This window comes from Saprospiraceae bacterium (genome assembly GCA_016709995.1).
Classification (GTDB): Bacteria; Bacteroidota; Bacteroidia; order Chitinophagales; family Saprospiraceae; genus JADJLQ01.
This window is the reverse complement of the sequence record JADJLQ010000001.1, coordinates 335,343-393,013: the sequence shown is the minus strand read 5'-3', so window position 1 is coordinate 393,013 and position 57,671 is coordinate 335,343. Positions and strand designations below refer to the sequence as shown.

47 protein-coding genes, 3 tRNA genes and 3 pseudogenes (2 of these 53 cut by a window edge) are annotated in these 57,671 nt (G+C 41.1%); 33 read left to right on the top strand and 20 right to left on the bottom strand.

Annotated elements, in window-relative coordinates; translation table 11 throughout:
• Both IPJ09_01710 and IPJ09_01705 read right to left on the bottom strand, forming a co-directional pair.
• On the bottom strand, positions 1-1,338 hold the 5' portion of the coding sequence (locus IPJ09_01710) for a glycoside hydrolase family 32 protein (protein ID MBK7370162.1). The gene continues 186 nt to the left of window position 1, outside the view; 1,338 of the gene's 1,524 nt are visible here — the first part of the coding sequence; its start codon is at positions 1,336-1,338; the stop codon falls past the left edge of the window.
• A 49-nt stretch (positions 1,339-1,387) separates the two neighbouring features.
• Positions 1,388-2,650 (bottom strand): alpha/beta hydrolase, encoded by a 1,263-nt coding sequence (locus IPJ09_01705; protein MBK7370161.1) that lies wholly within the window; start codon positions 2,648-2,650, stop codon positions 1,388-1,390.
• Positions 2,651-2,857: 207 nt separating this feature from the next.
• Here IPJ09_01705 and IPJ09_01700 point away from each other — a divergent pair.
• The 3 genes from IPJ09_01700 (at position 2,858) to IPJ09_01690 (ending at position 4,627) form a co-directional block, all read left to right on the top strand.
• A tRNA-Glu gene (locus IPJ09_01700) sits at positions 2,858-2,930 on the top strand.
• Between the two features lie 369 nt (positions 2,931-3,299).
• Positions 3,300-4,127 (top strand): helix-turn-helix transcriptional regulator, encoded by an 828-nt coding sequence (locus IPJ09_01695; GenBank protein ID MBK7370160.1) that lies wholly within the window; start codon positions 3,300-3,302, stop codon positions 4,125-4,127.
• The gene (locus tag IPJ09_01690) at positions 4,124-4,627 is read left to right on the top strand and encodes a hypothetical protein (protein ID MBK7370159.1); all 504 of its coding nucleotides are present in this window, start codon (positions 4,124-4,126) and stop codon (positions 4,625-4,627) included. The genes IPJ09_01695 and IPJ09_01690 overlap by 4 nt, the downstream gene beginning before the upstream one ends.
• 241 nt (positions 4,628-4,868) lie before the next feature.
• On the opposite strand, the gene IPJ09_01685 is transcribed toward IPJ09_01690, so the two are convergent.
• Entirely contained in the window at positions 4,869-5,234 is a 366-nt protein-coding gene (locus tag IPJ09_01685; protein MBK7370158.1) for an alpha-L-fucosidase, read from the bottom strand.
• 119 nt (positions 5,235-5,353) lie between these two features.
• On the opposite strand from IPJ09_01685, the gene IPJ09_01680 reads away from it, so the two are divergent.
• From IPJ09_01680 to IPJ09_01670, 3 genes are all read left to right on the top strand, one after another.
• Positions 5,354-5,572: a helix-turn-helix domain-containing protein gene (locus IPJ09_01680; protein ID MBK7370157.1), complete on the top strand. Its 219-nt coding sequence runs from the start codon at positions 5,354-5,356 to the stop codon at positions 5,570-5,572.
• A gap of 348 nt (positions 5,573-5,920) precedes the next feature.
• Positions 5,921-6,487 (top strand): dihydrofolate reductase family protein, encoded by a 567-nt coding sequence (locus IPJ09_01675; GenBank protein ID MBK7370156.1) that lies wholly within the window; start codon positions 5,921-5,923, stop codon positions 6,485-6,487.
• A gap of 204 nt (positions 6,488-6,691) precedes the next feature.
• Positions 6,692-7,183: a DinB family protein gene (locus tag IPJ09_01670; GenBank protein ID MBK7370155.1), complete on the top strand. Its 492-nt coding sequence runs from the start codon at positions 6,692-6,694 to the stop codon at positions 7,181-7,183.
• A gap of 170 nt (positions 7,184-7,353) precedes the next feature.
• On the opposite strand, the gene IPJ09_01665 is transcribed toward IPJ09_01670, so the two are convergent.
• Complete coding sequence (locus IPJ09_01665) at positions 7,354-8,691, bottom strand: alpha-L-fucosidase (GenBank protein MBK7370154.1); 1,338 nt, start codon at positions 8,689-8,691, stop codon at positions 7,354-7,356.
• A 624-nt stretch (positions 8,692-9,315) separates the two neighbouring features.
• Between IPJ09_01665 and IPJ09_01660 the strand changes: the two genes are divergently transcribed.
• The 7 genes and pseudogenes from IPJ09_01660 to IPJ09_01630 all read left to right on the top strand — a co-directional run bounded on the left by IPJ09_01660 (position 9,316) and on the right by IPJ09_01630 (position 18,284).
• Positions 9,316-10,260, top strand: coding sequence for a fasciclin domain-containing protein (locus IPJ09_01660; protein ID MBK7370153.1), 945 nt, complete (start codon positions 9,316-9,318; stop codon positions 10,258-10,260).
• A 197-nt stretch (positions 10,261-10,457) separates the two neighbouring features.
• Positions 10,458-11,677: pseudogene (locus IPJ09_01655) on the top strand (DUF1624 domain-containing protein).
• Between the two features lie 297 nt (positions 11,678-11,974).
• Positions 11,975-12,982, top strand: a complete 1,008-nt coding sequence (gene gap / locus IPJ09_01650) for a type I glyceraldehyde-3-phosphate dehydrogenase (protein ID MBK7370152.1) — start codon at positions 11,975-11,977, stop codon at positions 12,980-12,982.
• An 80-nt stretch (positions 12,983-13,062) separates the two neighbouring features.
• A complete protein-coding gene (locus tag IPJ09_01645; GenBank protein MBK7370151.1) occupies positions 13,063-14,277 on the top strand; it encodes a phosphoglycerate kinase in 1,215 nt (404 codons plus the stop codon).
• Between the two features lie 218 nt (positions 14,278-14,495).
• The gene (locus IPJ09_01640) at positions 14,496-15,662 is read left to right on the top strand and encodes a mannonate dehydratase (protein ID MBK7370150.1); all 1,167 of its coding nucleotides are present in this window, start codon (positions 14,496-14,498) and stop codon (positions 15,660-15,662) included.
• Positions 15,663-15,726: 64 nt separating this feature from the next.
• Positions 15,727-16,803, top strand: a complete 1,077-nt coding sequence (locus tag IPJ09_01635) for a hypothetical protein (protein ID MBK7370149.1) — start codon at positions 15,727-15,729, stop codon at positions 16,801-16,803.
• Positions 16,800-18,284 (top strand): hypothetical protein, encoded by a 1,485-nt coding sequence (locus IPJ09_01630; GenBank protein ID MBK7370148.1) that lies wholly within the window; start codon positions 16,800-16,802, stop codon positions 18,282-18,284. Before IPJ09_01635 ends, IPJ09_01630 begins: the two co-directional genes overlap by 4 nt.
• A 35-nt stretch (positions 18,285-18,319) precedes the next feature.
• Here IPJ09_01630 and IPJ09_01625 read toward each other — a convergent pair whose 3' ends face one another.
• The 7 genes and pseudogenes from IPJ09_01625 to IPJ09_01595 all read right to left on the bottom strand — a co-directional run bounded on the left by IPJ09_01625 (position 18,320) and on the right by IPJ09_01595 (position 21,994).
• Positions 18,320-19,879: a hypothetical protein gene (locus tag IPJ09_01625; GenBank protein ID MBK7370147.1), complete on the bottom strand. Its 1,560-nt coding sequence runs from the start codon at positions 19,877-19,879 to the stop codon at positions 18,320-18,322.
• Between the two features lie 223 nt (positions 19,880-20,102).
• Entirely contained in the window at positions 20,103-20,492 is a 390-nt protein-coding gene (locus tag IPJ09_01620; protein MBK7370146.1) for a VOC family protein, read from the bottom strand.
• A 95-nt stretch (positions 20,493-20,587) separates the two neighbouring features.
• A complete protein-coding gene (locus IPJ09_01615) occupies positions 20,588-20,758 on the bottom strand; it encodes a hypothetical protein (protein ID MBK7370145.1) in 171 nt (56 codons plus the stop codon).
• Positions 20,759-20,869: 111 nt separating this feature from the next.
• Positions 20,870-21,136, bottom strand: a complete 267-nt coding sequence (locus IPJ09_01610; protein ID MBK7370144.1) for a GIY-YIG nuclease family protein — start codon at positions 21,134-21,136, stop codon at positions 20,870-20,872.
• Between the two features lie 122 nt (positions 21,137-21,258).
• Positions 21,259-21,344 (bottom strand) — tRNA-Leu (locus tag IPJ09_01605).
• 46 nt (positions 21,345-21,390) lie between these two features.
• Positions 21,391-21,463, bottom strand: a tRNA-Gly gene (locus tag IPJ09_01600).
• 64 nt (positions 21,464-21,527) lie between these two features.
• Positions 21,528-21,994, bottom strand: a pseudogene (locus tag IPJ09_01595) (DUF4920 domain-containing protein).
• A gap of 123 nt (positions 21,995-22,117) precedes the next feature.
• On the opposite strand from IPJ09_01595, the gene IPJ09_01590 reads away from it, so the two are divergent.
• The 12 genes from IPJ09_01590 (at position 22,118) to IPJ09_01535 (ending at position 37,627) form a co-directional block, all read left to right on the top strand.
• Positions 22,118-23,809 (top strand): caspase family protein, encoded by a 1,692-nt coding sequence (locus tag IPJ09_01590; GenBank protein ID MBK7370143.1) that lies wholly within the window; start codon positions 22,118-22,120, stop codon positions 23,807-23,809.
• Positions 23,810-23,931: 122 nt separating this feature from the next.
• Entirely contained in the window at positions 23,932-24,783 is an 852-nt protein-coding gene (locus IPJ09_01585) for a UDP-2,3-diacylglucosamine diphosphatase (GenBank protein MBK7370142.1), read from the top strand.
• A gap of 12 nt (positions 24,784-24,795) precedes the next feature.
• Positions 24,796-25,797 carry a glycosyl transferase gene (locus tag IPJ09_01580; GenBank protein MBK7370141.1) on the top strand — a complete coding sequence of 334 codons (1,002 nt, stop codon included), beginning with the start codon at positions 24,796-24,798 and terminating at the stop codon, positions 25,795-25,797.
• A 203-nt stretch (positions 25,798-26,000) separates the two neighbouring features.
• Positions 26,001-27,962 (top strand): peptidylprolyl isomerase, encoded by a 1,962-nt coding sequence (locus IPJ09_01575; protein MBK7370140.1) that lies wholly within the window; start codon positions 26,001-26,003, stop codon positions 27,960-27,962.
• 38 nt (positions 27,963-28,000) lie between these two features.
• A complete protein-coding gene (locus tag IPJ09_01570) occupies positions 28,001-28,405 on the top strand; it encodes a hypothetical protein (GenBank protein MBK7370139.1) in 405 nt (134 codons plus the stop codon).
• Positions 28,406-28,494: 89 nt separating this feature from the next.
• Complete coding sequence (locus IPJ09_01565) at positions 28,495-28,824, top strand: hypothetical protein (GenBank protein ID MBK7370138.1); 330 nt, start codon at positions 28,495-28,497, stop codon at positions 28,822-28,824.
• A gap of 1 nt (position 28,825) precedes the next feature.
• On the top strand, positions 28,826-30,187 hold the full coding sequence (locus tag IPJ09_01560; GenBank protein MBK7370137.1) for a peptidylprolyl isomerase: 1,362 nt from the start codon (positions 28,826-28,828) through the stop codon (positions 30,185-30,187).
• Between the two features lie 105 nt (positions 30,188-30,292).
• Positions 30,293-31,558, top strand: coding sequence for a replication-associated recombination protein A (locus IPJ09_01555; GenBank protein MBK7370136.1), 1,266 nt, complete (start codon positions 30,293-30,295; stop codon positions 31,556-31,558).
• Between the two features lie 1,134 nt (positions 31,559-32,692).
• On the top strand, positions 32,693-33,439 hold the full coding sequence (locus IPJ09_01550; protein MBK7370135.1) for a hypothetical protein: 747 nt from the start codon (positions 32,693-32,695) through the stop codon (positions 33,437-33,439).
• Positions 33,439-33,822: a hypothetical protein gene (locus tag IPJ09_01545; GenBank protein ID MBK7370134.1), complete on the top strand. Its 384-nt coding sequence runs from the start codon at positions 33,439-33,441 to the stop codon at positions 33,820-33,822. The genes IPJ09_01550 and IPJ09_01545 overlap by 1 nt, the downstream gene beginning before the upstream one ends.
• A 44-nt stretch (positions 33,823-33,866) precedes the next feature.
• Positions 33,867-36,023 (top strand): T9SS type A sorting domain-containing protein, encoded by a 2,157-nt coding sequence (locus tag IPJ09_01540; GenBank protein ID MBK7370133.1) that lies wholly within the window; start codon positions 33,867-33,869, stop codon positions 36,021-36,023.
• A 794-nt stretch (positions 36,024-36,817) separates the two neighbouring features.
• Complete coding sequence (locus IPJ09_01535; protein MBK7370132.1) at positions 36,818-37,627, top strand: glycerophosphodiester phosphodiesterase; 810 nt, start codon at positions 36,818-36,820, stop codon at positions 37,625-37,627.
• A gap of 6 nt (positions 37,628-37,633) precedes the next feature.
• Here the strand turns inward: IPJ09_01535 and IPJ09_01530 are convergent, their stop codons facing one another.
• The 4 genes from IPJ09_01530 to IPJ09_01515 all read right to left on the bottom strand — a co-directional run bounded on the left by IPJ09_01530 (position 37,634) and on the right by IPJ09_01515 (position 42,713).
• Entirely contained in the window at positions 37,634-38,725 is a 1,092-nt protein-coding gene (locus IPJ09_01530; protein MBK7370131.1) for a hypothetical protein, read from the bottom strand.
• Positions 38,726-38,729: 4 nt separating this feature from the next.
• A complete protein-coding gene (locus tag IPJ09_01525) occupies positions 38,730-40,049 on the bottom strand; it encodes a hypothetical protein (protein MBK7370130.1) in 1,320 nt (439 codons plus the stop codon).
• Positions 40,039-40,641, bottom strand: coding sequence for a sigma-70 family RNA polymerase sigma factor (locus tag IPJ09_01520; protein ID MBK7370129.1), 603 nt, complete (start codon positions 40,639-40,641; stop codon positions 40,039-40,041). The genes IPJ09_01525 and IPJ09_01520 overlap by 11 nt, the downstream gene beginning before the upstream one ends.
• A 62-nt stretch (positions 40,642-40,703) precedes the next feature.
• Complete coding sequence (locus IPJ09_01515) at positions 40,704-42,713, bottom strand: T9SS type A sorting domain-containing protein (GenBank protein ID MBK7370128.1); 2,010 nt, start codon at positions 42,711-42,713, stop codon at positions 40,704-40,706.
• A 176-nt stretch (positions 42,714-42,889) separates the two neighbouring features.
• Here IPJ09_01515 and IPJ09_01510 point away from each other — a divergent pair.
• A pseudogene (locus IPJ09_01510) lies at positions 42,890-44,025 on the top strand (acyl-CoA dehydrogenase family protein).
• A gap of 16 nt (positions 44,026-44,041) precedes the next feature.
• On the opposite strand, the gene IPJ09_01505 reads toward IPJ09_01510, so the two are convergent.
• The gene (locus IPJ09_01505; GenBank protein ID MBK7370127.1) at positions 44,042-44,683 is read right to left on the bottom strand and encodes an NUDIX domain-containing protein; all 642 of its coding nucleotides are present in this window, start codon (positions 44,681-44,683) and stop codon (positions 44,042-44,044) included.
• Between the two features lies 1 nt (position 44,684).
• On the opposite strand from IPJ09_01505, the gene IPJ09_01500 reads away from it, so the two are divergent.
• From IPJ09_01500 to IPJ09_01485, 4 genes are all read left to right on the top strand, one after another.
• A complete protein-coding gene (locus IPJ09_01500) occupies positions 44,685-45,320 on the top strand; it encodes an orotate phosphoribosyltransferase (GenBank protein MBK7370126.1) in 636 nt (211 codons plus the stop codon).
• 39 nt (positions 45,321-45,359) lie between these two features.
• The gene (locus IPJ09_01495; GenBank protein ID MBK7370125.1) at positions 45,360-46,430 is read left to right on the top strand and encodes a M42 family metallopeptidase; all 1,071 of its coding nucleotides are present in this window, start codon (positions 45,360-45,362) and stop codon (positions 46,428-46,430) included.
• A gap of 35 nt (positions 46,431-46,465) precedes the next feature.
• Positions 46,466-46,873 (top strand): hypothetical protein, encoded by a 408-nt coding sequence (locus tag IPJ09_01490; GenBank protein MBK7370124.1) that lies wholly within the window; start codon positions 46,466-46,468, stop codon positions 46,871-46,873.
• 75 nt (positions 46,874-46,948) lie between these two features.
• Entirely contained in the window at positions 46,949-47,893 is a 945-nt protein-coding gene (locus tag IPJ09_01485; protein MBK7370123.1) for a phosphoribosylaminoimidazolesuccinocarboxamide synthase, read from the top strand.
• An 8-nt stretch (positions 47,894-47,901) separates the two neighbouring features.
• On the opposite strand, the gene IPJ09_01480 is transcribed toward IPJ09_01485, so the two are convergent.
• Positions 47,902-48,618, bottom strand: a complete 717-nt coding sequence (locus tag IPJ09_01480; protein MBK7370122.1) for an N-acetylmuramoyl-L-alanine amidase — start codon at positions 48,616-48,618, stop codon at positions 47,902-47,904.
• 189 nt (positions 48,619-48,807) lie between these two features.
• Between IPJ09_01480 and IPJ09_01475 the strand changes: the two genes are divergently transcribed.
• The 3 genes from IPJ09_01475 to IPJ09_01465 are packed head-to-tail and all read left to right on the top strand — an operon-like array spanning position 48,808 to position 52,511.
• Positions 48,808-49,671, top strand: coding sequence for a hypothetical protein (locus IPJ09_01475; protein ID MBK7370121.1), 864 nt, complete (start codon positions 48,808-48,810; stop codon positions 49,669-49,671).
• A complete protein-coding gene (locus IPJ09_01470; GenBank protein ID MBK7370120.1) occupies positions 49,671-50,939 on the top strand; it encodes an alpha-hydroxy-acid oxidizing protein in 1,269 nt (422 codons plus the stop codon). Before IPJ09_01475 ends, IPJ09_01470 begins: the two co-directional genes overlap by 1 nt.
• Positions 50,940-50,987: 48 nt before the next feature.
• On the top strand, positions 50,988-52,511 hold the full coding sequence (locus IPJ09_01465) for a serine hydrolase (protein ID MBK7370119.1): 1,524 nt from the start codon (positions 50,988-50,990) through the stop codon (positions 52,509-52,511).
• Positions 52,512-52,526: 15 nt separating this feature from the next.
• On the opposite strand, the gene IPJ09_01460 is transcribed toward IPJ09_01465, so the two are convergent.
• The 3 genes in view from IPJ09_01460 to IPJ09_01450 are tightly spaced (at most 31 nt apart) and all read right to left on the bottom strand, a layout consistent with a single transcriptional unit that may run on beyond the window.
• Positions 52,527-54,884: a DUF4838 domain-containing protein gene (locus tag IPJ09_01460; GenBank protein ID MBK7370118.1), complete on the bottom strand. Its 2,358-nt coding sequence runs from the start codon at positions 54,882-54,884 to the stop codon at positions 52,527-52,529.
• Positions 54,885-54,915: 31 nt separating this feature from the next.
• The gene (locus tag IPJ09_01455) at positions 54,916-56,352 is read right to left on the bottom strand and encodes a DUF1501 domain-containing protein (protein MBK7370117.1); all 1,437 of its coding nucleotides are present in this window, start codon (positions 56,350-56,352) and stop codon (positions 54,916-54,918) included.
• A gap of 4 nt (positions 56,353-56,356) precedes the next feature.
• A protein-coding gene (locus IPJ09_01450) for a DUF1553 domain-containing protein (protein MBK7370116.1) crosses the window boundary here: on the bottom strand, positions 56,357-57,671 show its end. Its footprint extends 1,919 nt past the window's final position; only the last 1,315 of its 3,234 coding nucleotides appear in the window; its start codon lies beyond the right edge, outside the window; its stop codon occupies positions 56,357-56,359.

Below are 57,671 nucleotides of genomic sequence, written 5' to 3'. Positions count from 1 at the left end.
AGTTTGATAATTGCATGTGGCCAGATGTACCCCGACAAAATCTTTGCTGAAATCGCTTGCTCCTGAAGAAGATCTGTCGATAAAATACTGGTTAGAGGTGATATTGTATCCTACAGTGATTGATTCATCAAGGCTATTTGCAATCCTTATTTTTATTACCCCTGTCGTAGGTTTCTTGAATTGAAGATCCAATACACATTGGTTACAGATAGTATCCTGGGACACCAGGAGTTTATCCTTAATAATTGCAGGACTTAATATTATTGGTTTTTCATATAGTTGCTCTATTTCAGCTACAGGCATTGATCTCAGGGAAAATTCAGTCCCGTCGAAGTGTAGGCTTAATGATCTGGGCAGGGTCGTGGCACTCCTCCATTTTTCAGTCGGTACTTTTTGGGCATATTGCCAGTTACTCATCCAACCAATCCCTAAGGTCCGATCATCGGGTACATTATTCCAGGTGACAAAAGCATAATTGTCTTTGCCATAATCCAACCAATATTGTTTAGCAGTGTCGCCTTTGAAAACCGCTCCATCAAAATCACCTACAAAATAACTGGTGGCAGTACCTCCATTAGGTGCGTCTTTTTGAATAGAGGTAATTAATATCCATTTTATATCGCCTGTCTCCTCTACTTTGATTGGAAACAAATCCGGACACTCCCACAACCTGGTATCTCCCGGGATACCAAACTCTCCGGATTTACGCCAGTCCTTGAGATTTTTAGAGGTGTAAAAGAGCGCTTTGTCATAGGCCGCAAAGACCATGACCCATTGATGATGAGTGTCGTCCCAGCGGACCTTAGGGTCTCTGAAGTCTTTGATCCCGGGATTTTTAATCACCGGATTACCATCAAACTTTGTAAAGGTCCTGCCTCTGTCGGTAGAGTAAGCTATAGATTGATTCTGAAATATTTTGCTACCAGCTTTTTCTAAGTCCATATTATGATGAGTGAAAATTGCCACCATAGCATCTTTGCCAAAACCGGCCGTATTGTCTTGGTCGATCACCGCAGAACCCGAAAATATGAGCCCTAAAGAATCCGGGTATAAGGCAATGGGCAAATGGCTCCAGTGTATCATGTCTCTACTCACCGCATGCCCCCAATGCATCGGGCCCCATACGATATCCTCCGGATAATATTGGTAGAATAAATGGTATTCTCCATCATAATAAACTAAGCCATTAGGATCATTCATCCAATGAGCCTCAGGGCTGAAGTGAAATTGTGGTCTGTGGGGCTCGTTATAGATATGTGGTCGTTCTATAATTGACTGTTGTTCTTTACATGACACTAACAGACAAATATTCACTATTAACAAAAGGTATTTTATCATGAATTGAGTTTTAAAATATGGAGATTATATGGTTCACATCTTTCATTTTTCACTTACTGAATACCTCTATCCTTAGATCCTTGCGGCCATCGACCTCAATAATATAATCACCAGTATCACCTGGTCTTTGTTTTGAAAACACTTTCTGATGGTCTATACTTGGTGAAAGGTCTCTTTTGCGAAGGTATTCACCCCAAGCTTGTCTATCGGCATCTGAGAGGGTTTTGTCTCTTTCTTTTGCCATCATCCTGATCATAAAAGGATCCCTGGAATTGCTGGTCCATCGGGTAGCTTCCTGGCGTAGCTCTACTTTGTATCTTCCTTTGACAGGACCTTGATATTTGATCACCTTGAATCTGCCTAACTCATCGGTTCCGGTATTGGTCATATAAATGATCACGGGAGGATCATTTTTGTTTTCAACCGGGGTCAGAACGATCATACCTCTGAGCAAAGGCTGGCCATCCAATCTGACCACCCCATTTATTTCCGTCCTTGCTTTTTCAGTGAGCCATCCTCCGGCCAGCATCCAATTATGTAATAAATGTGTCCACTCACCTAATATGGGGTCTCCGATAGCAAATCCGGTACCATGGACTCCATTCCTGAAAAAATGTGTCTCGACCGGTACTTTGTTTTTTACAAAGTCTGCAAACAAAACTGACATGCCTTGAATACTGCCTCCGTCTTCGACGGTGCCAAACATAAAAGTAGGCGGAATGCCGGCTATCGCCTTTGAGTCCAAATTCGGTGGAAATGCCATAGCTCCATAAGCCAGAATATCAAAATCGGGCCTAGATCTTTGATGATCCAGTGGATCCTGACTAGTCATATCTACCGTCGCAGGGTGAAAGCCCAGGTCGGCGACTAAATTTGCTCCAGCTGAAAATCCGACAGCCCCTACTCTATCCGTAGATATATGATACTCAGACGCATGTGCCCTTATATATTGCATCCCTCGCTGACTATCCAGCAACCAATCCTTTCTCTCATATAAGGGTCGCAGCCGATATCTCAGCAAAAATGCCGTGATACCCTTCGACTTCAGCCACTGTGCTACTAATACTCCCTCATGATCAACCGCGCGAATAGTAAATCCTCCCCCAGGAATCACTAACACCGCTGCTCCATTTCGGACATTGGCCTCAGGAATGAAGGGGATCAAAGCCGGTTTGTCTTCGTCAGAGTCGCCCGTGGCGTCCGGAGCACCGGATGGCCAGAGCAATATTGGATTGGCCAAGGCTTGAGCACATAAATTGGTGGAATAGAAAACCATCATTACAATGGTGAGGAAGAATACACTTGATTTCATAATGGTAGACTGATAGTATTAAATGGATTATAGAAGAGGGATGAAGATAAATATAAGGTATTAGAGTGTTGGGAGGTTTTTTGTTTGAGAAAACAATTTAATAAGCCCAAATTTGTCAATCAGTTTGACCATTTTTCTGTTTGGCGCGTATATTTCACAAATATTTCAAAAAACTGATTATTTTTGCACCCGCTTGAAAGAGCATATGGCCCGTTCGTATAGAGGCCTAGGACGCCTCCCTTTCACGGAGGAAACACGGGTTCGAATCCCGTACGGGCTACCTAGGGTACTCAATGTCATAATTAAAACCCTGTAAATCAAAAGTTTACGGGGTTTTTTAATAAATGGAGCAACAAAGAGGTAACAGAAAGTTGGAAACAGAATAAAATAACCTCTCGATTCCAAAACCGCGTTTCAGGCTTCAAAATGCTTTTATTGCTGCTTACAAAAGTGAGATTATTGAAACTTTGATCCTTTGGGTCTCTAAAGTTACAATTAGTGGGTATTTTTATACCCAAACCGTCAAAGTAAAACCGTGAATTTGAATACTATTTACATTAAAAATTAAATCATATCTGCCTCGTTTTTGTGTCGAATTAGCGGATGATTTAAAAAATTAATTAGAATTTAAGTTATAACTTAAAACAGAATGCCTACCTTTGCCGTTAAGAAACTGGATGAATTTGAATGTAACCTTAATATTTTCGCTTTAGTAAGAGATGGGATTTGTTTTTATGATGACGCTGTTAATGAATTAATGAAAGATGGTAACCTCCGGAAAGAACTTAAAAGAGTATACGCATTAATCCAGTTTGTCGGAAATCATGGAACCAGACATAAGAATATTCACCAATTAAAAGACATTCCAAATTTCACTACTTGGGAATTAAAGACCAATCACCTGAGATTCTATTTCTTGTACGGACAAGGAATGATGATAATATCTGGCGGCAAAAAGTTGACCAAAAGGCTGATATCTCACAACTTAAATCTATTCTCAAACAATTACCAAATAATTTCAACGATGTTCACCAAGGAAGAATTGCTGGAGGATCCTGAATACCTTTTAGCAAGGTATCAAAATGAAATTTATTATCAATTAGACACCTTCATGTCTAAAAATAATTTCACTCAAAGTGAAATTGCCTCAAAATTAGGGGTTAGCAGTTCCTATGTCAGCCAAGTTTTAAATGGAAATTTCAATTTCACTTTAAAAAAGTTAATTGAAATTGGATTAATGATGGACAAAGTTCCTTCCATTGAATTTCTTGATCCCATTGAATTTTGGACTAATCAATCCAAATCTTGGATAAATTCCTTTTCCGCAAAAATGGACATCGTACCAACAACTATTGTTAGTGCAAATTCTGAAGGCTATAAATCAATGCCAGTAAGTGGCAAATTAATTCAATTTACTTCAACAACCCCTCAGGATGCTGAATATGTAGAATACGAAATTGTTAAATTGGCCATATGACACGTACGACACCATCAGTTAGTCCCATCAATCCAGAACCCAAGAAAGTAAGTTTCACTTTCAATTTGATGGATGTTGAAGTAGAACGTATGGAGTTTTCAAAAAGGGTTCAAGAGCTTACTAATTCTCTTGCGAGAGAAGATTATGAATTTCAGTTTGATGTTAATATGAATTTGGTTCCAAACGATAAAAATGTGATAATATCATTGATAATAACACTTTTTGAAAAACAAGGAAAAATCGTGAAAATTGAATTAGCAAAATTGGCTACAAAAAACACTGTTAAGGTTCTAAATTTCGATGAGGTCATCACACATTCGGGAGATCGACTAACTTACCCTGAACAATTGTTTCCTACCCTGATCGGACTTAGCATTTCAACTGCACGTGGGATATTTTTGGTTTATACTGCGGATAAGATAATTAGTAATGCATTGATTCCAATTATAGATCCTAGAATATTTACCAAGGATCAAACCGCTGAAATTATAAAAAAATAAAGAGGTTACGGTTTCAATAATCACACCGTCCTAATTAACGCTATCACCCTCCACACCTCATGTTAGATCCAAGGAGTTGAATTTGAGCATGTAAACAATTCACACAATCCTGTCTAAAATACATAATAATATTCGAATTTTTGAAGGTGAATATTATCAGATAGAATGTGCCTCAACAATCCGGTAAGAGGAAGTAAATATTGCAGTATACATGATCCTGCGAGACTCAATTGTAAGAGTCTTAATAGTATAGGAATGCACTATCAGAAAAGCCCAATCGAAGGGCCGGCTTTTTGGCAAAATTCCAGAGCGCCACTTCCTGCAGGATGGCTTCTTGTTCTATTTGAATTTCGCCATTAGGTTTTGGGCCTACATTCATCAAAAAATTTCCGCCTTTGGAGCGTATCTCGATCAACATATCGATGACTTGCGTCCCTGTTTTATGTGGATCATTGGTGGGTTTGTATCCCCAGTCGGTTTCCATGGTATAACAAGCCTCCCAGAGACGGGGCAAGGGTTCATTGGGTGTGTTTTGCTCAGGCGTTTTCATCAGATCGCGGGTGATGACCACCTCAGTGTAGATTCCGGACCATTGTGACCCCACCATTCCGTTTCAAGCTGACCCCCTAATTCCGGGCATGCTGACCCCCTAATAGTTTGAGAAAGTTGATTGATTTTAACCTGTCCTTTACCTGAAAAACAGGTATGGCAGCAAAATCAATAAAGATGGAACAGTTAAAACAGATACTTCGACTACATCATCAAGGGTATGCAATTAAACGGATAGCAAGAGATCTGGGTATATCTAAGACAACGATCAAAAATATCTCAGAAGTGAGCATATGGACAAAGATCATAATATGGATGGCTCGATTAAAAAGTTCAAGCCTGAGGCTTTGCAGGACGATACTACAGGGTATCTCGGTAATCGATACGGCAAGCTAATTGTTTATTTTAGAGAGGTTGAAAAGAGCTCGAAAAATGTAGGTATTACTCGTCAACAATATCGACCGTCCTTAGAGGGGGTCAGCTTCGCCGGAATAGGGGGTCAGCTTCACCGGAATTTACACTAAAGTTTAATTCAGGACTTATCTTTAGATCTACTCACAGAGCATCAAGGATTTTGGCCTCTGAAGCAGCCAGGTCGATGGTGTTCGCCATTTTAAGATTAGCTTTTATAAAATATCAACTTTATGTAACCCTAAAAAAAACATTTAACCAGAAATTTGCGTAACCGATGGGTTGCGCATATATTTGCAACCAATTAGTTTCGCAAATAAAAAATATAGATACATGCGTAAATTAAAACTTCAAGTACAGATGACCATGGATGGTTTTATTAGCGGACCAAATGGCGAAATGGACTGGATGTGTTTTCCCTGGACAGGAGACATTATCAATTATGTAAGAGAAATTACTGAACCGGTTGACACCATAATTTTAGGCAGAAAGCTTGCAGAAGGTTTTATCCCGCATTGGGAAAATGTAGTTCAAAAGCCGGATGATCCAGAATATGAAGGTGGTCTGAAATATACCTCAACACCCAAAATTGTGTTTTCTAAAACAATCGAAAAATCCATTTGGAACAATACAGAAATTGCAAATGGCGAATTGGTTGAAGAAATCATAGCCTTAAAAAACAAAGAAGGCAAAGATATTATAGCGTACGGTGGAGGCACTTTTGTTTCTTCATTGATAAAAAACAATTTAATAGACGAATTGCATTTGTTTATCAACCCAGCTGCGATTGGCAACGGAATGCCCATTTTTAAAGAACTGAATGCCATGCAAAAATTTATCACATTGGGTGTTAACCATTTTGATTGTGGCATCATTGTGATGACATTCAAACCAATCTAAGAGATTTGATATCTGTCTTGATCACTTCATGAAAATTTAGGAAAGTCGATTGATAGTGTTGCATATGGCACTAACTAAACTTAAATCGGTTAAAAAACAGTATAGATTGATTTATCTTATGACTGTATTATTGCAAGGTTGAACATTTTAATTGATCCCATACAAGTTTAATAAAAAAGAAAAAGAAGAGAACATAAAATCAACATGGATACCACTTTAAAAGAAATACTTTGGCGCCAATTCGGAGCAAGTATTGATATGATGAAAAACGCTATTGCCTTTTGCCCCTTACATTTTTGGGACACCGATAAGCAGTTTTGGTATATTGCCTACCACTCCGTTTTTTTCTTAGATTATTATTTAACAATGAATCCGGTAGGTTTTGCACCCCCATCCCCATTTTCACTTTCTGAATTTGAAGACAGAATGCCCGAAAGAACTTATACTAAAGATGAAGTAATGAACTATCTGCAATTTTGCAGAAACAAGTGTCACGACTTTATAAGCAGCATGACAGACGAAATAGCGAAAAGCAATTGGACAAATGAATCCAAAACAATGAGTTATAACGTAATTGAAATTTTGCTTTATAATATGCGACACGTGCAGCATCATTCGGCACAACTTAATTTGTTATTGCGACATGGAATAAATGACGCCCCTGATTGGATATACGAGGCGGAAGATAAATTGTGATTTCGAAAAGAAGGGATCTCTGCATTTTTTTTATTTCTAAATTGGCTCCCTGCCATCATTTGCTTTATAAATTAAATTGGCTTCATGTTGCAGTGCGGAATGCATATCTATTCACTCGCTTTGGCAAGTATCGGAGTAGCCATCCCAATAACCATTTCTTCTTAGGTCTCTCATTTAGCCCCATCTATCTTACTTTGGATTCCCTGACTTACATTGGATTTTCTGAATTTCGCATTTTCAATTCTTAAGACTACCGCATTGGGCCATTTATTATTGGTATAGAACCTTTGACCATTGACTGCGCTTACCACCAAACCAATAGCTGTAGGTGACACATAAGTGCGTGCATCAAAATCTTTTTTGTACTCGACTAACTCAGCTTTATACCCCAGCGTAGTAACTGTAGTTTTTGCATTGCCCTCAATGTGAGTCAGCACAAATGCTTTGCGATCACCGTATTTCCAATCATCGGGGCTACTTCGGGTCACGTAGGCGTAAATGTATTTTTCATCGTTTGACTGGGTATACCATATATTATCTTCCCGGATCACGGGCAGTGGTTTGACCTGATAGATGGATTCGCTGTTGGCAAAATTCCAGAGCGCGACTTCCTGCAGGATGGCTTCTTGTTCTATTTGAATTTCGCCATTAGGTTTTGGGCCTACATTCATCAAAAAATTTCCGCCTTTGGAGCGTATCTCGATCAACATATCGATGACTTGCGTCCCTGTTTTATGTGGATCATTGGTGGGTTTGTATCCCCAGTCGGTTCCCATGGTATAACAAGCCTCCCAGGGACGGGGCAAGGGTTCATTGGGTGTGTTTTGCTCAGGCGTTTTCATCAGATCGCGGGTGATGACCACCTCAGGCTGCAATGACCAGGCATATTCCCGCAAACCATCTCCGGGACCATCAATGAACAGAATATCTATTTTGCCATAGTTGCTAAATAATTCTTTGAGTTGCTTTTTATCATATTCCATCAACCCCGGATTGTTGGCAGGGAAATGTTGAGGTAATTGTAATCTGCCTATTGGGATCTGATTGGCATGAAAATAATTGAAGTCTTCGGGTGAAAAATAAAATCCAATAGCAATGCCTTCTTTCCTAAAAGCATCCACGATTTCTTTGGTGATGTCCCTGGAGAAAGGAGTGTTCATGACATTAAAAGGAGTGGTCTCTGTCTTAAACATACAGAATCCTGAATGATGCTTGGTAGTGAATACTACGTATTTCATGCCCGCTAACCTGGCCAGCTTGGCCCAATGGGTAGGATTGAATTGCTCCGGGTTAAAATAACCTGGCAACTCGGTCAGGTATTTTTCTACATATTCATCCGAGGCTCCTGATAAAGAATGGCTGATCACTGCTCCCAGGGTTACATCCACATTCCAGTGGATAAACATACCAAAGCCAAGATCCTGGTACCACTGTACGCGATCCGGTCTATTAGTCGTCTGCACCGCCTGAGCATGGACTATAAATGTACTTGCAATTAATAAAGCCATAAGGCAAGGTCTTTTGAATTTCATTTCTGATAGATTTTAATTGAAATAAATATAAGCACGTTGGTCAATAAATTTCATCGACCTTTTTTAGTTCAGGATCCATTCCTACTGCCGGTGGCTTCATATCTCCAATTGAAGCAGTAGGAGTCTAAATAACATTAACAATCAGTATCTTGTAAAAATAATTTTGGAGCACCTGGCCTCCGCCTTTTAGTTACTTAAGATGAAAATACCTAAAAATTTAATTCATTGCCAGCTTTATATCGATGCCTCTGGATTACTTGAATTTTAGAGCTTGAGCTTTCATGCCCTTATACTGGCTACTTCCGTTAGTGATAATAATTAGTCACCCTGCCTCGACTATAACTCCCAAGGTGACCTGAAGGCCAATTGTGGATAGTAATTCAGATTAAGTGATCTCTTAAACCATGTTTTGGTCATTTTGACCTCTATCCTGAGACTTTTGGAATATTTTATTGTATATCTATCTTGATTCTTTCAGGCCAAAAAAAAATTCCTTAAGGTTTATTTAACTCATTTTGTTTAACCTTTTTGCAAAAAGATTAAACAAAATATACCATCCTGCGTTCTTAAAGGCATTATTAATCAAAAAACATTAGCAAAATGAAACGTTCTTATTTATTATTTATCATGCTAGCATTAGCTGTACCGTTGACCTTGTCTTCCTGTGCAAAAGATGATGCAGTTGAAGGTCAAAAGAATATTGTTGAATTGGCCCAGGGAAACAGTGATTTAAGCTCATTAGTAGCTGCTGTGAAGCGCGCTGGTTTAGTAGATGCTTTAAGTGATGCCACCAAACAATTCACAGTGTTTGCACCCACGAATGCAGCATTTACTACCTTTTTAAACGCAAATGGTTTCGCCAATCTTGAAGCAGTACCTGTCAGTGTTTTACAAAACTTATTATTAAATCATGTTTTAGGCGCTGAAGTCAAGGCTGCTGCCGTGACTACAGGTTACGTAAACACTTTGGCAACTTATGGAACCTCTACCAGCCATGTAGACATGTTTATCAACACTACCGGCGGAGTCCAAATCAATGGCCTATCCAAAGTGGTCGCAGCGGATGTCGATGCTTCTAATGGTGTAGTTCATGTGGTGGATGCTGTGATACCTGTCCCTTCAGTACCTACATTTGCTGTAGCCAACCCGGATTTCAGTATTTTGGTACAAGCACTAACTCGCAGCGATTTAGCTGCTAACTATGCCTCTGTATTGAGCGGCCCCGGTCCATTTACTGTTTTCGCCCCAACGAACGCTGCATTTGCGGCTTTGTTGAGCGAATTAGGTGTTGCAGCGCTCAAAGATATCCCTGCAGCTACTCTGGAGGCCGTGTTAACTTACCACGTTGCTTCTGGAAATGTATTAGCAGGTTCATTAACGGAAGGACAACAGGTGACTACATTACAAAAAGGCAATTTCACCATCAGGTTAGCAGGTGGCGCAAAAATCACCGATGCCAATAATCGTGTGATCAATATCATCGCTACGGACATCCAAGGTGGTAATGGTGTAGTGCATGCGATCGACAAAGTATTGCTTCCCTAATAATTTTGATTCGACTTTAGAGTCATTATGAGAAGCCGCTTTAAGCATATGCATAGAGCGGCTTCATTTTTTTTAGTCGCATGACTGGTCACTTATAGGCTCTGCGGCAACTTTTGGACTAAACCATGGATACAGGCACAATTTTCCTTTTCGTACAAATTCGATTAAATTAACGGCCTTTTTAAGAAAAACCAACCATGATAAGTCAGACATTTCACAAAAATAGAATACAATCCATAGATATATTAAGAGGGCTGGTAATGGTCATAATGGCCCTTGATCATGTAAGGGATTTTTTCTTTAAAGCGGACATCTCGGATGGCGGTGGCTCTCTGGCTACCAGCCCTACTGATCTGGATACTACTACCCCTGCATTGTTTTTTACAAGGTGGATAACCCACTTCTGCGCTCCGATTTTTTTATTGTTGGCTGGCACTTCTGCTTATTTGATTACTCAAAAAAACCTTTAAAAGAAGTAAGTTTATTTTTACTTAAACGGGGGATTTGGCTGGTATTTGTCGAAATAATCATCATTACCTTTGGATGGACTTTCAATCCTTTATTTAATGTACTTATTCTCCAGGTGATCTGGGCTATAGGGATCAGCATGATTTTATTGAGTTTTATCATTTATCTTCCTTTCAGAATAATATTCCTCATTGGAGTGCTGATCGTCATAGGTCATAATCTGTTGGATTACTCCATCATTAAAACAGCGCTACAAGGGGGATTCCTGTCAGATCTTATCTATTTCGCCAATTTTTCTGCCTATGAACTTGGCACCAACCATATGTTGATGATAGTGTATGCTTTTTTGCCCTGGACCGGAGTCATGATACTAGGCTATTGTTTAGGAAAAATATTTGAAAACCATGTAGATGCAGAAAAAAGAAAAAAATATTTATGGAGAGGAGGGGTGTCTTTATTATTACTCTTCATAATAGTTCGCACTTTAAACGGATACGGAGATCCCATGCCCTGGGGGTCACATCACCGGGGTGGATTTTTTACATTCCTTTCCTTCATCAATGTAAATAAATATCCGCCCTCCCTGGACTTTTTGAGTTTAACCCTCGGAATCGGTATGTTATTGCTTTTGATGTTTGAAAACTTACAAAATAAATTGACCACAGTATTTAATATATATGGCCGTGTACCCTTTTTTTATTATGTATTACATTTTTACATCATCCATCTGATCGCCGTGATAATATTTTTTATCAATGGGTTTGCATCAAGTCAGATCGTCACCCCTGGTAGTCCATTTTTTTTCCGCCCTCCTGAATTGGGGTATGGTCTGATTGGGGTGTATGTCATATGGATAATAGTCGTGCTTATATTGTATCCCATGTGCAAAAAATATGATATATACAAAACCAGTCATATCAAACTAAAGTGGTGGCTACGATATTTTTGACATCCAAAACACCCTTTATAGAAGGTGTAGTTCTAGATTAGTATAGTGTCTTTATAAACTCATTTAATAAAGCAAATTATATCGTTTTTTAAGTAGCAATTTTACATGTAATATTTTGATTGTCAATTTATTAATCAAGCCGAACTAGTTTATTCCTTGATGTAATTCCTGCAGTAGGCCAAGTAATCTTCAGACATGAATGGTACATTATCTTCATTTTTTTGTTCCTATGATACCAGCCTGGATGCCTATTTTTGCGACGATTTTTTAAAATAATACCTTTAAAAGAAAAAAAGTATGAATAAAGTTAAAGTTGCAATCAATGGATTTGGCCGTATCGGCCGATTAGTATACCGCCAAATATTTGATATGGAAGGTATCGATGTAGTAGCAGTCAATGACCTCACCAGCCCGGCTGCCTTAGCCCATTTGCTTAAATATGATACCGCTCAAGGAAGATTTCATGCCAATGTCACAGCAGGGGACGGCATGATCACTTGCAACAATGATACATTTAAAGTTTATGCACAAAGGGACCCAGCACAAATCCCATGGAAAGAGCACGAAGTGGATGTAGTATTAGAATGTACCGGTTTTTTTACCGACAAGGATAAAGCTTCTGCTCACCTGGCAGCTGGAGCACGCAAAGTTGTAATCTCCGCACCTGCCACCGGAGATCTGAAAACCATCGTATTTAATGTCAATCATGAAATATTGGACGGATCTGAGACCGTGATTTCTTGCGCATCCTGTACGACCAATTGCCTGGCACCGATGGCCAAAGTACTGGACGATACCTTTGGCATTGTCAACGGAATGATGACAACGGTACATGCTTATACCAATGATCAGAATACACAGGACTCACCGCATCCTAAAGGGGACATGCGAAGAGCCCGTGCTGCAGCACAAAATATTGTACCAAACAGCACAGGAGCCGCCAAAGCTATCGGACTCGTACTGCCTAATCTAAAAGGCAAACTGGATGGCAGCGCTCAGCGTGTACCTGTCCTCACCGGATCACTCACTGAAGTCACTGCTATCCTCAGCAAAAAAACTACTGTTGAAGAAGTGAATGCTGCTATGAAAGCGGCGGCCAATGAAAGTTTTGGTTATACGGAGGATCCTATCGTAAGCTCTGATGTCATCGGGATAACCTTTGGTTCCTTATTTGATGCTACTCAGACCAGAGTACAGAGCGTAGGTGACACCCAGTTGGTTCGTACTGTATCCTGGTATGACAATGAAATGAGTTATGTAAGTCAGCTGGTGCGCACCCTCAAGCACTTCGCTGAAATGATCTGATAAATGATTAAGTCCTGGGGTGTTGTCAGCAACACCCCATTTTTTTATCCCTTTTTTAATATTTTTCCTATTTACTTATCATGTCCACCTTCACAACATTTGATTTTAGTGGCAAAAAAGTGCTCGTAAGAGTAGACTTCAATGTGCCATTAGACAAAGCATATCATATCACGGATGATACCCGTATGCGTGCTGCCTTAAAAACCATCAACTATATTTTAGATGGTGGAGGAGCCGTCATACTTTTCTCCCATTTGGGCAGACCGGAAGCTAAACTCAAGGCAGATGGCAGCATCGACAAAGAAAAATTTACCCTGCGACACCTCGCGCCTCATCTCGCTGAACTGTTGAAGCGACCGGTCCAGTTCTGTGATGATCTGAGAGGAGATAAACTAAAGTCTACAGCAGAAAAACTTCAACCGGGAGAAGTCCTGCTAATGGAAAATACCCGATTTGAACCGGGAGAAGAAAAATGTGATCCTGAGCTCTCCAAAGAATGGGCTGCGCTCGCAAATATGTATATCAACGACGCCTTTGGTACGGCGCATCGCGCGCATGCGAGCAATGTGGGTGTGTCTAATTGTTTTACAGCCGACAAAAAATCATTTGGATTTTTGATGGATGCCGAATTAAGCAATGCCCGGAAACTCATGCGTGATCCTCAACGGCCATTTACCGCCATTATAGGGGGCGCTAAAGTATCTGACAAAATATTATTGATCGAAACCTTTCTGGACATCGCTGATCAGATCCTCATCGGAGGAGGCATGGCTTATACTTTCATCAAAGCCCTCGGCGGCCAGATTGGAAACTCCCTGGTCGAACTGGACAAGGTCGATCTGGCCAAATCCTTGTTGGAAAAAGCCCAAGCGAAAGGTAAATTGCTTTTGTTGCCTGTGGACTCTATTATCGCAGATGCATTTGCAGACTCCGCTCAAAATCAGATATGCAATAGCAATGAGATCCCTGATGGCTGGATGGGCCTTGATATCGGACCGATAGCCAGAGAGCAATACAAAGCGGTGTTGGTGAAATCAAAAACCATCCTATGGAATGGCCCAATGGGTGTCTTTGAAATGCCCTCCTTTGCCAAAGGGACGCTGGCAGTGGCCAATGCCGTAGCCGAATCCACCAAAGAAGGTGCCTATTCTCTCATCGGCGGAGGGGATTCTGTCGCTGCTATCAATCAAGCCGGATTGGACGATGAGGTGAGTTATGTTTCTACAGGTGGTGGTGCAATGTTGGAGTTGTTAGAAGGTAAGGATTTGCCGGGGGTGAAGGCGATTGAGGGATAAAGCTCAAAAGCAAAGGTCTTTCTATTTTGACCTGATAAAGATTTTCCTTCTTATGCCATCTGTAAAATGACTCAGGATTGCTAATGTATAACAGGCATTTTTATAGATTTTGTTAGATCAGTCCATTGACTACGGGCACCCTGGCACTCGTTTTCTTCCCCATTATCCATCACTCACTACCCACTAATTCCGTAATTTGTTCTCTTCAATTATCTAAAATGTCTAGAAAACAAATTGGCCATTCTGAATCCTCCATGATCAACCGCAGAAATTTTCACAAAGTGATCGGCACCGGCCTACTGGGGGCGACCCTCACGAATCCGGTATCAGCTCTGACTAAGCCCAAAAAGTTAAAGCCGAAAAGCAATCCTCTGCTTCATGTGGGCGGAGATTATCATGTGGTGATGTCAGACGATAGTTTGTCTTATGCGATGCGGCAAAAAGCCTGGACCAATCCCCGCAATTTCCAATATCATCAAAGGCACGGTGTCAGGCATCTGACCAATAGCATGGAAGGTGCCTGGAACCTGGACGAAATGAAACAGTGGAGAGAAGATTGTGATCGTGCGGGTATGACCTGGGAAGCAATCAGAATGGACTCGGGATATATCTATGCAATTCCGGGAGCCGATCAGGCAAGAAAATTGCAGGAAGTAATTGAAAATGTAAAAAAAGCCTCGGCTGTCGGTGTAAAAGTGATCACCATGCATTGGACCTTAATCCCCATCCGGCGCAATGGTCACACTCCGGGAAGAGGTGGTTCGAGCTATCATTCTTTTAAGCTTGAACCCAACTGGCAAGATCTGCCTGTAGAAAAATATGGTAAAATAAACTACGACCAATATTGGGAACGCATCCATTATTTTCTAACCAATATCATACCGGTATGTACTCAGTACGATGTGCGCATGGCGGTGCACCCTTATGATCCACCCGGGCTGCCACGAGGTTACCAGGGAGTAGACAATTGGGACGCAGCACCAGCTACCGTATTTGATTCGTTGAAAAAATATGAAGCGATCGTGGACAGCCCGTACAATGGATTTCAGCTCTGCCTGGGTACGATCATGGAAGGTCTGCGAGACCCTAAAACTGAATTGCCTCCCATCGTAAAATATTTTGCAGAAAAGGGCAAAATCTATCAAATACATATGCGCAATGTGCGGGGAGGTCTGCATGATTTTCAGGAAGTATATATCGACGAAGGAGAAGTCGATTTTATTGATGTGATCCGCATTTTACGAGACAGCGGATATGCCTGGTCGATCTGTCCTGATCATGTACCTACACATCCCGATGACCCCAGGGGCTACCAGGCATTTGCCCAGGCATTTGGATATATCCGGGGCATGATCGACTCAGCCAATAAAGAAATAATCCAGTGATCTGTATTAAGCTGATTATATTTATGAAAAACATGCGGTCTGTTGCAAATCAAATAATTTATTAATGAAGGCAACATTCATAGTCCTCTTTGCCTTTTCGTTTTTCCTCGAACCTCTCTATGCCCAAATCAAACCTGATACGGTCAGAATAATACTCAAAACCATACCTGGAATGCAATACGATCAGGTCAGATTTTCGGTAAAGCCTGGTAGCCATATCAGGTTAGTACTGCTCAATACTGATGAAATGGAACACAACCTGGTCCTGGGTCAGAAAGACAGCCGACAAAAAATCGTAGATGCCGGGCTGGCATTGGGCAAAGATGGTCCGTCTGTAGGGTATATCCCCAAGATAACAGAAGTCCTCAATTATATACCCTTGTTGAAATCTGGTGAGTCAGATTCGATCTTATTCCGGGCACCGCGGGTGACAGGGGTCTATCCATACGTATGTACTTTCCCAGGTCATGGGGGTATCATGTATGGTGGCATGCATGTCACCAATGGCATCATGCCGGAGCTCTCTGCCGACCTCAGTGTGCCGCAACATCGAAGAGTAACCGCTGAAGGGAAGTCTCTTGATCGGCCCTCCGGTCACCCCTACCCGCTGACTCCCCCTTATCTATATCGGGTACTCATGCCGGAAGCAGGGCCGGCGGCCATTGCCGTATGCCTGCCAAAAAAATTAAATTATTGTTGGGACGCCGGATCCTGTCGATTGCGATATATCTGGTCCGGAGCATTTCTGGACCTGACCGATTACTGGACGATCAAAGGCGAACTGAATGCAAAAATATTAAGCAATATCATTTATAAAGACAGCACATCCTATCCGTTTCTAGTTGGTAATCAAAAACCACAAGTAAAATTCAAAGGATACCGGCTGATCAATGCATATCCCGAATTCCATTATCAATGGGAAGGGATGGATGTATATGAATTGATTCAAACTGCAAGTGAAAAAAGTCTGAGCCGGCATTTCCGCATCACCGGTATCGATCAAACTTTAAAGTTTTCCCATTCACCCGGAGATGGAATCAAATATCTATCCAACAAGGGCTCCTGGTCCGGCAATCAACTTACATTAAGTCCCGGCGATGCTATTGATTTTACCATCACGATGTCAAAACAGATTCAATGACCTGCCGTTACTTCGTAATATTAGTATTCAGCTGGATTTCTGCTTGTAAATCTGATATAAAAACTACTGTACCCGAGGCAGCTTATATAGTAGAAGACATCAGGCTGCCTGAGGGATTGACTGGTGAGACAGGAGCTATTGAGTTTTTGCCGGATGGTCGTTTGGTAGCTTGCTTTCTAAGAGGCGAGGTGATGATCTATGACCCAATTAAAAAATCATGGAAGTTATTTGCTTCAGGTCTCCATGAACCATTAGGTTTATTGATCGTCAGTGATCACGAAATGCTGGTGATGCAAAGGCCGGAGCTCACTCGACTGGTAGATACTGACCGGGACGGCGCTGCAGATTTATTCGAAACTGTCACAGACCAATTTGGCATGACCGGAAATTATCACGAGTGGAATTATGGTCCTGTCAAAGACAAAGCCGGCAATCTATACATCGGTTTGAATACAGCTTCGGAATATGGCAAAATCCAGGAAGAAGTAAGGGGTACTTTAGATACGACTCTGGTTCCGGGCCGACCATTGCAAAAATTTTCAGCAGTGCCCTATCGTGGTTGGATTATGCAGATCACACCCGATGGTCAGATCCATCCTTTTGCCAGTGGACTGAGGTCACCCAATGGCCTGGTCTTTGATGATCAAAACAGGTTATTCGTCAATGACAATCAAGGTGATTGGGTAGGTACGAGTGTCATGTATCATGTAGAAGAAGATCATTTTTATGGGCATCCGGCCAGTCTCCTCTGGAAGGATGGATGGAATCAGGGGGATCCATCTAAGCTCCCAATTGCTTCATTGGATTCAATGCGTACCAAAGGAATCGTCTTGTATCCTCATGGCATCATGGCGTCCTCACCTTCTCAGCCTGTAATAGACCGGACAAATGGGAAGTTTGGACCATATACCGGACAATTTTTTGTAGGGGAAATGAACCAGGAACGCATCCTGAGAGTCATGCTGGAAGAAGTAGGCGGTCAGCTACAAGGAGCCTGTATGCCATTTTTGGATAAACAAGGATTATTAAAAGGCAATAATAGACTGGCTTTTGCACCGGACGGCAGCTTGTGGGTAGGTCATACTCAGCACGGATTCGTTGGTGATCTGGGTATCCAGCGCCTCGTTTTTACCGGCATGCAACCCATGGATATATATCAAATACATTTATTAAAAGATGGCTTTGAAATAAATTTTACGCAGCCAATTGCTGATACAATATCTGTCGATTCCACTTTGTTTCATTGCAGACATTATTATTATGAATATCATTTGAAGTATGGTTCCGATCAGTTTGATGTACAGGAAATACCCGTGACAAGCATAGAAGCCTCTACAGACCGCAGGTCAGTAACTTTAAGATTGCCTAAGATTAAACCTGGATACATCTACGAATGGACTCTGGGAGATTTGGTCTCCAAAAGTGGAATGAAATTGGATAATAAATTGATTTGTTATACTGTGAATGTGTTGAAGGAATAATGAGGTTAGTCGCAGTATTTCAAAAAGATGATTTATTAAAATACCACCTTCAGCTCCATCCTCTCCCCTGCTACATTTTCAAGGACCAGGATATCTTCCATTAAAGGATGCATGACCTGAGTAGGGATAATATACTTTGGTTGAAAATCAGTGATCCGTTTCAATACATCATAGATCGGTGAAGGCCCGGATTCATTGATGATCCCTTTGGGACCAATAATTTCAAAAAAAGTGATTTGATCTGCCCCGGCAAGGTATTTCAAACTCATCGTGGTCCAGTCAGCCATCATCGGGGTGTGCTGACGGGGATCAATAGTCAAGGCTGGATAATCCCGGGATCTCAAAGTGACCGGCGAAATATGCATCGGTAAATCGGTAAATGATCTTAAAGTTTTCAGAGGGTATTGTTGTGCTTCCAGGTTTTCCTTTAAAGTGAGATCATCCGATAAATGTGCTAAAGGCGTGACTCCATAGCTGATAAAATCCAGCCTGGAGTCAATAGTCCTGGTTCTGTTTATTGCTACGAAGTGGCCATTTGTACCAGAACCTATTCGAATTGATGGAAAATCACTTTTCAATCGCGGAATCAAATAATCCAGCAATCCTTGTGTGGGAGTGGAAGCATGTTTTTGCAATATGGTCATTGAACCTAGCCTGGATGAAAAACTATCTCGCAGCAGGTTATACTCCGGGACATAGTCACCAAACAAAACGACTAATTCGATACCTACATCCAACACTTCAGCTTCGGCACAAGCTTTTCTAAAAGTATTCAACCATCCTTCTGCAAAATCTATTTCTACCCGATAATGATCAAATTTGATTTGTTTCAGCATTTCAACATGGGCATCCGTGAGGGGTCTATCATTTCTGGCGTATCCAATCCTGGGGAATGGAACAAGAATTTCTTTTTTATCTTCATCAGGCAACTTAGCCGAACGCACAACGACATCCTGCCAAAATGATAAAGTTACTTTTTGTTCCACTTCGTCCCCTGATTTGACAAGTACTGGAAATGGGATCGATACCGGAGTAGAATAAGTTTTAAAACTGTTGTCTGACCAATTACGCTGATCCTCTGACTCAAAAACATCACCTTCAAACTCCAGGGAAGCCCCTACTCCTCCACGGGTTTTCCATGCAAATTGTACGATATTTTCAAAGGCTATATTGGGCTCGATCAAGGTTGGAAATATAGCCGCTACTTCGTCACCATCAGGCTGGGTGACAATCACTGCCTGGCCAAGGGAGTTATGGATAGGATGCAGCACACAAATGCCTATCCTGTTTCTTAAAAAATCTGTTTTCGCTTTACCCTTAAAATGAAAAGATAGTACATCATCAGCTGTTCCTAGTATCTCAATGTCTGCTTCATAATCGATATCCCCCAGAACATATTGCGCGTGATATTGAATTGAAAATGAACTTTCATTTTGAATAATTGTCTCCTTGGATATCTGCATCGGCAATGTAAACCAATGATCATTGCGAAGTGCGGTATAGACCATGCGGATGATTTCTTCTTCACCGTGTTTGATGTATCGAAGGTGACCATCGAGGTATAAAAGGTTAAGATTGGTTGTGGTTAAGATCATAGACTATCGAAATACTTTATCCAAACCTGGGAAAGGTTGAGTTTGCAAAAAAATTATCTTCCCAAAGCTAATGATAAGTATTGGGTTGTCAGGCTATACTTCCCATGATATATTTGAACTAACTAAGTGCAATATTTTTATGTACGCACCTGTACAAAAAGAATAGATGATGCAGCGGGTTTTGTCACACCTAAGTTATCAGGTCTACTGTCCTAACAATGTGCTAAAGTGATATTTCATAAAACTCAATTGGCAAGCCATCAGGGTCGGCAATGAAACAAAATCGTTTGCTGGTGATCTCATCTACCCTGATCGGCTCAGCAGGTATATGATGTATTGAAAGGTGTTCGAGTACTTTTTCAAGATTTGTTACTGCAAAAGCCAGGTGTCGCAACCCTGTAGATTCAGGCCTCGACAGTCTTTTTGGAGAATCAGGAAAAGAAAAAAGCTCGATGACATACTGTCCGTTCAAAGCAAGATCTAGTTTAAAGGATGCCCTGTCTGCACGATAGGTTTCTTTGATGACTTGCAAGCCTAATACATCAAGGTAAAACTTCTTGGACACCTCATAATCTGAACAGATAATGGCTATATGATGAATATTTTGAATCATTTAATGGATTATAAAACGAATTTATTGGCTAGGATGATTCACCTTACTTCTGCCGTCAGCATCAGCCATTCTAACCAGCTTCGGTGAAAATTTCTCTACGATCTGTACCAGGTTCCTTTGAGCAGCCATACCTGATCAATATTTTTGTAGGCCATAGGTGATTTATCGAGGCCACCACCGATGAGGTCGACACCGCGGTCTTTGAGGATATTGTCCATAGCATCCCTGGTAAATGTGCTGATCGCTTTGGTTCTGGACTTGAACACTGACGATTCTGTCAGCATTGAGTATACCGACGCTTCGTTCAGTAAGTACCCGGGGCGGGACTTGAACCCGCACGGCCATTACTGGCCACCCCGATTGCAATCGGGGCGTGTCTACCAATTTTCAATTATCAATTTCTCAAGATAAGTTCGGCTTTTATAGGATTTAATTCGCCTTTCTTCATTTATTGCCTCCATTTCTGATGGGAAAGATTTCATTTTTTTCAGAACATAAGGCTTGCAATTACGCGTAGCCTTTACATATCCTTGATTGTGTCGTTCTTGTAATCTTTTTTCCGGATCAGAAGAATAACCTATATAGTACCTATTGCACTTTTCTGAAAATAGAATATAAACAAAGTGTTGCAACCCTTCAGTCATAACTTAATGCCCGGACGAGGACTTGAATACTGACGCTTCGGTCAAAATAAATCGTATTTGTCATTTCTGGCCACCATATATCCGGGGTGAGACTAGAACACTGACGCTTCGGTCAGCATTTGTACCCGGGGCGGGACTTGAACCCGCACGGCCATTACTGGCCACAGGATTTTAAGTCCTGCGTGTCTACCAATTTCACCACCTGGGCCACATATCAAAAAAAAACCCTTTCTTCATAAGGGTTTGATAATCAGAGCGGAAAACGAGACTCGAACTCGCGACCCCAACCTTGGCAAGGTTGTGCTCTACCAACTGAGCTACTTCCGCTTATAAAGTGGTGCAAATATAAAACTATTTTCAAATTACTTCCAAAACCCCGAGAAAAACTTAATTACTTCTCATGTAAAATAACGCCTTTGGCCATAAATTTCAACTCTTCCTTAGGCATTGTGATGGCAGCGATCTCCTCAGCACTGGCTCCTTTGTCCTGAGCATAATGCCTTAATTCATCCACTGGAGTAGTCTCTCTGTAAACTATTCCATCCATGGTCACTTTTTTACCAGCACAATCCTTAGGCATAAAAAACCGTAATCTTTAAATTGTACAAAGATGGGCTCTCCCTGGCCATTGTCAGCTACCACATTCATCCAACAGCCCTTCGCCTGACATACTTCGGTGACTTTGCCTACTAACTTCATAGGCATACTGTCTGCATCTGCCATCAGCGCCACGGCATTGGATAGATCTATGCTTCCTGATTCATCAATGTTTTCACCAAAAGATTTAATAACAGCAGAGTTATTGTTGCGCAAGGTTTCATTGGTAGGCAGATTCTTACAAAGAGATAGAATTAACATCCCACCAACGAGTAAAATAATTTTGTTCATTGCTTTTTTTCTGCAAAGTTAAATATTTTGAAAAACAATTATGTGAAACAATATGCATCTCCCCTATGCTATTACTTGTAGATAGACTATCCTATGACCATATATAAATCTTTTTTCGCCATTCTCCTGTATTGCTTTTCTTACACTATGAGCCTGGCCCAGTGCATTCAAGGACAATGCACCAATGGAACAGGCACTTTTGTATATCCATCCGGAGCCAAATACAGTGGCCAGTTCGTGGCTTCCCAGATCCAGGGACTGGGTACCCTCTGGATGAATAATGGCAACACCTACTCCGGTCAGTGGGTCAAAAACTATAGGGAAGGTCAGGGCAAAATGATTTTTAAAAACGGAGATACGTACACAGGCTCCTTCAAACGCTCGAGGCTGGAAGGCAAAGGCAAAATGATATTTGCAGAAGGCGGATATTATGAGGGAGAATGGAAAAATGATATGCCCAACGGAAAGGGCATCTACTCTTATGCAAATGGAGAAAAATATGAAGGCTTGTTGTATGCGGGTGTAAGACAGGGCTTTGGCAGGTATTATTATACAGATCACTCCATCTACGATGGCCAATGGACCAACAATCTGCGCGAAGGGAGTGGAACACTTATACATGAAAATGGAGAAAAAATCACAGCTCAGTGGTACCAGGACCAGCCTTTAAGCAGCGAAGGTCCAGCTTTGGCCAATCAAAATACAGCACTTTCTTCTGATGCCTCCACACCAAATTCAGACCATAACGGGGAGCTTAAAAACTGTAATGAAAATGTGTGCCACAATGAAACCGGTGTATACACCTACAGGGATGGATCCAGATATGTGGGCACCTTTGATCATGGAGATCCTCGCGGCCAGGGCATATTATACTATGCCAATGGTGATCGGTATGAAGGTGAGTGGGATGATGTAGCCCCTCAGGGTAGAGGGGTTATGTACTTCACCAGTGGTAAAGTATTTGCTGCTATGTGGGAGAAAGGCAAGCCGGTAAAAATATTGGAAAACCGCCCTTTAATCCCTCAACGAAATGACATCAGACCTCAAACAAATGACGAAATCAAAATTTGGACCGTGGTGGTTGGCGTAGCCAGGTATGAACACATGCCTGCACTTCGATACTCCGATGATGATGCTTATAGGATTTATGCTTTTCTCAAAAGCCCGGAAGGCGGGGCTCTGAAGGATGATCAAATAAAGATCTTAGTCGACGAAGATGCCACCCGGGACAAAATAATCAGCGCCCTTCAGGAGCAGTTTGGGCGCGCAGATGAAAACGATGTAGTCATCCTCTATTACTCCGGGCATGGGGTCAACAATGCACTCATTCCTATTGATTTCGACGGTTTTAACAATAAACTTTACCACGACGAAATCACCCAGATCATGGAAAAGTCAAGGGCCAAACACAAGCTCTGTCTCATCGACGCTTGTTATGCAGGGGGTATGTCAGAGGCACAGGCTGCAAAAGCTGATTTTACTGTGTCTATGAATAACTATTATTCCACTTTCAACCGAGAACAAGGCGGCACAGCCTTTATTTTATCTTGCCGAAACAGGGAGGTTTCGCTCGAGGACAGCGGTCTGAGACAAGGTATATTCAGCCATTACCTCATTAAAGGACTCAAAGGTGCAGCCGATAAGAACAGCAATAAAATCGTCACTGTTCAGGAACTCTTCAATTTTATTTCCAGCCAGGTTCAATCCTATACCGATCATGTACAAAACCCCCAAATAGAAGGTCAGTATAATCCCAATATGCCTGTTGCATGGATAAGGGATTAACTGAATGATCATTAAGTATTATAATTTTATTTAATATTTAACAATAAGGTAATATCAGTTTTATACGGACTTAACATAACCACCAGAACTTAGAGGTGTATTTTAAACAGTTCAGGCTAATGATGAAAAAACGCAAAATTGATGTGGTAGTCCTTAGTGATATTCACCTTGGTACGTACGGCAGTCATGCCAACGAATTGCTTAATTATCTTGGAAGTATAGAACCTAATATGATTGTCCTTAATGGCGATATCATAGATATTTGGAATCTCCGCCTAAAATACTTTCCTACTGCCCATACTGAGGTCTTGCGAAAACTTCTAAAAATGGCTGGTCAGGGAATCAAGATCTATTACATCCCGGGCAATCATGATGAAGCTATGAGAAAATATCACAATCTAAAGTTGGGCAATATTAAAATTCTCGAGAAATTAATCATAAACCTGGATGGTAAAAAGCACTGGATGTTTCATGGTGATGTATTTGATGCTACCACCAAAGGCAGTGCTAAAATCATCGCCAAGCTCGGCGGCAAAGGGTACGATTTATTAATTTGGATCAATCGATGGATCAATAAATTGCTGCTCCTATTTGGTAAAGAACAGATGAGTTTTTCTAAAAAAGTAAAATCCGGTGTCAAAAAAGCTGTTTCCTGGATCAATAATTTTGAAGATACAGCCATCGAATTGGCCTTAAAAAATCAATATGATTATGTGATATGTGGTCATATACATCAACCTCAGATCAGAACCATATCTAAAGAAAATCGCACCACAACATATCTCAACAGCGGAGATTGGGTAGAAAACCTGACTGCTTTGGAGTATTTTGATAAACAATGGTCTATCTATCATTATAACAAAGCAGAATTTCCGGCAGGCCTCAAGCAAATTCAAAAAGAAATCAAGTCAGAAACTAAAATGGAACCCTCTATGATTGCTGCCATGATCGTTTCAAAATTGCAAATCCATTAATTTTTGGCTAAGATGAAAATATTATATGCGGTTCAGGCTACCGGCAATGGCCATATCAGCCGGGCTGTCCAGCTTACTCCACATCTTCAAAAACTAGGCCAGGTAGATATCTTCCTAAGTGGTCAAAACTGTACTTTGCCGGTAAATCTTCCAATAAAGTACACGAGTAAGGGCCTATCGCTATTTTATGGTCATCATGGTGGGCTCAGCCTAACAGACATCGTCAAAAAGAACAGTTGGACCACGGTGATCAAGCAAGCAAAAGCACTACCTACAGAGCAATACGATCTTGTAATCAATGATTTTGAGCCCATTGCAGCATTAAGTTGTAAGATAAAAAAGAAAGCGTCAATTCAGATAAGCCATCAAGCTAGCTTCCGAAGCCAGCTTTCTCCCAGACCCAAAGTCCGCAATCCCTTAGGAGAGTGGATATTAAAAGAATATGCCACTTCGACCCATTATATCGGTCTGCATTTCCAATCCTATGACGATTTTATATTACCCCCAATCATCAAACAGAACATTCTCTCCTCAACGCCTCAGGATCAAGGACATATCACCATCTACCTGAGTGGCTACGACAGGAAGTTTTTCCAACACCATCTGACTCAAATAAAAGGTCTGAAGTTTCATTGTTTTCTTCCACATATCACAGAGATCTCGGTGCATCAGAACATCACATTTTATCCAATTCAGGATGAATTATTCACCCAAAGCATGATCGGTAGTCATGGCGTGATCACCGGTGGAGGATTTGAGACTCCTGCAGAAGCGATTTTTTTAAAGAAAAAATTGATGTGTATTCCCATTAAAAATCACTACGAACAATATTGTAACGCAGCCGCGCTGATGGCGCTGGGTGTAGCCGTAAGGTTTACCCATCAACTCAAAGACTTCGCCAGTCATATAGATTTTTGGCTAAATCAAAAAACATTAGAGTTAGACTTGCCCGTACACGATATTGATGCAACACTCCAGAAAATAATGGTTTTGGCCAAAAATGATCCTAATTAGTGGTGTTATTGAGTATGCATGATAGACGATATTCTTAGTTTATATGAGCCGTGGTCAGCCTCATTTTGACAGCTTAGTCTGGCTCAGAAGTGCTATCAGGTGCTTTTAATATCCGATTTGTTCTCAAAAACCTCATTTCTTCTTCTATTTTAAAATTTCGATAAGGAATGAATTTGTAAATTTGCGCCCACAACATCAACTCTATGAAGTATTCAAAACGAATAAGTTATACTTTACTTTTTTTTATAGTCTTTAGCTTTTTTGCTTTTAGCCAGGATCTCTCAAAAACACTATTTACGATTAATAATAGTCCGGTCAGTGTGGACGAGTTTCTGTACATCTATGGCAAAAACAACGGAAAGGATGCAGATTACTCCAAAAAATCCCTGGATGAATACCTTGATCTTTACCAAAAGTTTAAATTGAAAGTAGCCAAGGCAAAGGCTTTGAAACTTGACACTCTTCAGGATCTTAGGGAAGAACTTCATATGTATCAGCAGCAGGTATCTAATTCGTACATTATGGACAAAGAGGTTACCGATCAGCTCATAAAAGAGATTTATGAGCGGCAGAAACACGACATTTCTGTAAAACATGTATTCTTTCAATTGGCTCCCAATGCTTCACCTGCAGATACCCTTTCCGCCTATACACGTGCTATGAAAGCTTACGAAGAATTGGCCAAAGGAGTGCCCTTTGGAAAAGTAGTCATGGACAATTCTGACGATCGATCAAATCTCAATTATAGTGGTGACCTGGGATATGTATCAGCTATGTTGCCGGAAGGATTTTACAACATTGAAAACACGATTTATGCTTTGAAAATCGGGGAGTTTTCTAAACCAGTCAGATCCAGTGCAGGCTACCATATCCTTAGGGTCGATGATATCAGACCTGCGCGCAAGGAAATAGAAATAGCTCAAATTCTTATCAAAAATCCTGCTGATCCTGGAAGTAAAGACAAAGCTATGCAGGTTTACCAACAATTGAAAAACGGAGGCGATTTCAAGCAGTTGGTCGGCACCTACTCCGAAGATGCCAACAGCAAAGCCAGGGATGGTTACATAGGCTTTATTGGGATCAATCAATTTGACAAAACATTTGAAGACGAAGTCTTTTCACTTAAGATAGATGGCGATATTTCAAAACCTATCGAAACGCGACTTGGATGGCATATCATCAAAAGAATAAGCCAGAAAGAAGAAGAACCATACGCTATAGCAAAAGAAAAAATCAAAGTTTTACTCGAGTCTGACAGCAGATACCAATATGCCAGAAGCAGAGTAATAGATCGTATCAAAAGCAATAATCATTTTCAGGTCAACGATCAAAACCTCAAGAACTTTACAGATGCATTGCCGACAGATGTAGCCTCATTTAGCTGGGAGGTATCCCCTGAATTGCCAGACTTAGAATTATTCAGATTAGGCAATTCCTCCTACACCTCTAAACCTTTTGCCCAATATCTTAAAAGCAATACGCAGGAGAGACTTCAATATCCCAACGGCACACCTGGGAGTGTCATTGTCCCGGCGATATTCAAATCTTATATCAACGACAAGGTCATTGAATTTGAGCAAGGCAATTTGTCAAAAAGTTACCCTGAATTCAGAAATCTGATGCGTGAGTATGAAGAAGGAATTTTATTATTTGAGATTACGAGGCAGTCAGTATGGGATAGAGCTTCAAGTGATTCGGTTGGTCTAAAGGCCTTTTACAATAAAAACAAAAGTGCTTATATGTGGAATGAGCGGGCCATGGTCAATGAGTACACCGTCAAATCCACTGACGAGGCATTGGTAAAGACCATTTATGCATATTCAGGCAAAAAATCCCAGGAAAAATTGTTTAAAAAATTTAATAAAAAACAAACTTTAGTGACATTTGAAAAAGATTATCTCGAGAAAGAATCAGAGGAGATGAAATCACTTTCCTGGACAGCCAACTTCCTGACACCATTCAATATCGATAAAGAAAAAGGCATTACTACCTGGAAAAAAGTGGAGAAGATACTCCCCCCAAGTCAAAAAACACTCGAAGAAGCACGAGGTTATGTCATAGCAGACTATCAGGATTATCTGGAGAAAGAATGGGTCGCACAATTACAAAAAGAATATAAAGTAGTAGTCAATCAGGAAGTATTCGACAGTTTGATTAAAAAATAAACTGAACTTTGAGCTACCTAAACTCACTTTTACTTTTCATGATCCTGATCCAAGGTTGTAATTTGCTTGATAATAAGAATAAACCAGTGGACAAACTCATCGCGACTGTTTATGACAAAAAATTACACCTCAGTGATATGGCAGGAATGTTTCCTCTAAACGCCAATCACGATGACAGCCTGCAATTGATAGGCTCTTTTGCTACAAGGTGGACTAAGGAGCAAGTTTTTTTAACGGAAGCAGAAAAACATATTCCCCAGGATTTGGAAATTGAAGAATTGCTCAAAAAATACAGTGAATCACTTATCAGCCTTAATTTTCAAAAATTGTTGACCGAGCAAAACCTGGATTCTTTAGTCTCTGAAGAAGAATTAAGGGATTTTTATGAAAAAACAAAGACCAGTATCAACTTGAGACTTCGATCATACGTTGTTACTTTGTAAAAATCCCGGATGATATCAAGGAACTGCGTAATGTCAGAGAATGGTGGGACGGAATAAATGATGATGCCAATCGTAAAAAACTAGCCCGTATGAGCGAGAAATACGACGGTATCTTTCACCTGGAAGATAGTGTCTGGCATAATCTTGAGGATATTGAAAGTCTTTTTCCCGCGAACCGAATCAGTACAAGAAACTGGACTACTGGGGAAAGCCTTAGTTTTAGTGATAAACAGTATACCTATTTTTTTCAGGTATTAGAATTAGTCTCGAAACAAGATGCAGCACCGATGTCTTATGTGGCACCCAAAGCGAGGCGCATTATCCTCAACCAAAGAAAAAACAAACTTGTCGAAGATTTTAAAACCAAATTATACGAAACCGAACTCAGAAAAAACAATGTCACTTTTCAATATAAATAATATGGCCGCACTCAAGTCTTTCCTTCTATCGGGCATCATCCTTTTATTTGCCTGGACAAATGCTGTCAGCCAAAGACAAATCATAGATAAAGTGATCTGTGAAGTGGGTAATGAAGTAATCTTACTCTCGGACCTGGCTGAACAGATCAAACTTATAGAATCTCGCCAGGGACCTGTGAGACCCGAAGAAAAGTGTTTTATGCTTGAGAATATGATGGTTTCAAAATTATTGGTTCACCAGGCCTTTGTGGATAGTGTAGTTGTCACAGATGAAGAAGTAAACAGTCAATTAGAAGCCAGGATAGAACGCATTCTTGAATCTATGGGCAATGATGTCACCCAGTTTGAAGCCTACTACGGTAAATCTATCAACGAAGTAAGAGAAGAATTTCGTACTGACCTGGAAAATCAACTCATCGCTGAAAAAATGCGTACTAAACTAATGGAAGATATCCTCATAACGCCTACAGAAGTCAAAGAATTTTACAATAAAATCCCAAGTGATAGTTTGCCTTACCTGAGCAGTGAGGTAGAAGTATCTGAGATCGTGGTAAAACCTGTGGCAAATGATTCATCCAAAGCCCGATCCAGGGCTAAAATGGAAAAGATACTAGTAAGACTGCAAGCAGGTGAGCAATTCACTGATTTGGCTTCTACGTTCTCTGATGACCCGGGTTCTGCTAGAAATGGCGGAGATCTTGGTTGGGCCAAACGAGGCACCTTCGTACCAGAATTTGAGGCTGCAGCATACAATCTCGAGCCATCACAGATTTCTCCAATCCTTGAGACTGAATTTGGCTTTCATATCATTCAGCTACTCGAATTGCGAGGAAATACCATTCATGCAAGGCATATACTGATCAAACCTGAGATCGAACAACAAGACCTTGACTTGGCCAAAAACAAATTGATCAGAGTCAAAAACATGATTGAGAAAGATTCCATCACTTTATCCCAGGCAGTAAAACAATTTGGAGATAAAAAAGAGCAGAGTTATAACAATGACGGAAGAATCACCAATCCCAAGACAGGCGATACCTTCTTTGAAATTAAAGACCTGGAGCCCGAAGTTTATTTTACCCTCGATACGGTCAAGGTGAAAGGTATATCCAATCCAGTAGAATTAATCACTCCTACTGGTGAAAAATATTATAAAATCTTATATCTCAATACCAGGACCGATCCTCATCAAGCTAATTTAAAACAGGACTATTCAAAATTCCAGGCATTAGCCAAAGAAGGCAAAAAGAACGAAGTGCTCACCACCTGGCTCGAGAGCCATATCCAGGATACTTACGTAAGAGTTGATCCTCTGTTTTTATCCTGCCCTAATGTTTCACAGTGGATAAAAAAAGATAAATAAGGGTTAGATTTTTATAATCATAATTGAAGAGCTGAGAGTCGTAATCCTATTTTCGTTTTCCTCTAGGTCACAGTCCAGGTCTGGTATTCTTTATATTTTAGCTGCATGATACCTCTGGCAGAACGAATGCGACCACAAAACCTGGATGATTTTGCAGGACAAGCACATCTGATGGCCCAGGGGGCAGTCCTTAGAAAGCTGATAGAATCTGGTAATACACCCTCTATGATTTTATGGGGACCGCCCGGATCCGGCAAAACCACTTTAGGTAGATTGATTGCCGCTCTTCAAAAACGATCTTTCTTCCAATTGAGTGCGATAGAGTCCGGAGTCAAGGATGTCCGCGAAGTGATAGACAAAGCACAAAGACAACATTTTTTTGACCAGGCCAATCCAATCTTGTTTATTGATGAAATACATCGATTTTCGAAATCCCAGCAGGATTCACTACTGCATGCAGTAGAAAAAGGCACTTTTTCACTGATTGGAGCTACTACAGAAAACCCCTCATTCGAAGTGATCTCGGCCCTATTGTCCAGATGCCAGGTCTTTGTGTTCAAGGCTCTGGACGACGAAGACCTGGTAAGGATGGCACTCAAAGCAACCACCCAGGATGAACTTCTCAAAGACCGAAAATGGGTCTTCACCGAAACCGATAGCCTCGTACTATTATCAGGAGGGGATGGTAGGAAGTTATATAATATCCTGGAGATCCTCTACTTGTCCGGAGAAGAAATCATTAATGTCACCAATGAGAGCGTGTCAGCTGCTGTGCAACAAAACATAGGCCGGTACGACAAGGGAGGAGACCAACACTATGATATAATCTCAGCTATGATCAAATCGATCCGTGGCAGTGATCCACATGCAGCAGTATATTGGCTGGCAAGGATGTTGCATGGTGGTGAAGATATTGAATTTATAGCCCGCAGATTGATTGTATCCGCCTCAGAAGATATCGGCCTAGCCAATCCAAATGCATTGCTCATCGCTACAGCCTGTTTTCAAGCGATACACATGATCGGTATGCCTGAAGCCAGAATCATCCTGTCTGAGACGGCCATCTATCTGGCTACCTCTGCCAAAAGCAATTCAGCCTACCTGGCTATCGATGCGGCTTTGGATGCGGTTAAAAATGAATCTTCTCAGCCGGTACCACTGCACCTGCGCAATGCTCCTACCAAGTTGATGAAATCCCTGGATTATGGCAAAGATTATAAATATGCACATGGCTATGATGATCATTTCGTACCTCAGGAATACTTTCCGGAGGCGATCGCGGGTACCCCTTTCTATATTCCACAGGAAAACGCATCAGAACAAAAAATCAAAGAGAGATTGATACAATGGTGGAAAGACAAATATTTATAGTCTCAACAGCTAATTGGTTTAAAATGGAAATTTGAAGATTTTGTTAATTACTTGCTTCCCAAGCTGCTTTCTCCAAACTCGTGCAGCCATAAAAAATTAAAAAGATTATGAGAATTACCATTCATGTTCCTCTTAGGGGATGTAGAGAGCAATTAAATATATACTATATTGATATATAACTAATTATATATTACAATTATCCTTCAATCTATTAGGTATCTAAGATAAGTTATAGCTATGCTATTTACTCAATAAAGGTCAAAAATTTAATTCACTCTCAAAACTAAATACCCTATACCAATCTAAAAAAATCATGACGAATATTATATAAACTTTGTCCAGATTATTGGAATATTATACCACTCATTTTTAATCTGCCATATAATAAAACGCAATTTGTTAATGAGTTCTTAATTTATAATTTTCGATTACCTTAGACATAGTTTTTTAACGTTAACTATTAAAAAACATAAGTGAGGATTACAGTTTCATTGTTGTTCGTTATAATTATCCTGGTGCAATATTTTACCAAGACCTGGATCATTCTATCGTTCAAGATGAATCAGGATTACATCGCCAAAGTTCTGTGTATTAATAAGAATAAACCCCAATTGCATTGCGATGGAAAATGCATTTTAATGCTTAAGATCAGAGCTAATGAAGAGAATCAACAAAAAAAAATGCCTCAAGTCCTGAAAATTCAAAATGAAATATCTTACTGTCTGCAAATATTGAATCCTCACCAAGTAATAAATCTTGTGGCTGAAATGAATCAAAACTTGATAGATGGCCACCAAAATTTATACAAAACTTCATTTGAAAAAAGTATTTTCAGGCCACCTCAATCGGGACCGTTAAATAAATTTAGTTAGATGCTTTTACTTTGAAGTATTCGCATATAAATACAACGCCTGATGGTATAAATTATCTGGCTTAATTCTCACATACTCGATATAAAGTATTATTTACAGTTAATGTTCAACTACAAAGTTTAGTTTAATATCTGGAAAATGGGTACATACAGATAATAAATTACTAATAGTTTGCCATATTCTGTTCTTGTTCAATATTAACAATTTTTCAGGTTAATATTTTATCATTGAATTTATTCTAATATTTATAAAAATCCTCTTTATGAAATACTTAATTATCATCTCACTTATAACCAGTATATGGTCATGTTCAAAAGATGCTACTGAGGAGACTAAGACAGGGACATTTATGTTTCATTTGCATACCTATATTGATAATGAAGAAGTAGACCTTTATAATATTAATTATCATACGCTAGAGGGACGAACGATTTCACTAAACATGGCTCAATTATATATCACGGATGTACAATTGGTCGGACTGGATGGATCAGTGTTTTCATTCTCCGGGAAAAAAATCATAAAAGTACTTGAAAAAGCTACTTATGAAATAGGTCAGGTCCCTGTCAAAAGATATAAATCACTTCGATTTAAAGTTGGTCTTGATGGACTGACCGATAAGCTTATACCGTCGACTTCATCAGATTCCTCCATCTTAAACAGGCCTGAAATGTGGTTTAGTAATTCAGCTCAACCGGATGGATATATCTATATGAATGTGCAGGGAAAGATTGATACATCTGCTACGCTGAATAAACCACCTGTGCCGTTTGCCTATAAAATCGGTACGAATAAAAATTATATTCAAATTACAATGCCTGAAAAAGAGCTAGTGGCAGAAGAAGGTCAAATTCTTTTTGGACATATTATTATCGATTATAACAAATTGTTTAACGGTGTCGATTTAAGGCAGGTTGATAACCTCTCTATTACTACACCTTCTTCAAATAGTTCAGCTCTTGCCTCTAAAATTGTAAATAATATTCATTCAATGTTTATTTACGAATAGTGAGATTGATCATCACTCTGATTGGCATAGTTTTTTATGGGTCTTCCTGTTTATATAAAAGTGAAGATCCTGTCTGTAATAATACGCCGGTTGAGGTTGGATTTCAACGGGACATTCTTCCCATATTTGCCCAACATTGTACTGCAATTGAATGTCATTCTGGCTCCTCTCCCGCGGGTAATCTTAAGTTGGAGCCCTCCGTTGCATATGCACAATTATCCAGAGTGGGTAAAGGCTATTTAGACACAATTAATGCCAAGTCCAGTGTACTGTATGCTTCAATGAACTCCAGATCAGATCCAATGCCACCGGATGGCAGATTGGATGTATGCACTGTAGAATTAGTCCTCGAGTGGATAACTCAAAAGGCTAAGGATAACTGAAACGAATTATTTTAAATTTTATATTACTCTCAACTAGTTAAATTATGAAATCAAACAAAATCAAATTTATTCCTCATATAGCTTTAATAGTATTTTTTACACTAACTGGCTTTTCGGCATTTGCACATTTTGGATCAAAGGGTCCATATGGTGGTTCCGTCAGTTGTGGGTTAGCATATGATTCATTAGTTTATATCGGTACATTTAATGGAGGTGTTTACCGAAGTACAAATTCAAGTTTGGTAGCCTGGACTCCCATTCCGGTGGGTTTAAAAAGCGGTAAAATATCGGCTTTGGCTCATTCCGGTTCGTATTTGTTTGCCGCCACACTTGACAGCGGTATATATATATTCAATGGGTTTGTTGGGACAGATCGTTATTGGAATAAAATCAATTCAGGTTTGAGCAATTTGAAGATAAAGTCCCTTATTGCCCTGGATTCCATTACATTACTCGCAGGCACCGATGGAGGAGGACTTTTTAAAACAATCAATAAAGGTAGTAACTGGATTCCAATCAATCATGCGGATTTGAATAATCAAACGGTGACCTCTTTGATCAAAGCTGGAAATAGAATTCTATTGTCCACACTTAAGGGAGGGGTTTTTGTTTCAACTGACCAGGGAATTAATTGGAGCTCTTTCAATGACCTGAATACAGCGGGGATTGATAGTACCCAATCCTTATCATACAACGCCAGCACTGACGAACTTGCAGTGATAAATAAAAATGGCATTTATATTTCATCCGCTGTAAGTACGACGAATAATCCTGTCTATATATTATCAAACTCGGGTCTGCCTTCGATACTAAATGTAAGATCCATTTCAAATAATGGAAATTCATGGTATATAGCTACAGATAATGGCGTGTTTAATACGATTGCAAGTTTGATTAGATGGGAAAGTGTCAATTCAGGATTACCAACTAATCAATCAACCGTAATCATACCATTTAGATCCAACCTTGTAGCTGGTACTCTTAAAGATGGTGTATTTAAATCAGCCGATAATATGATATCGTGGAAAGAAATGAATACAAATTTTAATAATCGTGAAACCTATGCTATGGAAACTAGCGGCATTACGGTGGTCGTAGTTGCAACTGATAACGGTGTTTATGCAAGCCGGGACCTGGCGTCCAGCTATCAGAGAGCCAATGTTGGATTGACGGATAGTTTAAATGTGACTTATTTAAAATTTGTAGGAACTACTTTATTTGCCGGGACTAAAAAAGAAGGTGTCTTTTCGAGTGCAGATACAGGCAGGACATGGACTCCCTACAATACAGGTCTTCCAAGCCTCAATATTAAAAAACTGTTTGCCTCAACTACAAGTACTACTTTATATGCACTGACCTCCAGTGACAGTTTATTTGTGAATGCAGGCTCAGGATGGTCTAGTCTGCAATCCGGTCTACCATCCAGGACCACAATTACCTCTATGGCATTTTATGGTAATGCTATTTATTTAGGCACATTTGGGCAAGGTGTTTTTGTGACCACAAACCAAGAAAGCAATTGGGCTTCGACTAATCCTGGATTAGCTAATTTGAATGTCACTTCTTTAGTGGCTAGTGCTACCAAAATATTTGCAGGCACAGATGGATCAGGGGTATTTGTTTCAGATGTTTCGCCGATCAATTGGCAACAAACCGCACCAGTCTCCATTTCACATACTACCTTGATGGGATTGGATGGAAATAGAATTCAGGAAATGGGTTATTATGCTAACTATATTTTTGCAAGTTATAAAGGAGGATTATTGGCAACGGCAGATAATGGTAAAACATGGATAGCTGGTGGTAATCAATTCAACTTACCTAGTTATACCAATGTCCATGCAATCACATTTGTTACCACCCGGGTATTTGTAAGCACAGATAATAATGCAGTTTATTCCAATGCATTATCCGAACTACCTGTCGTATTGGGTATTCATGACATCGATCATAGTGTAAGCAATGCGATCGCCATAAGTCCAAATCCTAACCAGGGTAATTTTACGCTTCAATTGAATGGTTTAAAAACAGATATCAGAGGAGTAGCCATCTTTGATAATATAGGAAGATTAATGTCGGATTTTACTTATGCAAAAGGCGAGAAATCAATCAGCATCCACACCGCCCATCCACCAGGGATTTATTTTATTCAAATCCGGACCAAACAAGGGATTGGAATCAAGAAAATGGTTATTAATTAAAACAACTGAATAAATATTAAGGAAGAATGATTTTATCAGGTGGATAGTAGCAAGATTCCTCTTTTTTGTTATTCATCGATTTAAAGATTTCTGAAAATTTTTGTATAATAATCATATTTAATTTAGCCCTAATCCAAGCATTTGGCATAGATTGCCCAAAGGGTCTGATGATTCCTATTGTCGTATCAGATCACGACGATAAATATCGTGATACTGATAGAATCATCAGTCACTCGTAGGAGCCGACCCTTGGAAAAATGCCCGCCTGACAAACAGAAAGTCGGGCAGGCAGTTCAAACGCAATGCAATAGAAACACTTTTTAGATGCCTGCCCGACTTTTTATTATTAATTAAAGAGTCCGGCGGGCATTTTTCTCAAGTCGGGTCACTGACGCTTGCGGTAAGGATGCCGATAGGATAATAGGGAGTTCAACATTGATAAATTTATTTTCCCAATAGGAAAATAATTTCATCATGCTGACTGACGATTTTGTCAGCATCCCGACATTAATCCTCAGGATCCGAAGGAGGTAATCATTGCATTCAAATGCATAATTACGGTTAAGCAACGATTTATATTTATCTTCCGGTCGACCGTAAAGTTATTATATTACCTCTTCTGGCAACAGCACTTTTAGTAGTATATTGCTACGCTCATCATTTCCCACCACAATGACTCCCACAAGATGGGGATAGTATTAGTGACTTTAGTTTGACCTATCAGGACATAAAATTCAAAGGCATCTACAAAATTGATTGAAAGACATATATCTTTAAACTAGCGATCGAAGATTATGAAACAGTATAACCAATATCTTTTCGTGTTTATCATCACCATCCTGTTTATTTGTGCCTGTCACAATAAAATGAAACAAAAGCCTACAATATTCAACCAACACAAAAACATCGTAGTGGCACACCGCGGTGCATGGAAAAATCTTCAATTGCCGGAAAACTCTATCGCCTCTCTTCGCCAGGCTATTAAATTGAACTGTACTGGTTCAGAGTTTGATGTACACATGACTGCCGATGACAGCCTCGTCATCAACCACGATCCTCAACATCACAGTTTAGTCATTGAGGATCATACCTACCAGGATCTGGTGCAATATCCACTGTCTAACGGGGAGTCCTTACCTACTCTCCGACAATATCTGGAAGCCGGAAGGTCTGCCAATGCCGGCACCCAATTAGTCATCGAGCTCAAACCTACCGCAAAAGGAAAAGCCAGGGCTGAATATATAGTCAAAAAAACTTACGAACTGGTCAAAAAACTCCATATGGAACACAAAGTATCTTTTATCAGCTTTGACCTGGACATGCTTGTGGCCCTGGTCGCTTTAGACAAAAATGTAATCACTCAATACCTCAATGGAGATCTTGCTCCTGATCAAATCAAGGCACTTCATATTTCAGGATTAGACTACAATCATACTAAATTCAGACTACATCCTGACTGGATACTCCAGGCCAAAAAGCTTCAATTGATACTCAATGTATGGACTGTAAATAACCGGGAAGACCTTCAATATTTTAAAGATGCCGGCTTTAACTATATCACCACCAATGAGCCGGAACTACTGATGTCGATGATCCATCAGTGATCATACTTATTGAGGAACAGCCACCGCCATATATCCTTCTAATTTGATAGGCTGCGACTCTTTATTTTTATTATAGAGTATTGCCGCGAGGTTGAATTTTAATTTCCTTGTATTTTGTTTTTTGTCATTCGGTTCAAACGGCTTGTCTTCTGTGATCTCAAACACGGAGGCAGATCTTTGTTCTGCACTGGCTGAGCTCCAAACCACTCCTCTTTCGTCGATGTATATAAATTCGGCACTATTATACTGAGTCCAGGATTGTAACCTGGCTGTTTCAATACCAATATCGAACTCCGCTCTGCATTTCAATCTGCCTGCAGGGGACCACTCGACGCAGGCAGTTGCAACGTTGCCTGACGGATCAGTGACTTTCAGGCAATGCTTTGCATCATTTTTAGGTTCCAGGTCTATAGAAGACTGATCGGCTACTTTATTGTCCCAATTATATTTAAAAGGGCCTTTACCAGATACTATTGCTTTGAGTGACCAGGTTTTATCCGTCCCTTGTACAGGCAATAAGGACACTTTAAGCCCGGGAAATGTATCAATAAGATTCAAATCTATCGTCTGACATTGGTTGGATACACTACCCTCCTGGTTGGTGACCTCAAGGCATACGGTCGAAAGTTTGAAGGGGTTCAGTGCAAATGCTATGGACTCACTGTTAGAATAAGCTTTGTCATTCAGTGTCCAATTATATTTCAGATTTCCACCTGTAGTAGCTGGCTGAGTAGATTGGTTATTTGTTTTGACCATTATACTGTCATTCTGAACCTGGAAAAATGATTTCCGACCAACCAAAGAAATCGCACTGTTGGTACGTGCATTTTGCCGGAGCCTCATCAAGAGTGAATTGGGACAATCCGACTGGCAATTCTTATTTCTGAGTTGGCCTATCAGGGTGAGTATCTGTAGTCGATCATGATTAAAATCTGTATATAATATCTGATCATCCACACCTGCAGCCAGCTTTATTGCTCTCCCACCGAGGGTGCCTTTTACTTCAAATATAGGTTGCTCCCCGACGATCATAGGCAGCTCTATTTTGGTGCAGGTAGTGCAAAGCAGTATCGATACAATGAATAAATATTTTTTCATACACTTAATTTAAAATATAGGAAAATCTAAATCCGATATTCCAGGAGGCCAGACCCGGCTGGTGGATATTATTTTCCAATGGTTTGTATGCAGAACGTACGGTATGCTCTGCCTGGAGTCCTATACCGATCTGCCTCATTATTTTATAATCATAAGCTATGACGGTAGTTAGGCTGAAAGTATTCAAAAAGTCATTTTGTAACCAACCTGTATTGAGACTGGATACTTTAGCGCTTGCGAGATCTTTTACAGGTGGATTGTCAGTGAATTGGATTTGATCCACCTTGCCTCTGGCACCTATTAAATATTGTGGTTTTAATCCTGCGACTAACCGATGGCGGTCATTTTGAATGCCGAGATTAATTTGTCCGTGTAGCAATTGTAACCATTGGGGTTTGATTCCATAATTTTCAGATGTACCTCCAAAACTTTGAAACTGATATGCGGTAATCACCTGCGCATAGTGATTGTTATTAAAAGAAGAGCTGTATCCAAGGCCCACGCCATAAAATATTTTTTTAGAAATACCTTTTAACCGATACCAATCGATGCCCAACTGTCCGATCCCGGCACGACTGACACCATTTACTGCCTGCGATGCCATTGACATGCGTATCCCTGACTCTTTCCATGTATCCCTGGTTACTTTAATCGGTCCCTGGGTCAGACTACTACCATGAACCCCTCTGTCATAGGATAACATTTTGAACTTTACATCCAATTCTTGAACCTCAGCGACCGCCTGGCGATGCACTTGATTGACTATAATTTCATCATTGACTGTGTTCAAAAACTGGCCAACCAGGAGAGGATCCTTTTTTGAAAGATCGTTAGTAGGGGAAGGCTCCCTAGTGGCTTTAGAATAATCATCTGGATTAATAAGCACTACTGATTTACTATTTTTTCCTAAAGCCGACTTCGTCTGACCGGATGACTTTTGAGTTGAAGACACAAAGTGATCAGGTTGGCCTTTCCTGAGTTCAATTGCCTCCAAAGATGGTGGGATTGTGAGAGCAACACTACCTGATTCCCGTATTGGCTCCATATCTTTTTGTGCCATGGGTTCATTGTTTTCAATCAGCTGGGTGGGAGGTGCGACAGGAAGTGGGGCAGATTTTGATGACAGAGCTAATAGTCCATAGGCTATCATCCCACCTACGATAGTGCCGAAGAACAGGATCCACAACCATCGCCGTCTTTGATCCTTTTTTTCCTGAGCTGTGATCATGGATTCAGCCTGCAGCCAATGATCCATATTGAGAGAACTTACTGGTTGAAGTAGATGCTCCTTATAGACTTTGTCTATCCAAGGTTCATTTTTCATAAGTACTGATTTTTAATGTTGGTATTAATGTTGGCTTTTTGCGATCTATTGAGACAGACACAAGGTCTTGAAGTTGTTTCCTGGCTGTAAACAAATGCCATTTGGAGGCACTTTCAGTGATATTGATTAATTCACCGATATCCTTGTGACTATATCCATCTAGTACAAAAAGATTAAATACAGTAGAGGTCAATGGATTTAATCGATGGATATACCCTAATAGCTCTTCCACATTTAGATTGGATTCGGCTTCATTATAATCGACATGGATGCCATTCAAAGCGATATCTTTTTCATAATTGCCGGATTGATATTGTTCGTTCAGTTTTTTTTGCTTGCGGTACTCGTCTATCAAGGTTCGGATCATGATCTGTCTGATCCATCCTTTGAAAGGGAGGCCCGGATCAAACAAATGGATATTATTTAATATTTTAAGGAAAGCTATATTGACTGCCGAAGCTGCCTCATTTTCATCCTGACGGTACCGCAATGAAATACTCATAAGATAGGGATAGCAACATTCATATAACTTGAACTGTGATCTGCGATCATGTTCTTTACATCCATCCAATATGACTTTTTCTATGTCCATATATTAAATCCTAAAGGCCCGGGTACCAAAGTACTCAGGCCTTCTAACGAACGATGAGCCTTTTATCTTCCTATGACTAGTTTTTTTGTTTTCATGACACCTTGTTGCTCGAATACGATCTGATACACTCCCGGGGGTAAAAAAGACAAGTCCAAATCTCCCCGGCCTGCCCCTGCCTGGATACCAATATTTTCTTTATAGACCATTTTGCCATATAGATTCATTATAGAGATTGTACCATTATGATTTGTATCGGTGATGACCTCGTAGATTACTTTATCCGGTGAAGGATTGGGATATACACTTAAGGATATTTTTTCGGTTTGAAGTCGACCATTGGTATCCACTTTATTTTTATCTCCTCCAGGTGAGGTCAGTCCTGCCCCTGACTCGATTTCTATTTCTACGCAATCAGTCGATTGACATCCGGCACCATCGACGACGCTGATACAATATTTGCCAGTTTGGGTTACAGAGATGGTCGCATCATTGGAGCCGGTGGACCATTTATATTTCATCGGTGCCTGTCCGGTCACACGGGGTACGAGCTTGACTTCTTTGGCGCTCATGGGTTTGACTATAATTGATACTCCGCAAGCCAATGGCAGGTTATTCAATTCGATTTTGACACATTCCCTGAGTTTGCAATTGAGTCCATCGCTGACAGTCACACAATATTCACCGGATTTTTCTACGATGATTGAAGGAGTGGTTTGACCGGTGCTCCAGGAATACAACGTAGGGATAAAGGTTGGTTTGGCTGTTAATTTAATTTTTGCGAAATTTAGATCACCGGTATTCGGGGTTCTATCCTGCAGGATCGTCAATCCACAGACAGTCGAAACAGGCAACTCTACTTTCTGACAAATGTTGGCTTTGCAATTAATTCCGTCACTTACTATAGCGCAATATTCTCCTGATTTTCGAACTTCTATCGATTTAGATGTATCACCAGTGTTCCACTTAATGAATTTTAAATCAAAATCTGCTTTTATTGTCAATCTCATCCCCACTACAACGGAAGGACTGTCACGCACTATTCTTTCTGTCACGATGGCAGCCTTGCAGACTGATGGATTAAGATCTTTTACAATGAAACAAGCCTTGGATTCGCAACCATTAAGCCCTAAAATATTTACACAATATTCTCCAGGCTCTTTGATCTCCAACTTGGGGCCATCAGCTCCGGTATTCCACCTATAGGATTTGGCATCATCCCCTTTCAAAAAAGCGTACAATACATTGCCATCCCGTTCTATATATGCCTGGCATGCTGCAGGAACTCCCGGGACACATGCTTCGGATACACAGCCGGTTGCATCGACCACACGCACGCATATTTTGACTTTTGCAGTTGGATTAAATCGCAAGGTATCCCCTTTCTCCCCGGTAGACCAGGTAGTTTCAAATGGTGCGACACCACGTGACTGGACGATGGCCAGAGCCGCTGTGTCATTAATCCTTTTTACCAGGATGACTGTACCACAAGGTTTTGGTGGAGCATTTTCCAGGCAAGCTGCTGAAATACAACCATTCGCATCAATACTCCCTACACAAATTCGCAAATCCTTGAGCGGATTGAATTTAATAGAGTCACCATCTTGCCCTGTGCTCCAGAGATGTTTAAATGGGGGTGTTCCCTTAGTGATGACATGGGCGATAGCAAGTTCTTCGTTTACTTTTCGTACGACGATAGCAGAAGTACAAGGCGTGTCAGGTTTTTTGTCGCAGTATATAAGTTTGACTTGTATCAACGGGTTTTCTTTTGAAAAGCGAGATTCCTTGACAATTTTTTTTCCTTCACAGTTTTCAAATGAGATCAGGAGGACACCTTGATTTATACTATCGGGGATATTCACTTGCCATTTGAATTCTCCTCCGGGGTAGGTTTTAGTTTGCTCAGCTACTTTAAATGGTGCATTGTCTGGAGAGGTGATATGGATGATCTTATCACCAATACCTTTTCCACTACCATCCACCAATATACCATAGACGGTGACATTGTACTCAGTAGCTTGACCTTGAAGTGAGACAAATCCAAGAAGAAGAAGAAACAAAGATTTTAGATTCATAATTATTGCTTTTGACTAACCATACGTGGCTGTATTCTCTAAAGTTAGTGTATCAATAAAAATATTTTGTTAAAAAATTGAGAAAACCGTTTAGGTTTAAAATCAAAGATCAATGACATGCAACCTCTCTGAGCTTATATGTCAACGAAAAAAATCAGTATAATTGTACTTTAATTATGCTCATAGACCACCAAATAGAACACCTCGATATAATTCAACAAAGTGCACGAGACTTTGCAGCGCTTCATATCAAACCCTATGTCATGGAGTGGGATGAATCACAAGAGTTTCCTAAATCGCTGATGAAAGAGTTGGGCAAACACGGATTTCTGGGGTCCTGGTCCCTCAGAAATATCATGGAGCCGGCTTGAGTTACCAGGATTATATCACCATCATAGATGAAATAGCGAAAGTGGACCCTAGCATTGGACTTTCTGTAGCAGCTCATAATTCGCTTTGCACAGGTCATATTCTTGCTTTTGGCGATGAGGCCCAGAAATCAAAATATCTGCCTTTGCTGGCTACAGGCGAATGGATAGGTGCCTGGGGACTCACAGAAGCCAATACAGGCTCAGATGCCGGCAGAATGCAATGTGTCGCGCATCAAGAAGGCGATTATTATTATATCAATGGGACTAAAAATTGGATTACTCACGGCAAATCAGGCGATGTAGCCGTGGTAATTGCTCGTACCGGTGCTTTATTGGACAATAATGGTATGACTGCTTTTATTGTTGAAAGAGGTACACCGGGTTTTAACGCCGGCAAAAAAGAAAACAAACTCGGCATGCGAGCCTCCGAAACGGCGGAAATGGTTTTTGACCAATGTAAAGTGCACCATTCTCAGATCATTGGGCAAGTAGGCCAGGGCTTTAGACAAGCCCTTAAGGTATTGGATGGTGGTCGTATATCTATCGCGGCCCTCAGCCTGGGTATCGCTAAAGGCGCTTATGAGGCAGCTGTCGAGTATTCCAAACAAAGACATCAGTTTGGTCAGCCCATAGCCAGTTTTCAGGCTATCAGCTTTAAACTGGCCGACATGCAGACCAAAATCCAGACAGCGGAGCTCCTCACCCGAAAAGCCGCTTTTTTAAAATATAAAGGGAAGAAAATGACCAAAGAAGCCGCCATGGCCAAATATTATGCCTCCGAGATTTGTGTGCAAATAGCTACTGATGCGGTCCAGATTTTTGGGGGATATGGATACACCAAAGATTTTCCTGTGGAGAAGTTTTTTAGAGATTCTAAACTTTGTACTATCGGAGAAGGTACCAGCGAAATTCAAAAAATCGTCATCTCCAGGAATCTTTAAAATACCGATTTCACCCTTAATTTTTCCCGGCCTCAAGGATAATGTTAATTAAATTGGGGTATATCTTTTTACTCATCGACGGTAATCCGCTTTCTCCAACCCATTTTTTCTGAGTGATATCTTCTTCAGCTTGAAGCTCGACTTTATCTTCAGCACATTCCATCAGGTACCAGGCTGTTCTTTTAATTACCTTCTTGTCCTTTTCTATATAAGCATGGTAGGTATCTTGCATCCTTTTTAAAATAATGGTATCCAACCCAACCTCTTCCCTGACTTCGCGTACTGCAGCTCGCCTGAAATTTTCACCATCGTCCAATTTGCCCTTGGGAAGGTCCCACCAGCCTCTCCTGTATATAAAAAGGTGCTTGTGGTCCTTCTTCCTCCTGACCATACCTCCTGCTGCCAGGATCAAAGGATAGCGTTGCAACAAAGTATCCCAGGACTGCTTTATCTTTTTAGTCACAATGACTACCTGGTGATGTAAGGTGCCTGCCAAAAGCTGATCAAGGTAAGATTTGATCATATCAGAGCCAGGATCCTGGAGCAGGATGTAGACCGACACCTTCGAAAACTTAAAAGATTTAAACTCGTCAGGTTTCATCCAAACGATCCAAGCCTTATTAACCCATATTTTATATTTTTGTGCTTCAATATTCATGATGACCTCCGAAATAATCGCTCGCGAATTGTTGCAAATAAAAGCAATAAAACTAAGTCCACAAAAACCATTCACCTGGTCGTCAGGCCTGAAGTCTCCCATTTATTGTGATAATCGGACAGTTTTATCGTATCCAGTCATCAGGACGAGGGTCATCGAAGCTTTTGTAGAAAATGCCCGTAGGTTCTCCCCATTTGATGTCATAGCCGGGGTAGCGACGGCAGGTATCCCTCATGCGGCTTTAATCGCTGATCAATTGGAGCTGCCACTGATTTATGTTCGATCTGAGGCTAAAAAGCACGGCTTAGGCAATCAGATAGAAGGTCAATACGAAACTGGACAGCGAGTCCTGGTCATTGAGGATCTGCTTTCAACCGGTGGCAGCAGCCTTAAAGCAGTAGAAGCACTCAGAGCCACCGGACTTGAGGTCGCCGGAGTAATGGCTATCTTTTCTTACGGTTTTGACACCTGCGTTCAGGCTTTTAAAGCAGCTGATTGCAAATATTATACCCTGACTGATTATGCTACTTTGATCAAGTATGCCATCGAATCCAGGATGATCACCGATGAGGAATACCAAATTTTAAAAACCTGGAATCATGACCCTGCAGCATGGTCTGCAGCTCACGTGCAATAATTCACACTTTCAATCTTAATAATTAATCTAGTATAAACTATGTCAATCACATCAGAACAATTTTTAAAAAAATATATCGATAATCCTTCTCCCACAGGCTACGAAGCCAAAGGCCAACAAATATGGTTGGATTATATCAAGCCCTACGTGGACTCCTGGGATATCGACGATTATGGCACTGCCTATGCCATTATCAATCCGGGGCAGGAATACAAGGTGGTGATCGAAGCGCATGCTGATGAGATCTCCTGGTTTGTCAATTATATCACGGACAATGGGTTGATTCATGTCATACGCAATGGAGGCTCGGATCATCAGATCGCCCCGGGCAAACGGGTCAATATCCATACAGATACGGGTATCGTAAGAGGGATCTTTGGCTGGCCCGCCATTCATACTCGCTCCAATACCAGTGAGGATCCTAAGTCTACCATTGAAAATCTTTTTGTGGACCTGGGAGCCAAAGACAAGGAAGAAGTAGGTAAAATGGGTGTCCATGTGGGTTGTGTCATGACCTATGAAGATGACTTTTTTATCCTTAACGAAAACTACTATGTCGGACGGGCACTCGACAATAGATTAGGAGGCTATTGTATCGCCGAAGTGGCTAAACGGATCAAAGCCAATAATATCAAGCTGCCCTATTCCTTATACATCGTCAATGCGGTCCAGGAAGAAATCGGTCTCCGGGGTGCAGAGATGATCGCCCATCGCATCCAACCCAATGCCGCCATCATCATCGATGTGACTCACGATACCAGTACCCCACATATGAATAAGAAAAAAGATGGTGATATCAAGTGTGGTGACGGGCCCGCTGTGACACATGCTCCGGCAGTGCATCACAAATTATTGCGATTGGTCACTGATGTTGCCACTGAAAAATCCATCCCTTTTCAACGGCAAGCATCTTCCAGGTCAACCGGTACAGACACTGATGCCTTTGCTTATTCCTCACATGGGGTGCCTTCGGTACTGATCTCTATTCCCTTAAGGTATATGCATACTACGGTAGAGATGTCTCATAAAAAGGATGTGGAAAACGTAATCCAGCTAATATTGGAAAGTCTCCAGAAAATAGAGGTCAATCATAACTGGAAGTATTTTTAATTGTTTTGTACCAAAATGTACTATTTTTACTTCTTATGCATGAGGTACTGATAGATTTAAGACTGGTCTTTTATCGTTTTCATGATAAAGGTCTTGAGATTTTTTTAGTCAAAGAAGATGATCAATGGAAGATCCCATCTGGCCAGGGTTCTTCAACTACCAAGCGATTTTTTAATCGAGACGGTAAGCTTATTGAGTTGGAAGCCAATCAGGTAGATCAGATCAAAAACCTGGCGATAGAAGCGGATTGGCATGATATGCCTTCCATAAGAGGTTTGATCAAACATGATCTTAAGATGGTAGAAGGCAAAATCCAGGAGCTGGAGCATGGCACCTATGTAGCGGCCAAAGAAGCTTTCAAAAAAGTACTTCCTCACGAATATGCGGTGATCAAAGAGCTCAAAGACATTTTGTTTGACAGGAATCTTATTAAAAATATCTGATAGCGCAATTGATTTTCGGCCTCCTTTTTATTCGATTTAGCTCAGTTTTTCCAAAGAATAATTAATTTATTTTCAATGACTGCTATAGGCCATACTGATTTTCATTTTGCACCTGAACAAAAAGTATACAGAGGCAAAGTAAGGGAAGTCTATACCGTCGGCGAGCATCTGGTATCTATTGCCAGCGACCGTATCTCAGCTTTTGATCATATTCTACCCAGTCTGATCCCTTACAAAGGACAGGTGCTCAATCAGGTAGCTGCTTATTTTCTACAGGCTACGCAGGATATCGTACCCAACTGGTTGGAAGCAGTACCCCACCCTAATGTATCCATAGGCAAAAAATGCTCGCCGGTGAAACTCGAGTTTGTCGTGAGAGGATATTTGGCTGGTCATGCCTGGCGAGAATACAAAAGTGGAGCAAGATGGCTTTGTGGTGTCCCTATGGCCGAAGGGTTGCGCGAATCTGACCCTTTCCCTGCTCCCATCATCACTCCAAGTACAAAAGCAGAGGTAGGGCATGACGAAGACATCTCCAAAGAGGATGCTATCCGGTTGGAGCTTTGCTCTGCCGCAGAATGGGATATCATGGCCGGATATGCTCTTGCTTTATTTGCCCGAGGTTCGGAGATGGCCAGGCAGCAAGGCCTGATCCTGGTTGATACCAAATACGAGTTTGGCCGGTATGGTGATCAGATCTTATTGATTGACGAAGTACATACTCCTGACAGCTCCAGGTACTATTATCTGGATGGCTACGAACAACGCCAGGCATTGGGCCAACATCAAAAACAATTATCCAAAGAATTTGTCCGAGAATGGTTGATGGAGCATGGCTTTCAGGGGAAAGAAGGCCAGCTGATGCCCGCGATGCCGGATACATTTGTTGAGGATATCTCCAATCGATATATCGAACTGTATGAGAAAGTCACAGGCAGGACATTTATTCCCCAGGAGTCTGATCATCCGCTGAAGGATATGGAAGAGGCGGTGTCTGAATATTTGAAAAGTATCCAGTAGCGGCTAGATCACTCCACTTTCGGAAACCTGGACACTCCGTACACGCCCGCCTGCGGAAAAGCTTTATACAATCGATTCATCCAATCATCACCCGGATCGGATTTCTCTGTCAAATAATTTGGATCGGTTTCTTTCCAGAGTGGATGATTTCTAAACTTCGTATAGTCCATATGGCCTATGACATACCGGATAGGATATTTATAGTGCAAGTACTGGATCAATTTTACATTTGCAGTAAATTGCGCCTCCGTGAGTTTGTTTTGATCTCCGTCTCCTACATTTTCTATGCCTATGGCGCAATGATTGAGACCTATCACATGCCTGGCAAAAGCGGTTTCAGGGAGCAATCGGTAGATGGTGCCATTTCTGTCCACCAAAAACTGGATCCCTACATTGAGTTTGCTTGCATTTTGCAGATCCTCCCGTCCCTCGAGTACTGCCGGTTTAAAGGTGTTAAAACTGGCATTCAGCGTCGGTATAGCAGTCCAGTGTACAACAATCATAGAGGGGGTGATGAATGGAGCTCTCACATTGGTCAGCCCATGTCTTTCATGTATATATTCAAGCGACAATCTTTTTCTCAACGTATCCCACACGATGGGTTTATCGATGATTTTTAGATTTTTTATTGCAGCAGCCCTTGTATTTTTTTGAGTACAGCTTGCTATACTCCATATAATAATCAGGGACAGGGAGATTTTAAAAAATAAGCGAATCTGGTTCATGATGTCATAATTTTGGTTCAATATTTTAACGCTTTTTACTCGTTCAAAAGTACTTCATTTAGATTATTCTCTAGTCTTCGACCTGGAGGGTGCTCCACAAATGAGATTTGGTTCGATTACAGCACAGAATAGTTTTCATCTTATCAAAATTATTTTTTCGTAGTTTTGAAACCATAAAATCTATCTACCATGGGAATATTAGATCCGCTAAAGAAACTACTTTTTGGTGTAAAAGGAGTGACCAAACACCAGGCCGGACAAGCCATAGACTATACCAAAGAAAAGGGCGAAGAGCTTATGGACAAAACTGTAGAGATGATGAAAGATGCCGGTGATAAAATCGGCAAGACCGGCGCATTTGTACTGGATAAAGTGGATGACCTTTGGGAAAAAAAAGCTGATCCTTTTAGCGCTGAGCCTCCCAAAACAAAAAGCGAAATCCAGCATACCGCTGCAGATTATGTAGAGCCCATCAAGAAAAAAATGGAAGAAGTCGGTGATAAAGTAGCTGACTCTCTGTCTAAAGCCAAAGATCAAGCCAAAGAAATTGGCGGCAAGGTAGTCGAGGCTTCTGATGATTTTTGGAAAAAAGCTGAATCCTACTCTGAAAATGTGGTAGAAAAAGCCCGTGCGAAAGGATCAGATCTGTTTGAAAAAGCCAAAACTGTCGCCGAAGAGCAATCGAAAGCCCTCAATCAAAAGATCGATGAATTTATCGAAAAAGAAAAAGCCATTGAAGCTAAAGAACCTAAAGGTGATTTTGCCGAAACTCCCATCACCGAGAACAAAAACCTCACAGAACCTTTGATGAGTAAACACGAAGACTTTTTTGATAAAGCCAAAAAATTCCTCGACGATGCAGACCGAAGGTCCAGTCCTAAACCAGTACAAGTAGAAGCTAAAAAAGTAGTAACTCCTCCTGCACCAGAGGAAAAACCGCTCGATCCCAAAGATCAAAGGCAACTCAATGACCTATTGTCTAATGGCGGGCCTGATGTGGATGATCATATAGAAGATGTGGATATAGTAGAAGATGTTCCTACTAAAGACTGATGGATTACAGCGCTCTCGATAGGCAAAAAGATATCTACTTAAATGGAGTCGCTGGCAATAAACCAATCATTCCAACCGATTATTATTCCTTAGAAGCAGCAGCAAAAAAAATACTTTCTACCAAGGCTTATGCCTATTTGGCCGGAGGTGCCGGATTGGAATCCACTAGCCAGGCCAATCAATCTGCCTGGGAACAATTCATGATCACCCCGAGGGTGCTCCAAAGCGTCACACAACGGGATCTCAACATCACCTTCTTAAATCAAGCCTATACCGTGCCCTTTTTTTTGTGCCCAATCGGGGTGTTAGAACTGGCTCATCCTCAAGCTGATCTGGATGTCGCCAGGGCTTGTGCAACTACAGGTGTCCCGATGATGATCTCCAGCCAGGCCTCCCATCCAATGGAGGCCATAGTTAAAGAACTGCGGAGCACCCCCTGGTACTTTCAACTGTATGTGAGTAAATCTGATGCTTTGGTCAAAAGTTTTGTACAAAGAGCAGAGCAAGCCGGTGCACTTGGCATAGTAATCACACTTGATACCACCTTGCTGGGTTGGAGAAACCGAGATCTGAACCTAGGCTACCTACCTTTTCTGCAAGGCAAAGGAATAGCTCAGTATACCAGCGATCCGATCTTCAACCGGCTGGTAGATGAATACCAGGACGAAAAAACTGCTACCAAAATTAATATTCAAGTCATAGACCATATGTTGAAACTGGCACGCAAAATACCCGGTGATTTCAAAGCCAATTTAAAGGGCCGGGCACTCAAGTCAGTTCGTACCTTCACTCAGTTATATTCTCGACCAGATCTAAATTGGGATGTCCTCAACCAGATAAGATCATATACATCACTCCCACTCATACTCAAAGGGATCCAACACCCTGACGATGCCCTCAAGGCCCATTCATCCGGTATGGATGCCCTCTATGTCTCTAACCATGGCGGAAGGCAAGTCGATGGCGCTATAAGCTCATTGGAAGCATTGATAAATATCAAAAATGCTGTAGGTGACACTATCCCCATACTATTCGATAGTGGTGTAAGAAGTGGCGCTCATATCATGAAAGCCCTGGCTTGTGGAGCTTCGATGGTAGGCATAGGGAGACCATACACCTACGCACTTGCTTTGAAGGGAAGGCAAGGCGTTGAAACATTGATAAAAAACCTGGCAGCAGAACTCGAATTAAATATGGCCTTGTCTGGCGTCAATAAAGCAACCGACTTAGGCCCAGGATTATTTCAACACAGGTTCGGTAAGGTTTAGTGGCCTTGGAGACCCTTAATATTCCTTTGAAATAATAAAAAGACTAATATGCAAATTGAAAAATATTGGCTCCTCGCTCTGGTAATTGCTTGCTTTACATATGAGTCTGCTTGTAAAAAAGCATCTCCTCAAAAAAGCTCACCTCCAGTATTGGAATCTAGGGCTAAAATGCTCAAGAGGGCTGATTCAATGGAGTTGGCTACGAATTACACAGCTCCAAGTTTTGACACCATGGCTTATTACGCTTCTGGTTATGCGAAAATCATGTGCTCAGCTGTCTTTGTGTCAAAACTAGATCCTCTATTTGCGGCTTATAATGTGGGAGGATTTGTATCACCGTTTGAAAGCCGATCACTTATGGGAACACCTATCATTGATACCGTATTAAAAACCGTAACGATTACTTTGCCCAATGGCGAACGCAGAATGGCAAAGTATCTTGGTGATCATTGTCAGGGATGTGTAAGTCTACCAGTTGGAAGCAATATGGTGTTTTATAAACCTCAAAAAATCTTGCCCTTAATTCCGGATGGGGAAAACATAGATTGGCCCATGGGAGAAAAAATAACTGAATCTATTTCGCCAGGTATCAATCAACTCAAAATCAATCAAGCATTGGATGCTGCCTTTGAAGGAGCCGGAATGACTGCAGCATTCGTGGTCACCCATAAAGGAAAATTGATCGCAGAAAGATATGGTGAATCAATTAATAAAAATACACCGCTGGAAAGTTGGTCCATGGGGAAAAGTCTTACGGCGACCTTATTAGGAATATTAATTCATCAGGGATATTATGCCTTAGATCAAGCCGCTCCCATCCCGGAATGGCAAAGCCCGGGAGATGATAGAGCAAAAATTAAAATTGAAGATATCCTGCATATGTCGAGTGGACTGCGGTTCAGAGCTCCTCAGGATCCTGATTTTGATGCAAGTCTTGGATATCCCGATCATTTATATGTATACACCGGAGCCATCAATTCTTTTGAATGGGCAGCGACGAGACCTCAACAATGGCCTCCAAATAAAGTCGGCAGATATAGAAATTCTGATCCGGTATTGGCAAATTATTTAATCAGGCTTGCTGTAGAAAAAAAAGGAGAGGACTACCATAGTTTTCCCCAGCGCGCTTTATTTGATAAACTCGGAATTAGAACTATGGTCATGGAAGCTGACCCCTACGGAAACTTTTTAACACAAGGATACGAGCTTGCTTCGGCCAGGGATTGGGCGAGACTGGGCAACCTCTATTTACAAAAAGGGAATTGGAATGGTGAAAACATCCTGGATGAGGCTTTTATAAAATTCGTAAGCACTTTGGCGGAGCCATGGGTGCAAGACGGGCGACCTATTTATGGAGGTTTCTTTTGGATCAATGGTGATGAAAGTCGGCCCATACCTAAAGATTCCTACATGATGCTGGGTGCAGGTGGTCAATCTGTTACTATCATTCCATCCCATGACCTCGTTATAGTCCGGATGGGCCATTATAAAGGTGCCGAGGCAGGTACCAAATCTTTAAATAATGCTTATAAATTAATCCTAGAAGCGGTACCGGCAAAGAATGTGCAGTAGAATGACTTCATAGCATCATTCTACGACGATTTCATCAATAGACATATTGGCTGGTCTGCCTGCTCCCGGATGCCAACCGGGCGTATTGCCAAGTGACACTGCTTTGATTTTTATATACCTTGCCTTTCGTGTATCAAACTCCGAGATAAAATCTCTTTGCTGTCCTCCATATTGATCTATAGGTAAGGTGTTTTCTATTGAACCGGCCGATACATAGGTCAACCCATCTGCAGAAGTAGCGTACTCCACCCTCACAGGTAGTATTCTCAACCAAAATGCATATTGAAAATAAGCTGATTCAATGCGATGTACCAATTTGACTTCTTCCAGGTCGATGATGACCTCAAGATCCTTTCCCTGAGTCGTCATCCAATTATAAGCATAGTCATGACCACCTCTGATGCCGTCTGTAAGCATCATTTTTTGAGCGGGGGTAATCGCGTTTGAGTCCGGACTTAATATTATCACAGGTTTGCCAAAGGCTAAATGTTCATTCATACCTTTTGAAAACAGTCTGTACATCGAAGCCCGGTATTCTTCCGGCGATGTACTCCATTCTTTGACCCGGGTCACGCCCTGACGAATACATAAGTCAGTAAATGGGTCGATCATAGCTCGAATCGAGGTCCTTACTTCCCATTGATTATCCTGTTTGACAAAAAGACCTTGCTCGCCGGTCCAGTTCTTTTTGGCTTGTTCCATTATCGCAAATTGGATGGGTAGCCTGGATATCCGGACCCGCTCCAACAGAGATGCACTATCCTTTACAGCCATTTCTGCTTCATCAAATAAAATATTATACCGCTTAAGCAAGTCTGGCGTGAGATAGCTTTGATCCGCTTCTATAGGACTTCCAAAGATGCGAAGAGGTTTACCTGATTGTCTTAAAGCTGTCTCCATCTCTACTATATATTTTTTGATAGATGAGCCTGCAGCCCCATAATATCCATACAAGAAATCCTCCATCAGTGAATCTACAGACAAATTGGGGTCCCACAATAATTTTGATATCAAATAAGCTCTCAGCTCAGCAAACTCGCCTCCCACTTCGCGATTGCCCTGTTCAAACATGGCATTGACTCCATTTTTTACAAATAACTGAATGTTTGGCTGGAGCACATGAAGGTTGGGAAAAGGTGCAAGTAAATTAGGAAACTGTATGACATAATCCCATATGATGATGTCTTTGGCTATCCTCCCCCAGTCCTCCAGGTCTTTGACAAAGTCCATGCTTGCACTGTCTTCTGCTATGGGCTTATGCCTAAGTGCTTCTATACTGCACAGCATAATATTGACATTCTCTGCTGGAATCAGCGTCTTAGGTGCATGTCTGCCATATTCATAAGCCAGTGTAGATATCAGCTTGTCCGGAAACTGCGCAGCAACTTCATTCACGAACCGAATGATGGATCCGGAAGGAGACCCCTGAGATTCATCTATTTTTCTACATTGGTCACAGGTGCAATAATCCCTGTTATCGTTTTGACTGACTGACCAATACTGTGCGCCCGGATTCTCAGCGATCTTTTTTCGAAGGTTTTGATTTACAATCTCCAATACAGCAGGATTAGAAAGACAGGGTTGTGTAGGGATTCTTTTGCCCCTCACTTCAGCAAAATACTCCGGATGATCCTGATAATAAATATCTGGAGGCAATAAGTCATTAAACGTATGTACCCAGGATCCCCAGGCTGACCTTCCGCCCTGCTCGTCGTGATTCAATTTATGCCAATCGATGTATTCTTTGTCCCAGGTTACTTTGTAATGCGTATCACGAAAATCAATCACAGGCACCTGCCGATCATCGATAGCAGGGAGGACAATCTGTGTTTGTTTTGGAATGATTTTTACCCCGGGACTATAGAGTCTGCATTGAAGATAATTTTCCAAAAAAGTATACACTCCATATAAAGATCCTTTATCAAGCCCTCCGGCTATAATAAGCCTGGTCTGATCCGTCAGGATGTGAAAACCTGCTTTCTTAAGTCCATTCAAATCAATCACTCTATCCAATTCATTCAGTCTTTCATTCTGTCCAATCAATATTTCATAAGGACTTATCCCCTGATCAGAATGCAGGATGGGAAGCGCTGCCCCTGAAATTTGTAGGATATACTTTTGTAAGACTTCGGCAGCATAGAGTTCATTTTTGGTAGCATGGACCGGGAGGACTAATCTATACAAGGTATTACCCTGATGGGTCAAGTGAAGCTGGTAAGTTGGTTCCGGCTCTTTAGGAGGGATTGGAGCCACCACCCCCGATTTCTTTTTTTTGGTTTGCGCATATACATCCTGAGCAGTAGCCAGTAGCAAAATGATTGTACCAAAAAGCAGAAAATAAGAGATGCCAAAATGAGAACAAAACTTTTTCATAAAATTTAGATTTAAGCCAATTGCATTTTTTTTAAGCCAAAATTCCTTGTACCACCTTGCCACTTACATCAGTCAGTCGATACCTTCTTCCTTGAAATTTAAAGGTTAGTTTTTCATGGTCTATGCCTAATAAATGGAGCATAGTTGCTTGTATATCGTGTACATGGACCGGGTCCTTCACGATATTATAACTAAAATCATCTGTTTGACCATATTGTATGCCTCCTTGTACTCCCCCACCAGCCATCCAGGCCGTAAAACATCTTGGATGATGGTCTCTGCCATATTGCCCATTGGATATTTTTCCCTGGGAATAGACAGTCCTGCCAAACTCACCACCCCAGACTACCAGGGTATCTTCTAACAGGCCTAACCGCTTTAGATCAGTGATCAGCGCTGCAGTGGCCTGATCTGTTGCTTTGCATTGAGCTTCCATCCCCTCTGGCAGATGGCCGTGATGATCCCACCCCTGGTGATACAATTGTACAAATCTCACATCTTTCTCAAGTAGTTTTCTGGCCAAAAGGCAATTAGCTGCATAGGTACCAGGATCTTTACTGTCCTTGCCATACAGTTCAAATACTGCTTCGGGTTCTTTTGAAACATCCATGATCTCTGGCACAGAAGTTTGCATTCTAAAAGCCATTTCGTATTGAGCGATTCTGGCTTCGACTTCAGGATCCTGGTAATAATTATTTTGTTCCCGGTTGAGGAGTGCTAGCTGATCGATCATCTCTTTGCGGTCATCAGTAGTATACCCAGTTGGATTTTTCAAAAAAAGAACCGGATCATTGCCTGATCTAAACTGCACACCCTGATGTTGTGATGGCAAAAACCCATTACCCCAAAGTCTGGCATACAATGGCTGATCTTTTGGCCCATTTTTAGAAACCAATACAATGAATCCCGGAAGGTTTTCGTTTTCAGACCCTAAGCCATAACTCACCCAGGATCCTATCGAAGGTCGACCCGGCAATGGATGACCTGTCTGAAAAAAAGTGATGGCCGGATCATGATTGATAGCTTCGGTATACATGGATTTGATGATACATAATTCATCTACGATTTTCGCCGTATGCGGCATCAATTCGCTGACCCAGGTTTGAGATTGACCGTATTGATTAAAATTGAATTTAGACGGTATCAATGGTAGCGAAGCTTGGTTAGCACTCATACCGGTCAGCCGCTGGCCTTTTCTTACAGAGTCCGGCAAGTCTTGTCCCATCATAGAGCGCAGTCCTGGTTTGTAATCAAAGGTCTCCAGTTGAGAGGGGCCTCCAGCCATAAAAAGATATACGATTCGTTTTGCTTTGGCCACAACAGGTAGTTGGGATTCAGGTGAAATCCCTGGTAGCAGTGATTGAAGTGCCATAGCCCCTAATCCATAGGCCGAATGACTCAAAAAATTTCTTCGGTTTAATTTGAGTTGATTTTGCCTCCAATATTCAATAATATCTACTTGCTTCATGGTCTCATCTTTTAGTGATGGTAGCGTCAGAGTTCATGATCATATTGGCGAGCACAGCATTTGCAGCCACTTTCAATGTATCTGCACCAGCGTCTATCTTGTACAGCCCGGGAGTCAACCATCCGGCTGCCTTAGTAGCGTCCTTTTTAAATTTTTGGAATTCCAATAAATAGAAATCTACTAACAATTTGAGTTCAGTTTCAGATGGATCCCTGGCAGTAAGCATTGTATAAGTTTCCTTTATTGCAGCTACCGAATCTGCATTTTGGGACATTTGCACGCCTAGTACCAAAGCCGCTTCAAGGTAAGTAGGGTCATTCAGCAAGACCAAGGCTTGGAGGGGAGTATTGGTTTTTTGCCGGCGTGACAGGCATTGACTTCTGTCCGGACTGTCAAAAGTAGACATCGTCGGATTAGGTACGGATCTTTTGGCGGTAATATACATACTGCGTTTGTAGGCCAGTTGGGTAGAGTCTGGTATATAATTAGCACTGTTAATCTCCCAAAGCCCAGGTGGCTGATACGGCTTGATACTTTTGCCCCCGACTTCACAGTTGATCATACCGCTGGCAAAAAGTACATTGTCTCGCAACATTTCTGCGGTCAACCGATTGGCCGGCCCAGATGACAAAAATCGATTTTCAGGATCTTTGGATGCGGCCATTTCAGCTCGACGGGAATCTTGTCGATACGTTGATGACATCACGATCATTTTGATTAGTTTTTTGTAATCCCAATCTGACTGTACAAACCAGACTGCCAACCAGTCTAATAACTCCGGGTGACTGGGTGCTTCTCCCTGAAAACCAAAATCTTCAGAAGTTTTTACTAGTCCCGTACCAAAAATACTTTGCCAGGCTCTATTGACCATCACCCTGGCTGTCAGTGGATGATTAGCATCTGTAAGCCATTGTGCCAGGCCATATCGGTTTTTAGGATATTTTTGGTCAAACGGCAATATTCCATCAGGGACATTTGGATATACAGGATCACCCGGATCACTGTAATCACCCCGATGCAAAATACGAGTCTGCTTAGGCACTTTGTATTCTTGCATCACCATGATTTCCGGTATGTGCTCCACCGTGTCTACCAATTTTTTTCTCAAGGCAGTTAGTTCGGCAGCATTTTTCAAAGCCACCGTATCCAACACGCTCATAAAATAAGATTTAAGTACTGTGAGCTCAGCAGGAGTAAGTTGATCTTTGGATTTTGCAGTCAAAGATTTCCAGGTTGCATTTTTGCTTAATATTTTGATTTCATAATCGGTTAGTGTTCTGTTATATATCATGACATCATCTACCTGACCTTGTTTAAAT

Bases quoted from the DNA above. Each gene is read 5' to 3' on its own strand.
- IPJ09_01625 (MBK7370147.1), bottom strand. From the start codon at position 19,879: ATGATCTTAACCACAACCAATCTTAACCTTTTATACCTCGATGGTCAC.
- IPJ09_01540 (MBK7370133.1), top strand. From the start codon at position 33,867: ATGAAATCAAACAAAATCAAATTTATTCCTCATATAGCTTTAATAGTA.
- IPJ09_01685 (MBK7370158.1), bottom strand. From the start codon at position 5,234: ATGGTGGGGTCACAATGGTCCGGAATCTACACTGAGGTGGTCATCACC.
- IPJ09_01520 (MBK7370129.1), bottom strand. From the start codon at position 40,641: ATGGACATAGAAAAAGTCATATTGGATGGATGTAAAGAACATGATCGC.
- IPJ09_01535 (MBK7370132.1), top strand. From the start codon at position 36,818: ATGAAACAGTATAACCAATATCTTTTCGTGTTTATCATCACCATCCTG.
- IPJ09_01500 (MBK7370126.1), top strand. From the start codon at position 44,685: ATGACCTCCGAAATAATCGCTCGCGAATTGTTGCAAATAAAAGCAATA.
- IPJ09_01665 (MBK7370154.1), bottom strand. From the start codon at position 8,691: ATGGCTTTATTAATTGCAAGTACATTTATAGTCCATGCTCAGGCGGTG.
- IPJ09_01455 (MBK7370117.1), bottom strand. From the start codon at position 56,352: ATGAAGCAAGTAGATATTATTGAATATTGGAGGCAAAATCAACTCAAA.
- IPJ09_01670 (MBK7370155.1), top strand. From the start codon at position 6,692: ATGGATACCACTTTAAAAGAAATACTTTGGCGCCAATTCGGAGCAAGT.
- IPJ09_01575 (MBK7370140.1), top strand. From the start codon at position 26,001: ATGAAGTATTCAAAACGAATAAGTTATACTTTACTTTTTTTTATAGTC.
- IPJ09_01460 (MBK7370118.1), bottom strand. From the start codon at position 54,884: ATGAAAAAGTTTTGTTCTCATTTTGGCATCTCTTATTTTCTGCTTTTT.
- IPJ09_01465 (MBK7370119.1), top strand. From the start codon at position 50,988: ATGCAAATTGAAAAATATTGGCTCCTCGCTCTGGTAATTGCTTGCTTT.
- IPJ09_01680 (MBK7370157.1), top strand. From the start codon at position 5,354: ATGGAACAGTTAAAACAGATACTTCGACTACATCATCAAGGGTATGCA.
- IPJ09_01580 (MBK7370141.1), top strand. From the start codon at position 24,796: ATGAAAATATTATATGCGGTTCAGGCTACCGGCAATGGCCATATCAGC.
- IPJ09_01590 (MBK7370143.1), top strand. From the start codon at position 22,118: ATGACCATATATAAATCTTTTTTCGCCATTCTCCTGTATTGCTTTTCT.
- gap (MBK7370152.1), top strand. From the start codon at position 11,975: ATGAATAAAGTTAAAGTTGCAATCAATGGATTTGGCCGTATCGGCCGA.
- IPJ09_01645 (MBK7370151.1), top strand. From the start codon at position 13,063: ATGTCCACCTTCACAACATTTGATTTTAGTGGCAAAAAAGTGCTCGTA.
- IPJ09_01570 (MBK7370139.1), top strand. From the start codon at position 28,001: ATGATCCTGATCCAAGGTTGTAATTTGCTTGATAATAAGAATAAACCA.
- IPJ09_01560 (MBK7370137.1), top strand. From the start codon at position 28,826: ATGGCCGCACTCAAGTCTTTCCTTCTATCGGGCATCATCCTTTTATTT.
- IPJ09_01610 (MBK7370144.1), bottom strand. From the start codon at position 21,136: ATGACTGAAGGGTTGCAACACTTTGTTTATATTCTATTTTCAGAAAAG.
- IPJ09_01495 (MBK7370125.1), top strand. From the start codon at position 45,360: ATGTCAATCACATCAGAACAATTTTTAAAAAAATATATCGATAATCCT.
- IPJ09_01505 (MBK7370127.1), bottom strand. From the start codon at position 44,683: ATGAATATTGAAGCACAAAAATATAAAATATGGGTTAATAAGGCTTGG.
- IPJ09_01565 (MBK7370138.1), top strand. From the start codon at position 28,495: ATGAGCGAGAAATACGACGGTATCTTTCACCTGGAAGATAGTGTCTGG.
- IPJ09_01695 (MBK7370160.1), top strand. From the start codon at position 3,300: ATGCCTACCTTTGCCGTTAAGAAACTGGATGAATTTGAATGTAACCTT.
- IPJ09_01635 (MBK7370149.1), top strand. From the start codon at position 15,727: ATGAAGGCAACATTCATAGTCCTCTTTGCCTTTTCGTTTTTCCTCGAA.
- IPJ09_01690 (MBK7370159.1), top strand. From the start codon at position 4,124: ATGACACGTACGACACCATCAGTTAGTCCCATCAATCCAGAACCCAAG.
- IPJ09_01470 (MBK7370120.1), top strand. From the start codon at position 49,671: ATGGATTACAGCGCTCTCGATAGGCAAAAAGATATCTACTTAAATGGA.
- IPJ09_01620 (MBK7370146.1), bottom strand. From the start codon at position 20,492: ATGATTCAAAATATTCATCATATAGCCATTATCTGTTCAGATTATGAG.
- IPJ09_01705 (MBK7370161.1), bottom strand. From the start codon at position 2,650: ATGAAATCAAGTGTATTCTTCCTCACCATTGTAATGATGGTTTTCTAT.
- IPJ09_01490 (MBK7370124.1), top strand. From the start codon at position 46,466: ATGCATGAGGTACTGATAGATTTAAGACTGGTCTTTTATCGTTTTCAT.
- IPJ09_01485 (MBK7370123.1), top strand. From the start codon at position 46,949: ATGACTGCTATAGGCCATACTGATTTTCATTTTGCACCTGAACAAAAA.
- IPJ09_01550 (MBK7370135.1), top strand. From the start codon at position 32,693: ATGAAATACTTAATTATCATCTCACTTATAACCAGTATATGGTCATGT.
- IPJ09_01660 (MBK7370153.1), top strand. From the start codon at position 9,316: ATGAAACGTTCTTATTTATTATTTATCATGCTAGCATTAGCTGTACCG.
- IPJ09_01480 (MBK7370122.1), bottom strand. From the start codon at position 48,618: ATGAACCAGATTCGCTTATTTTTTAAAATCTCCCTGTCCCTGATTATT.
- IPJ09_01675 (MBK7370156.1), top strand. From the start codon at position 5,921: ATGCGTAAATTAAAACTTCAAGTACAGATGACCATGGATGGTTTTATT.
- IPJ09_01515 (MBK7370128.1), bottom strand. From the start codon at position 42,713: ATGAATCTAAAATCTTTGTTTCTTCTTCTTCTTGGATTTGTCTCACTT.
- IPJ09_01640 (MBK7370150.1), top strand. From the start codon at position 14,496: ATGTCTAGAAAACAAATTGGCCATTCTGAATCCTCCATGATCAACCGC.
- IPJ09_01530 (MBK7370131.1), bottom strand. From the start codon at position 38,725: ATGAAAAAATATTTATTCATTGTATCGATACTGCTTTGCACTACCTGC.
- IPJ09_01525 (MBK7370130.1), bottom strand. From the start codon at position 40,049: ATGAAAAATGAACCTTGGATAGACAAAGTCTATAAGGAGCATCTACTT.
- IPJ09_01475 (MBK7370121.1), top strand. From the start codon at position 48,808: ATGGGAATATTAGATCCGCTAAAGAAACTACTTTTTGGTGTAAAAGGA.
- IPJ09_01630 (MBK7370148.1), top strand. From the start codon at position 16,800: ATGACCTGCCGTTACTTCGTAATATTAGTATTCAGCTGGATTTCTGCT.
- IPJ09_01585 (MBK7370142.1), top strand. From the start codon at position 23,932: ATGAAAAAACGCAAAATTGATGTGGTAGTCCTTAGTGATATTCACCTT.
- IPJ09_01555 (MBK7370136.1), top strand. From the start codon at position 30,293: ATGATACCTCTGGCAGAACGAATGCGACCACAAAACCTGGATGATTTT.